The following is a 57671-nucleotide window of genomic DNA, read 5'->3' on the forward strand; positions in this document are numbered from 1 at the left end:
CAGCGCGGAACGCTCCGGCCCGGCCAGCGTGATGTTCTTCGGCACCATCTCGCCGACCACGGTGTGCAGGAACACCACGATGGCCAGGGCGATGACGAACGCCACCGGGTGCACCGCCCTCTCGGGCAGGCCGAGCGCATGGAACGGGGCCTCCAGCAGGTGCGCCAGCGCCGGTTCGGCGATCGCGCCCAGACCCAGCGAGCAGATCGTGATGCCGAGCTGCGCCCCGGCGATCATGAGCGGGATCTGGTTCATCGCGGACAGGGCCCAGCGGGCCCGCTTGCTGGTGGCCGCCAACGGCTCCAGCGCGGTACGCCGCGAGGCGATCAGCGCGAACTCCCCGCCGACGAACGTCGCATTCCCCAGCAGCAGGAGGGCGGCGATGAGCAGCTCACTCATCGTCGGGCTCCGGCGGGGCGACCACGCGGACCTGCTCGATGCGGTGGCGGTCGACCTCCATGACGGTGAACTCCCAGCCTTGGTAGACCAGCGACTCCCCCGGCACCGGGATGTGCCCGAGCTGCGACAGCAGGAACCCGGCCAGCGTCTCGTACGGGCCCTCGGGCAGCGCGAAGCCGGTCTGCTCGGCCACCTCGTCCTCGCGCAGCAGCCCGTCGACCAGGAATGTGCGCTCCCCGCCCGGGGCGGTCAGCTCGGCGCTGCCGGTCTCGGCGAAGCCGTCCTCATCGGTGTCGTACTCGTCGGCGATGTTGCCGACCAGTTCCTCGACGAGGTCCTCGATCGTGACCACGCCGTCCGTGCCGCCGTACTCGTCGACCACGATGGCCAGGTCGGCGTCGGCGGCGCGCAGGGCGGCCAGCACCTTGTCCAGGTCGAGGCTCTCCGGCACGTACACCGGCTCGCGGGCCACCGTGGAGACCGCGGTGGCGGCGCGGCGCTCCGGCGGCACACCGAGGGCGTCCGGCACCCCGGCCACCCCCATGACGATGTCCAGGGTGTTCTCGTACACGGGAAAGCGGGTGTGGCCGGTCTCCCGGGCCAGCGTGATGAGGTCGGCGACGCTGGCGGTGGTCTTGAGCGCGACCACGTCCACGCGCGGGGTCATCGCCTTCGCGGCCCGCTTCTCGCCGAAGCGGATGGTGCGCCGCAGCAGCGTCGCGGTCTCGGTCGGCAGCGCCCCGGCGCGGGCGCTGATCGCGGCCAGCAGGCCCAGTTCCTCCGGCGAGCGGGCGCTGGCCAGCTCCTCCTGTGGCTCGATGCCCAGCCGCCGGACCAGCCAGTTCGCGGAGCCGTTGAGCGCGGCGATCACCCAGGTGAGCAGCCGGGAGAAGCGGCGCAGCGGGCGGGCGGTGGCGAGGGCGACCCGCATGGGCCGGGCCAGGGCGGCATTCTTCGGTACGAGCTCGCCGAACAGCATGGACAGCAGCGTCGCCACGACCAGCGCCAGGACGTGCGAGACCGTGTCCGTGGCGCCGCGCGCCAGCGGCTCGACCAGCGGGACGAACAGCTTGGACAGGGCGGGCTCGGCCAGGTAGCCGGTGAGCAGCGCGGTGATCGTGATGCCGAGCTGGGCGCCGGAGAGCTGGAAGGACAGCTCCCGCAGCGCCTGCTGGACGGTACGGGCCCGGCGGTCACCCGCCTTCGCGCGTTGGTCGATCTCGACGCGGTCGACCGTGACGAGCCCGAATTCGGCCGCCACGAAGAACGCATTGCCCACCGTGAGCAGCGCGAAGGCCACCAACGGGAGCGCCGCGGTCAGGAACAGGCCGTCCATGATCGGTTATCTCACCTCGGCACTCATTGTGCCGGACCGCGGCCACGGACCGTGAAGACCTATGCCGGTGATGCGTCGCCCTTGATGGAACGCAGCAGCACCGAGGCGACGTCGACGACCTCGACGTTGTCCTGTTCGCCCTTGCCGGTCACCCCGTCGCTGATCATCGTGTAGCAGAACGGGCAGCCCACCGCGATCGTCTTCGCGCCGGTGGCCAGGGCCTCCTCGCTGCGCTCCACGTTGATGCGCTTGCCGATCTTCTCCTCCATGTACATGCGGGCGCCGCCGGCGCCGCAGCAGAAGGAACGCTCGGAGTTGCGCGGCATCTCCTTGAGCCCGCCCTCGATGGCGGTGCCCAGCACCTCGCGCGGCGCCTCGAAGACCCGGTTGTGCCGCCCCAGGTAGCACGGGTCGTGGTAGGTGACCCCGCCGTCGACCGGCTGGACCGGGGTGAGCTTGCCCTCGGCGACCAGGTGGGCCAGCAGCTGCGTGTGGTGCACGACCTCGAACTTGCCGCCGACCTGCTCGTACTCGTTGCCGAGGGTGTTGAAGCAGTGCGGGCAGGTGGCGACGATCTTCTTCGTCGGCCGGTCGCCGAACGCCTCGTTCAGGGTCTCCACGTTCTGCTGGGCGAGCATCTGGAAGACGAACTCGTTGCCGATGCGCCGGGCGGGGTCGCCGGTGCAGGTCTCGCCCTCGCCGAGGATCGCGTAGTTGACCCCGGCCTCGTGCAGCAGGGTCGCCACCGCCCGGGTGGTCTTCTTGGCCCGGTCCTCGAACGCGCCCGCGCAGCCGACCCAGAACAGGTACTCGAAGTCCTCCACCTCGCCGACCCGGGGCACCTCGAAGTCCAGGCCCTTGGTCCAGTCCTCGCGGGTGTTCTGCGGCGCGCCCCACGGGTTGCCCTTGTTCTCCAGGTTGCGCAGCATGACGCCGGCCTCGGCCGGGAAGCTCGACTCGATGAGCACCTGGTAGCGGCGCATGTCGACGATGTGGTCGACGTGCTCGATGTCCACCGGGCACTGCTCCACGCAGGCACCGCAGGTGGTGCAGGACCACAGGACGTCCGGGTCGATGATGCCCTGCTCGTCGGCGCCGCCGATCAGCGGCCGCTCCGCCTCGGCCAGCGCCAGCACGTCGACGCCCTTGAGCTGGTCCTCGGTCGCCTTCTCCTCGCCGGTCAGGTCCTTGCCGCCACCCGCCAGCAGGTACGGCGCCTTGGCGTACGCGTGCTCGCGCAGCGAGAGCACGAGCAACTTCGGCGACAGCGGCTTGCCGGTGTTCCAGGCCGGGCACTGCGACTGGCAGCGGCCGCACTCGGTGCAGGTGGAGAAGTCGAGCAGGCCCTTCCAGGTGAACTGCTCGACGTGCGCGACGCCGAACTGGTCCTTCTCCGGGTCCGCCTCCTCGAAGTCCAGCGGCTTGCCCGCGCTGGTCATCGGCTTGAGTGCGCCCAGGCCCGAGCCGGCGGGCTTGTCCGGCGAGCGCTTGAAGAAGATGTTGAAGAACGCCAGGAAGCGGTGCCAGGCGACACCCATCGTGACGTTCAGCGAGATGACGATGAGCCAGGTCATCGAGATGCAGATCTTGATCAGCGCGACGATCGTGGCCCCGGCCTCCCAGGCCGGCAGGACCTCGCCGATGGCGTGGCTGACCGGGGCGGCCCAGACGGGGAACTCCAGGTGGCCCGTGGCCGCCTTGAAGCCGCGGATGAGGAAGCCGCAGATCAGGACCGCGACGATGATCCACTCGACGAAGTAGCCCTGCCACATGGTCGAGCCGGTGAACCGGGACAGGCCACGGCCGCGGCCCGGCCGGTTGCGCAGCCGGATCGCGATCAGTACGGCGATGCCGACGGCGCCCAGCACCCCGATGATCTCGGTGAGCAGGCCGAACACCGCGAGGTCGCCGATCAGCGGCAGCCCGAGATCGGGGTCGACCACCTCGAAGTACGCCTCGATCACCAGCAGCGACAGGACGATGAACGCCACCATCACGAACCAGTGGGCCGCACCGACCACGCCCCACTTGAACATCCGGGTGTGCCCGGCGGTCTCCTTGAGCATGGTCACCGTGCGGGTGCCCTTGTTCTCGAAGCGACCCGGGTCCGGCTGGCCGAGGCGGATGACGGAGGTCATCTTCAGCACCGCGCGCACCGCCAGGGCTACGGCGACCACCGTGATGGCGGCCGCCAGGACGGTGGCGACGATCTGGACAGCGTGCATCTGCGTTGCGCCCTTCTCGGTGCGGCTTGCGGGAGCCGCCCCATGTTACCCACGAGTAATGCTTTTGCACCGTGGCGTGTGCCGCAATCCCTCAACCCGCCCGCCACGCCGGCCCGCAGTGCGAAAGCGCACCCCGAGCGGATGCCGGGGTGCGCAGTCGATCAGATCGGGTGGGCTGACGCTATCGCCTGGGTCCCCGAGTCGGCGCCAGCGGGACGGTCAGCGCCAGCGGGACAGGATGCCGAGGGAGGCCACCATGCAGCCGAAACCGATGGCCAGGTTCCAGTAACGCCACGCCTCGACCGGGTACTGCTGCTCGGACAGGTAGTAGACCACCAGCCAGCTGATACCGATGACGATGAGGGCGACCGCGCTGGCCGGCACCCACACCGGACTCGGCTTCTTGGACTGCGCCGTCGTCGACGGGCGGATGTCCGTCGGCGGGGTGTAAACCTTCTTCTTGCGAACCTGTGACTTCGGCACGGTGTTCTCCTGAGGGCAACAAGTGGCGAACGACCCACCGCTGAGCGGCTCCGGGGACCCCGAATGCTGCCCGTGGCGAATAGTGTTCGGCAGTTAGCGTAGTCAAGTCGGCGCGGGTGCAGGCACCGGCCGGGCACAAAGATGTCCGGCGGCCACGGACGAACCGGTCAATCGGCGATCTGGAGGAGGACACCGACGTGGAGTACACCACGGGCACCCCCTCGTGGCGACTCGTCCTGCGCCGGGCGATTCGCGGCCTGCGTCCCCGGCGGGTCGGGCAACGGCAGCGCGGGTGGTCCGTCGGCGTACCCCTGATCGCGCTCGCGGCCGGACTGCTCTTCACCACGTCCGCGCGGACGGCGGACGGCACCGCGCTGCGCGACGACCGGCGCCCGCAGCTGGCCCAGCTCATCGCGGACAAGCGGGAACGGCTGGCGGGGCGGGAGCGGCAGGCCGCGACCCTGCGCGCGGAGGTCGACCAGTCCGCCAGCCAGCTCGCCGTGGTGGATCAGCCGGTCAAGCACGCCCGGCAGCTGGCCGATTCCCAGCGCGCCGCGGCGGGCTTCACCACGGTCCGTGGCCCCGGCCTCACGGTGGTGCTCAACGACTCCCCCCGGCGCGACGCGGGCACGGGCCCGGACGCTCCGGGCAACGACGATCTCGTGGTTCACCAGGGAGATGTCCAGGCGGTCGTCAACGCGCTGTGGGCCGGCGGGGCCGAGGCAATGTCGATCATGGATGTCCGCGTGATCTCCACGAGCGCGGTACGCTGTGTCGGCAACACCCTGCTGCTCCATGGCCAGGTGTTCTCACCACCGTTCAAGATCACTGCGATCGGCGAACCCACAGCACTGCATCAGGCGTTGGAATCGGCGGAAGGTGTCCAACAGTTCCGCGATGCAGTCGCCGACTTCGGCCTCGGCTATCAGGAAACCGTCGAAGGGAACGTGACAGTGCGGGCGTACGACGGATCGAGTGACCTCCGATCCGCGCGGGTGGCCGAGTGATGCTCCCGCCGGAGGAGTACCCGGAGGGTGCCCCCGGCTCCGGTCGACACCGCGCTCCCGACGGTGATGCGCACACTGCCTACATTCCGCGCGTTTCGGATGCCGCTCCGGGTGGGGTGCCGGGCGGACCGCTCGACCCCCCGCTCGGGCTCGGCGGCACGACCTCCCCGGGTCCGGACAACCAGGTGGCCCCCGAGCCTCCCGCGTCCCGCCAGGGGTGGGAGCAGCCGCGGGTACGCGGCGGCGTCCCCGGCATGCGTAGCGCCTACCCGGTGGTCGGCGCGGCCTCCGTGCCTCCGCCGCCCGCAACGGGCCAGCCGACCCCCGGCCCGCCGCCGCACGCCGCGCGCCCGGGGGCCACGCCACCCCAGGCCGCCTCGGCATACGGCGCCCCGCCGCATGCCGCGTCGCTGCACAACCCCCCGCCGCACCCGGCGGCCCCGCGCACCCCGCCCCCGCCCCCGCACATCGCAGCCCCGCACGCCGCGGGCCCGCACGCCGCAGCCCCGCACGCCGCGGGCCCGCACGCCGCAGCCCCGCACGCCGCGTCACCACATGGCGCACCGCCGCCGTCGGGACCAGCGCGGCGCGGGCGGGCGCAGGTCGGCGCCCAGGGTGGCACCTACCGGTCCGGGGAGGCGACGCCGCCGCAGGCCGTGGGCGGCGCCGCGCCGCCCGGGTCAGCCACCCCGGTGTCACCCCTCGACGGTCAGCCGCGCCGCTACCCCACCGGCGCGCCACAACCACCGGCGGGCCTGCGGCTCGGGACCCCACCGGGGCTCAACCCGGCGCCACGCGAGGCGGATCCGACGGCGACGGCGGTCCTGCGTACCGTCGACGCACCGACCGGCCTACTGCCCTCGGTGACCCCTGCCGCGAACCCCGGCCCCGCCCCGGCACCGGCCGCTGCGCCGCAGGCGGCCAAGCCCGATGGCGGGGCTGACGTCGCGGTCGGCGCGGCGTCCGTGGCGGCCGCAGCCGCCGCGGTGGCCGCCGAGCCGCCCGACGCCGCGGCGGACCCGGACGACGGCAGGCCGCGCCGCGGCGAGAAGGTGGTCAAGCTCCACCCGGAGCAGACCCAGGACGGGTACAAGAGCGTCTACTCGGAGCTGACCCGGCCCACGTTCGGCTCGCGGATCCGTTCGGCCATCCGCGTCTCCGGCGAGCTGATGATCACCTTCGGGGTCGTCGTGCTGCTCTTCGCCGGGTACGAGGTGTTCGGCAACTCGGCCGAGGTGGACGCCGAGCAGAGTTCCCTCGGCAACGAGCTGGACCAGCAGTGGGCCGACCCGACCGTGGCGCCCAGCACCGGCCCGGCCAAGAACGCCCCGGCCGCCCCCGGCAAGAACCTGATCGGACGCCTCTACATCCCCAAGCTGGACAAGGAGTGGGTGGTCGTCAACGGCGTCCGCCCGCAGGACATCCGGTATGCGCCCGGGCATTACCCGGAGACGGCCCTGCCCGGCAAGGTCGGCAACTTCTCCGTCGCGGGCCACCGCATCCGCAAGATCTTCTGGCGGCTGGACGAGCTGAAGAAGGGCGACGTCGTCGGCGTCGAGACCCGCACCGACTGGTTCGTCTACCGGGTCACCAACCAGGAGATCGTCAAGCCGTCGGCGGTCGAGGTGGTGGCGCCGGTGCCGGACAAGCCCGGGGTGAAACCCACCAAGGCACTGCTGACGCTGACCACCTGCAACCCGAAGTTCAACAACTATGAGCGACTGATCGTGCACGCGGAGTTGGTCTCCTCGTCCAAGCGCGATCCCGGTGTGGCGGACGCCGGCAAGCCGGCCGAGATCAAGGCGGAATAGCCGTGTACGGCTGGATTTGGCGCAAGCTCCCCGGGGGCCTCTGGGGCAAGCTCACCGGCTCGATCGTGCTGACCGCGGCCGTCGGCACGCTGCTGTGGTACGTGGTCTTCCCGTGGGCGACCCCGCTGCTGCCGTTCGACGACGTGCAGGTCGGCACCGAGCAGACGCAACAGGACCCGAACGCGGTGCCCGGCGCGGACGATCCGGGGCTGGGCCCGGACGACATCCCGTACAGCACCCACTCGAACGAGCCAGCACCGAGCCCGAGCAACAGGTGACGCCGTGCGCATCCTCGTGATCGACAACTACGACTCGTTCGTCTTCAACATCGTGCAGTACCTGGGACAACTGGGCGCGGAGTGCGAGGTCCGGCGCAACGACGAGATCAGCGTGGCCGAGGTCGGCCGGTTCGGCGCGGCGGGGATCCTGCTGTCTCCGGGCCCGGGCACGCCGGAACGCGCGGGCATCACCATGGACGTCATCGCGGCGTACGGAGGCAAGCTGCCACTGTTCGGGGTCTGCCTCGGTCATCAGGCGATCGGGGCCGCGTACGGCGCCACGGTGACCCGCGCGCCGGAACTGCTGCACGGCAAGACCTCGGCGGTCCGGCACAAGGGTGCGGGCGTGCTGGCCGGGCTGCCCGACCCGTTCACCGCGACGCGGTACCACTCGCTGGTGGTGCTGCCCGAGACCCTGCCCGCCGAGATCGAGGTGACCGGCTGGACGGAGTCCGGCGTGGTCATGGCGATGCGGCACCGGGAGCTACCGATCGAGGGCGTGCAGTTCCATCCCGAGTCCGTGCTCACCGAAGGCGGACACACCATGCTGGCCAACTGGCTGGCCGCCTGCGGCCTGCCCCAGGCCCGGGACCGGGCACCCGAACTGGCCGCCGACGTGGAGGCCCGCCGCCGGGCGGCCTTCGCCGCCTGAGGGTTTCCGGGCCACACGCTCGGCTGGGCCGCGTCGCCGCGTCATGACTTGTGGCCGCGTCGGCCGCGTAACGCCTGGGCCGCGTCACGCCTGGGCCGCGTCACGGCCGAGGCGCCACGCCCCCGACAACGTTATGGCTGAGGCAGCCCGCCGAGCGGGTCGCCGTCCCCGCCGCCGCCCCCGGGATCGGTGGTGTCGCCCGGAGTCGGCGGGGCGGAGCTGCTCGGTGGCGTCGAGACCTGCGGCACGCTCACGAAGATTCTGACCGTGCCGCCCTTGGCGAGCTTGCGGCCCGCCTTCGGGTTCTGGTCGACGACGAGGCCGGGCGTGTCCGACGGGGGGCCATCCTCCACAGAAGCGCTCAGCCCGACCGCGTCGAGCGCGGCCCGCGCCTCCGCCTCGGTCTTCCCCTTGAGCGGCGGAACCTCCACAACATTGCCCTTGGAGATCTGCACCGTGATCTTCGTGCCGGGCTTGACGTGCGATCCGGCCTTCTCCACGGAGATCACCGTGTTCGGCGGTTGGCCGCTGTTCACGCTCACGAACACCGGATCCAGGTGCGCCTTGATCAGGGCCTTCTGCGCCGAGTCCTGGGTCGAACCCACGAGGTCGTCGGGCACCAGCACGACTTCCGGCCCGGTGCACACGACGTACGTTCCGGTCACGGTCTTCTCGACCAGCTGATTCGCCAGCGGGTCCTGTTTGGTGATCTTGCCCTGCGTGCAGTCGTCGCTGGTGTCCGGTTCACCCTCGGTGATGCCGGTGAGGCCCCTCGCCCCAAGGAGATCCTTGGCCACCGCGGGCGTCAGGCCGACCAGCTTGGGCATGGCGACCTTGACCGGTTCCTGCGGCTGGCCGGTGTTGTCCCTGTTGTTGAGCCAGATGCCGACCCCGGCCGCCACGATGGCGAGCACGGCCAGGGCGGACAGGATCGCCACGACGAACGAGGAACTGCGCCGCTGCGGCGGCCGCGGCGGCATCGCACCCGGGATCGGCCGGGTCATCGTGGTCTGGCCGGACTGCTGGTACATCGGCCCGCCCAGCGCCATGGTCTCGGCCTCGGACATCACCGGGGTGGCCATCACGGGACGGCCCGCGACCGCGCGCAGCGCGTCCGCGCGCATCTCCTGCGCACTCTGGTAGCGGTTGAGCGGGTTCTTCGCCAGCGCCTTGAGCACGATCGCGTCGACGTCCGGCGGCACCTCGCGGTTGACCTGGCTCGGTGGGCGCGGGTCCTCCCGGACATGCTGATACGCGACGCTGACCGGGCTGTCCCCGGTGAACGGGGGGTGCCCGACCACCAGCTCGAACAGCACACAACCGGCGGCGTACACATCGGAGCGGGCGTCGACCGACTCGCCGCGGGCCTGCTCCGGGGAGAGGTACTGGGCCGTACCGATGACCGCGCTGGTCTGGGTCATGGTGGTGGCACCGCTGGCCAGGGCCCGGGCGATGCCGAAGTCCATGACCTTGACCTGGCCGTTCTGGGTCAGCATCACGTTGCCGGGCTTGATGTCGCGGTGAATGATGCCGTGCCGGTGGCTGAACTCCAGCGCGGCGCAGATGTCCGCGATCATCTCCAGGGCACGACGCGGCTGGATCCGCTGCTCGGCGGCCAGCACCTCCTTGAGGGTGCGGCCGTTCACGTACTCCATGACGATGAACGGCAGCTTCTCCCCGGTCGAGGAGACCTCCTCGCCGGTGTCGTAGACGGCGACGATCGCGGGGTGGTTGAGGGCGGCCGCGTTCTGCGCCTCCCGGCGGAAGCGCTCCTGGAACGTGGCGTCGCGGGCCAGGTCCGTACGCAGCATCTTGATCGCCACGTCCCGGCCCAGCCGGAGGTCGCGGCCACGGTGGACCTCGGCCATGCCGCCGTATCCGAGCAGCTCGCCGACCTGGTACCTGCCACCGAGCAGGCGGGCCTGCGCCGTCATAGCGTCTGCCGTCCTTCGCTTGCGGGGTCCAGGCTGCGCGCTCCGCCAACCTGCTGAATAGCACGGTACGACCCCGCCGCCGGTTCAGCAGCCACCACGACCGTGGTCCGGGCAACACCAAGGGAGTTCGTATTGCCCTGCTTGAGGAGGAAGGAGATGACTCCGGCGCAGAGCAGGACCAGCAGGAACAGCACCACGGCAAGCACGATGAGCACCTGTCGGCTGCCCGAACTCTGCGGGGCCGGCTGCTGCTGCACGGGCGGCTGCGGCGCCGACGGCACGAACGGCTGGCCGAACTGGGCGGACTGCGGCACGGACGCCGCGCCACGCGCCTGACTGCCCGACACAGGTCGGGGCACCGGCGGGTACGGCGGCCGGGCCTGGCCCGACATCGGGTGCCCGGGCGGGCCGGAGGACGGCGCGCCGGAGTGCGGGCGGTTCGACACCGGTGCGGTGCCCTGCGGGCGGTTCTGCGCGGGGCTGCCGGACTGCGGCCGGTTGACCGGCACGGAACCGTTGGGCACGGGCGGCTGGGCCGCGGTGGTCAGCGACGACGCGGCCTGCCGGGCGACCGCGGCCATGGCCGAGGCGGTGGGCCAGCGGGCGGCCGGGTCCTTGGCCAGGGCCCGGTCGACGATCGCGCGGACCGCGGGCGGGATGTCCGGGGGCAGCGGCCGCGGAATGTCACGGACGTGCTTCATTGCGATCTCGATCGGCGTCGTCCCGTCGAACGGCCGGTGCCCGGACAGGCACTGGTAGGCGACCACGCCGAGGGCGTACACATCGGACGCCGGGGTGGCCACCCCGCCGGACGCCTGCTCCGGGGAGATGTAGGAGGCCGTGCCCAGCACGGAACCCGCGACCGTGAGCTGGCCGACCAGCTCGGAGCGGGCGATGCCGAAGTCGGTGAGCACCAGGGTGCCGTTGGGGCGGACCAGCAGGTTGCCGGGCTTCACGTCGCGGTGCACGATGCCGTTGGCGTGTGCGGCCTGCAACGCGTCCGCGGCCTGGGCCACCAGCGCCATCGTGCGGCCGGGGGTGAGCCGGCCGACCCGGCTGAGGGTACGGGACAGGGCGTCGCCCTCGACGTACTCCATGACCAGGAACGCCAGCTGCTGGTCGCTGCCGTAGTCGTACACGTCGACCACCCCGGGGTGGTTGATCGTGGCCATGGTGCGGGCCTCGCCCCGGAACCGCTCCGCGAAGCCGGGCTCCTCCAGCAGTGCGGGCAGCAGGATCTTCACCGCGACGGTACGGCCGAGCACCTCGTCGGTGGCACGCCACACGTCACCCATGCCGCCACCCGCGATGCGCTCGTCGAGGCGGTAGCGGCCCCCGAGGGTCACGCCAGGGCTGATCATCTCAGTCCCCTCCCTGACCCGCCGCGGCCTTCATGATCAGCCCGGTGATCCGCGCGGCCTCGGCGCTGGCGTGGCCACCGGGCACGTTCTCCAGCATGACGCAGGCCGCGGAGACCGGTTCACCCTTGGAGTTGAACGCGAAGCCGATGAACCACCCGTGCGGGTCGGCGCCCGCGGCGTTCTGCGCCGTGCCGGTCTTTCCGCCGACCTCCATGCCGTCGATCCTGGCCCGCTTGCCGGTGCCGTTCTCGACGACGCTGACCATCATCTCCTTGAGCTTGCCCGCCACGTTCGAGTCGACCGGGTTGCGCAGGGTCTTCGGGTTCGCGGTGTAGAGCGGGCGCCGGTCGGCGTCGAGCAGCTGCTGCACCAGGTACGGCCGCATCTGCTGGCCGCCGTTGGCCACGGTCGCGGCGATCAGGGCGCCCTGCATCACGGTCATCCGGACGTTCGCCTGGCCGAGCGAGGACTGCGCCAGGGCGGCCTGGTCCGTGCTGCCGTCCGGGTTCTGCATGTCGCCGGTCTTGCTGGCCACGACCGGCAGGCCGCCGTCCTGCAGGTTGCCGACGGTCAGGTCGTTCTGCTCGAAGCCGAACGCCTGCGCGGTCCTCTTCACCGTGTCCGCGCCGAGCTTGACGCCGAGCTGCGCGAACGCGGTGTTGCAACTCGTCGTCAGCGCCTCTTTCAGGGTGACCTGGGCGCCCGGACAGACCTCGTCCTCGGCGTTGCGGATCGGGGTCGTCGTCCCCGGCGGCCGGTAGATCGCGCCCGCGGGGATCTCCGTGTTCACGTCGTAGCCGTTCTGCAACGCGGCCGCGGAGATGATCGTCTTGAACGTCGACCCCGGCGGTTTCGTGTCCGCCGTGCCGCGGTTCAGCAGCGGCTGGTCCTTGTCCTTGATCAGCTTGTCGTACGCCGCCGCCGCGGTCTTCCGGTCGTGGCTGGTCAGCGGGTTCGGGTCGTAGCTGGGCATGGTCACCATGGCCTGGACCGCGCCCGTACGCGGGTCGATCGCGATCGCGGCGCCCTTGCCCACGCCCCGCTGGTTGTTGACCAGCTCCCGGTACGCCACGGCCTGCGCCTTGGTCTTGAGGCTCAGCACCACGTTGCCGCCGCCGGTCTTGTCCCCGGTGAACATGTCGCTGACCCGGTCCGCGAACAGCGTGTCGCTGGTGCCCGCGAGGAAGTCGTTCTCGCTGCGCTCGATGCCGGTGGCCGCGCCGTTGACCGGCTTGTAGCCGACCACGGGTGCCCACGCCTCGACCTGCTTGCTGGGGTAGATCCGCAGGTACTTGAGGGTGTCGTCGGTCGGCTTGCTCTGCGCCAGCGGCTGGCCGCCGTCGGCTTCGATGACGCCGCGCGGGCGCTGATACTCGGCGACCTGGACCCGGCCGTTGTAGTCGCTCGTGCGGTAGGCGTCCGCCTTGTACGCCTGCACGTAGTTGAGGTTGACGAACAGCAGCCCGAACAGGACGAGGATGACCACGCCGGCCTTGCGCAGTGGTGCGTTCACGGCTTGATCACCTCCGTCATGGCGCCGTGCAGTTGGGCGGGCGGCTGCTTGAGCCCGCCCGCCGGGGCGACCGGGCCGCCGGTCTCGGGCCGCCGTGCGGCGTCGGAGATCCGCAGCAGCATCGCGATCAGCAACCAGTTCGCCATCAGGGAGGAGCCGCCGGCGGACAGGAACGGCGTCGTCTGGCCGGTCAGCGGAATGAGTCCGGTGATGCCACCCACGATGACGAAGACCTGCAAGCCGAGGGTGAACGCCAGGCCGCCCGCGACCAGCTTGCCGAACGAGTCGCGCACCCCGATCGCCGCGCGCAGCCCCCGCTCCACGATCAACAGGTACGCCACGAGCAGGGCGGAGAGCCCGAACAGGCCGATCTCCTCGCCGAGACCGGCGAAGATGAAGTCGGTACGCACCTCGGGCACCTGTCCGGGTGAGCCCGCGCCCGGGCCGGAGCCGAACATCCCGCCCGTGCCGAGGCCGAGCAGCCCCTGCACCAGCTGGTAGCTGCCGCCGACCGGCCGGTTGTAGAACGCGCTGTTGAACGGGTCGAGCCAGACGGAGGCGCGGTCGTAGAAGTTCTTGAACGGGCCGCCGACCGCCGCGCCCAGCAGGTACGCCACGTAGACGCCGCCGAAGAACATCACCAGGCCGATGATCAGCCAGCTGGCCCGCTCGGTCGCCACGTACAGGGTGACGACGAACAGGCCGAAGTACAGCAGGGCGGTGCCCAGGTCCTTCTCGAAGACGAGCACGAGCAGGGAGAGCAGCCACACCGTGACGACCGGGCCGAGGTCACGGCCGCGCGGGAAGTCGATGCCCATGAAGCGGCGGCTGGCCAGCGACAGCACCTCGCGCTTGCGGACGAGGTAGTAGGCGAAGAAGGAGACCAGGGCAAGCTTGGCGAACTCACCGGGCTGGATCGAGAACGGGCCCAGCTTGATCCACAGCTTCGCGCCGTTGACCTCGGAGAGGCTGCGGGGCAGCACCGCGGGCAGCATGACCAGCACGATGCCGACCAGCCCGAGGGTGTAGGCGTACCGGGAGACGACCTTGTGGTCGCGGATCACGAGCAGCAGGATCGCCGCCAGCATCAGCGCGCCGAGGGTCCAGGCGAGCTGGCGGCCCCCGGTGAGGGCGAACACCCCCGGCACGGCCTCCTTGTTGGCGATCGCCTTGGCCAGGTCGAGGCGGCGCAGGAACACCACGCCGATGCCGTTGATCAGCGCCACCGCCGGCAGCAGAACCGGATCCGCGTACGGGGCGGTGAACCGCACCACCATGTGCAGGCCGAAGAAGAGGAGCCCCAGCAGTGCGGCCGGCACCCAGAACGCGGAGCCGACGTGGCCGAGCTGGTTCGCCTCGACGGTGGCCGCGAACACCGCCACCAAGAGCATCGCGAAGGCCAGCAGCCCCAGCTCGGCGTTGCGCCGGGTCTTCGTTCCCGGGATACGCGACATCTCACCCGTGGTCGCGGGTGTGGCAGCCGGTACGGCGGGCGCGGTCAAGAAGGGGTCCCCAGACTTCGTGTGCGGGCGCTCAGTCGACCGTCCGGCACCCGACCGGATCGACGACCGGCGGGGCGGAGGTGGAAGCCTGAGCGTCCGGGGTGGTCACGGGCACGGTGGCCGGCGTGGACGCGGCGATGGGCCGACCGGGAGCCGAAGCCTTCCCGGCCGCCGGCGGGGTGGTCTTCCCCGCCGCGGGTGACGTGGTCTGGTCCGCCGGCGGCGGCGTGGTGGGCTCCGACTCCGCCGGGGCGGTGATGGTGGGTGCCGTGGTCGCGGACGGCGAGCCGCTGGGTGGGCAGATCGGCTTGAGGTTGGGGTTGGTCGGCACGTCGCTGGTCAGTTCCGCGAGGCGGCGCCGTGCGTCGGGGCGGCTGTCGGCGTGGATGCCCTGCTTGACGCGATCCTGCGCGACCGTGGTGAGGTCGTCGAGGCGCGCGGCGCTGGTCTCGTTGACGCTGGACAGGTCGAGACCCGCGATCTGTCCAGGTACGCCCCGGAAGATGGCGAGCTGACCGGCGGACGTGGCGCCCACGTAGTACTGGTCCTGGGTGTACTGCCAGCCCAGCCAGAGCCCGCCGCCCAGGGTGGCGAACAACAGCAGCATGAGCATGCTGGTGCGCACCGGATGCCGCCGCGGCTCCGGATCCTCGCGGTCCTCCGCGGCACCCTCGGGCTGGGCGGGCCGGGGCCCCTGGAGCGCGGCCGCGCGGGCGGCGGCGCTGGAGCTGTCCGCCCGGGTGGAGTTGCCGCGGTCCCGGGCGGCGGCGCCGCCCACGATCGGAGCCTGCTCGACGATGTCCGCGTCGGTCGCGTCCGCGACCACCACGGTGATGTTGTCGGGGCCGCCGCCGCGCAGGGCCAGCTGCACCAACCGCTCCACGCACTCCTGCGGGTCGGCGATGGTGCGCATGGACTCCGCGATGGTCTCCGCGCTGACGACCCCGGAGAGCCCGTCGCTGCAGATCAGATACCGGTCGCCCTTGAGCACCTGGCGCACCGAGTACTCCGGGTCGATGTCCCGGCCGTCGAGGGCGCGGGTCAACAGCGACCGCTGCGGGTGGCTGCTGGCCTCCTCGGGGCTGATCCGCCCCTCGTCGACCAGCATCTGCACGTACGTGTCGTCCTTGGTGATCTGGGCGAATTCGCCGCCGCGCACCAGGTACGCCCGGGAGTCGCCGATGTGCACCATGCCGAACTTGCTGCCGGAGAAGAGCACCGCGGTCAGCGTGGTGCCCATGCCCTCCAGGTGCGGGTTGGCGTCGACGGTGTCGCGCAGCTGCTGGTTGGCCGTGCCGACGGCATGCCGCAGGGCGTCGACGAGCGCGTCGCCCGGCACGTCCTCGTCCAGCGGGGCCATGGCTGCGATGACGATATTGCTGGCGACGTCACCGGCGGCCATGCCGCCCATGCCGTCGGCGACGGCGAGCAGCCGCGGTCCGGCGTAGACGGAGTCCTGGTTTCCGTCTCGGATCAGACCGCGGTCGCTCTGGGCGGCGTAGCGCAGGGTCAGGGTCATGGCCGTAACTCAAGAGAAGTGCGCCCGATGCGAATCGGCACGCCAAGGGGGACGGGAGTGGGTCCGGAGACCTTACCGCGATCGAGATAGGTCCCGTTCGTCGAGCCGAGATCCTCGACGAACCACTGACCGTCCCGCGGCACCAGCCGAGCGTGCCGGGCCGACGCGTAGTCGTCCGTGATGACCAGGGTCGAGTCCTCGGCCCGACCGATCGTGATCTGGGCTTCACCCAGAGTGATTCGCGTCCCGGCCAACTGGCCGGCGGTCACGACGAGTTGCCGTGCCGCTTTACCGCGCTTCGCCTTGGCCGGACGGCCCTGCAGCACCGCGCCACCCACCCCCCGAGGGCTGGCGACGATGCTCTTGGAGCGGACCCCGGCAAAGAGATCCCGCCGGATGACCCCGACCACCGTGAACACGAAGATCCACAGAAGGATGAGGAATCCGAAGCGGGCGACGGTGAGGACGAATTCGGGCAAGGTGGCTAGCCGTCCACTCGGAACGTCAGCGTGGTGGTGCCGAGCTGGATCATGTCGCCGGGGTTGAGCGCCACGGCGGAGACCCGCTGGCCGTTGACCATCGTGCCGTTCGTCGAGCCGAGGTCGGTCAGCACCACCTGGCTGCCGTCGTAGTCGAGCCGGGCATGCCGGCGCGAGATGCCGACGTCGGGCAGGCGCAGGTTCGCCTGGTCGCCGCGGCCGATCACGGTCGAGCCCATCTGCAGCGGGTACGTCCGGCCGTCGCCGGACACCAGGCCGACGCTGCGGCCGTTGTGCCCGTGCTGCTGGTAGCCGCCCTGCTGCTGGTCGTACGGCGAGTAGGCCGGGGCCGCGTCGTACGACGGCTGCTGCACCGGGGCGACCTCGCCGCCGGTGTAGACCTCCGCGGTGACGCGGAACATGCCGGTGTCCAGCCCGTCGCCCCGCTCGATCTCGACGATGACGTCGCCGTACACGGTCCACGCCTGCTCGCCGATGAACTCCGCCTGGGACTGGGCCAGCTCCTGGGCCAGCGCGGCCGCGTACGGCGCCAGACGGCTGTGGTCATACGGCGAGAGGTCGATCACGTACCGGTTGGGTACCAGCGTGCGGCCACCCGCGAGGATGGCCTTGTGTGCCTCGGCCTCCCGCTGCATGGCATTCAGAATCTCCACCGGGTGCACGACACCCTTGAACACCTTCGCGAAGGCCCCTTCCACCAGGCCTTCCAACCGCTTCTCGAAGCGCTGCAGCACGCTCACCGGCTCCTCCTCGGGTTCCGAGGACATGATGGTATCCGGCCGCCGCTCGCGCATCTCGCGGCAAGTGCAGCCGGCACTTCTGACCCTCGTATGACAGCCCGCGACGCCGTGCTAATCTCTCCTGGCGTCACGGGGCGTTATCTGCTCGCTGTGTGACGTGGGACAGCGTAGTCTGTCGCACCTAGTAATCGGCAACAAGGCCACGGGGATGTGGCGGAATGGCAGACGCGCACGGTTCAGGTCCGTGTGTCCGAAAGGACGTGGGGGTTCAACTCCCCCCATCCCCACCACCAGCAAGGGCTCCGCGATGATCGCGGGGCCCTTTGTTCGTTGATCAGTACGGGCCGCCCGACCGCGCGGCCCAAACGAGTGAAAAGCCAGGTGTGAGCACCGTCGCGTTATGCTCGCACCTGATTTTCCCCGTCCCCGCAGACTCGGAGTGTCGTACGTGGCAGTCGCCCTGGTAACCGGTTCCGGCGGTCTGATCGGCTCCGAGGCGGTCCGGCACTTCGCCGGGCTCGGCCTCGACGTCGTCGGCATCGACAACGACATGCGCCAGGAGTTCTTCGGACCCGAGGCGTCGACCGCGTGGAACGTGCGCCGTCTCGCCGACGAGCTCGGCACCGCGTACACCCATCAGGGGATCGACCTGCGCGACCGGGACGCGCTGGCGAAGATCTTCGCGCACTACGGCCGCAACATCGCGGTGGTGATCCACACCGCGGCGCAGCCGTCACACGACTGGGCGGTCCGCGACCCGTTCACCGACTTCGACGTCAACGCGGTCGGGACCCTCAACGTCCTGCAGAACGTGCGCGAGCACTGCATCGACGCCCCGGTGATCCACTGCTCCACCAACAAGGTGTACGGCGACCGGCCCAACTCGCTGCCCTACACGGAGCTGGCGACCCGCTGGGAGCTGGCACCGGACCACCCGTACTACGACGGCATCACCGAGGACATGTCGATCGACCAGTGCCTGCACTCGGTCTTCGGCGCCTCCAAGGTCGCCGCCGACGTCATGGTGCAGGAGTACGGCCGGTACTTCGACATGAAGACCGTGGTGTTCCGCGGCGGCACCCTGACCGGCCCGGCGCACTCGGCGACCGAGCTGCACGGGTATCTGGGCTACGTGATGCGCTGCAACATGGAGCGCCGCACGTACAAGATCTTCGGATACCAGGGCAAGATGGTCCGCGACTCGATCCACAGCCACGACGTGCTGACCGCGTTCGAGGCGTTCTTCCGCAACCCGCGCAGCGCCGCGGTCTACAACCTGGGCGGCGGCCGCTTCTCCAACAGCTCGCACCTGGAGGCGTTCGCGATCGCGGAGAAGATCAGCGGACACCAGATGATCACGGAGTACGTGGAGCAGAACCGCGTCGGCGACCACAAGTGGTGGATCGGCTCCAATGCCGCGTTCCAGGCCGACTACCCGGACTGGAAGCAGGTGTACGACGTGCCGATGATCCTGCGGGAGATCTACGAGGCGAACGTCGACAAGTGGGTGCCCGCGCAGTGATCGCCCAGGGCAAGCGCAGCGTCCTCGGCGTCCTGGTCGACGCGGTCGACTACGAGGCCGCCACGGAGCAGATCGTCACGGCCGCCCGGGAGCGCCACCACTTCGCGGTCACCGCGCTGGCGGTGCATGGCGTGATGACCGGGGTGCAGGACCGCGCCCACAACGCCCGGCTCAACTCCTTCGACCTGGTCACCCCGGACGGCCAGCCGGTGCGCTGGGCGCTGAACCTGGTGCACGGCGCCCAGCTCGCCGACCGCGTGTACGGCCCCACCCTGACCTTGAAGGTGCTGGAGCGCGCCGCCGCCGAGGGCCTGCCGGTCTACCTGTACGGCTCCACCCAGCCGACGCTGGACCGCCTGGTCCCCGCGCTGGAAGGCATGTTCCCCGACCTGAAGATCGCGGGGGTCGAGGCGTCGAAGTTCCGCGCGGTGCGGCCCGGCGAGGACGCCGAGATCGCCGAGCGGATCACGGCGTCCGGGGCCCGCGTCGTGCTGGTCGGCCTCGGCTGCCCCCGGCAGGAGGTCTTCACGTACGCGATGCGTCCCCTGCTGGACATGCCGCTGCTGGCCGTGGGCGCGGCGTTCGACTACCACGCCGGCCTGCTGAAGAACCCGCCCGCCTGGATGCAGCGGTACGCGCTGGAGTGGCTGTGGCGGCTCGGCCTCGAGCCCAAGCGGCTGTGGAAGCGGTACGTGCTGCTCAACCCGGCGTACCTGGCGCGCCTGGCCGCGCAGAAGTCCGGCCTGTGGCGGGCCCGCCCGCCGGCGCCCGCGACGGAGCGGGTGCCCACCTTCGCGGTATGACAGCCCCCGACCCGGGGCGCCCGCTCGGGGTGCCCTGGGCCCGGTGCCGGGGCCCCGCCGCATCACGTAGGAACCCCGGCCGACCTCCCCAGGTCGGGTCCGCGCCCCCGGGTCACCCCGGCGGCTGGCACCCGACATTAGGACATGGCTCATCGAGGCACCAGGGGTCACTGTCCACATCGCCCAATGGACTGAGCGACACCACGCCCGCGACCCCCATGGCCTGGAACGGGCGGACCGCTGGATCGGCTAAATGGTAGGAATCGGGCCGAACGAGGCGAGTGATCGCGCGACCCTACGGGTGCGGGTCCGGACATAACCCGGTTTCGCGCCGCGCCCGCCGGGTGAAGTCTGGCTACGTGAACACCGCCGTGGACCTCACCCTCGCGGGCGCCCTCGCCGTGATCTGGCTGGCCGCCGGGTTGCTGGCCGACGCCCTGCCGGCCGCCGCCTCGGCCCGCGATCTCCGTCGGCGCGCCGGGACGCTGATCCTGTTCGTGCTGGCCGGGGCGGCGGCGTTCCTCGCCGTACCCGTCGTGGCGCACGTGGTCGCGGGGCCGTCCGCGGCTGCCACGGCGACGTTGCTTCCCGCCGTACCCGCGATGGTCGTGCTGGTCACCACGCTGCGCCGGTTGATCATCCTGCGCCGCGGCGCGGGCGCGTTCACCACCGCACCGCGGGCCCCGCTGCCGCCGGCGCTGCGTGCGGCGGCCGCGCACCCGCTGGTCGCCACTCCGCTGCAGGTCACGGGCATCACCGCCCTGATCGGCCTGCCCATCGCCGCGATGGACATGCCGATCGCGCCGAACGGATACCTCGCCGGGACCGCGATCACGCTGGCGGCGGTCGCGGTCGGCGTCCGCCACGCTCTGCGGCACAGCCGCCTCAGCCTGCTGGTGCTCGCGCCGATCCGGCGGCGCGCGACCCGAATCGGCTGAGGAACCGGACGGCGTCGGTCAGCCGCCGCGCTTGGCTTCCTGTACGTAGAGCAGCTCGAGGATCGAACGCGCCGCCTCGAACCAGCGGTCCAGCCAGTCCGACGGCGGCATGGTGCCGCGTGCCGGCAGCTCCAGCAGCAGGCCGCGCAGCAGCGGGTGGTCCGCCATCGACAGGTTCGCCGCGCCGACCCGGCTCGGCTCCAGGGCCCGGCCCGGCTCGATCGGCCTGCTCGGCTCGATGGTCCGGCTCGGCTCGATGGTCCGGCTCGGCTCGATGGTCCGGCTCGGCTCGTGCCAGCCGGACGGCGGCGGGAAGACCGGCTCGGTCAGGCCGTGCAGGTCCAGCGACGGCAGCTTGGCCGCACGGTCGAGGGCGCTGGTCGGTTCGAGGCTCTGCGACATGCCGGGGGACCGGGTCGGCAGGCCCGAGGGCAGGCTGGGCGGGAGACTCCGGCCGATCAGCTCCGCATCGGCGGACTCGGCCGACAGCGCGTCGCGCCGGTTCTGCCGGTAGGCGTTCACCCCACCGCTGAACCGGTCCTGCGCCGAGGAGCCGCCATTGTTCAGATTCTCGGAAATCGACATCAGTTCCGCCCGCCTCGCTCGCTGTGTAGCGCCCGCCCCGCCGTTCCCCAGTAATGAGTGGGTTCCGCGCGGTCCGGTCCGCGCTTCGAGCGTTCAACGAGGCGGGGTGCGATGGGGCGACGGCGACGCGGGTGCGGAAAACCGGACGAACCTCCGCATTCGCCAGCGGCTGGCTTGCCCGGGAGCGCTGTCCCGGGCAAGCCGGCCGCCCGGTGCCGAGATGACGACTCAGAGGTCGAACTCGCCGTCCTTAGCCCCGCCGACAAATGCATCCCACTCGGCGACCGTGAAGATCAGGGCGGGGCCCTGCGGATTCTTGGAGTCGCGCACCGCGATCGCCTCGTCGACGAAGGCGACCTCGACGCAGTTGTCGCAATTCGGTCCACTACGGCTGCTCTTGAACCACTGTGCGCGGCTCAGATCGATCCGGAAACCCTTGGTCTCAATTTCCACAATGGCTCCTCTACCAGCATTTCGATCATCTCCGTGGACGCCTCGGGGGTGAGGGCGGTCGCTCGGATGGTGTCGAAGATAGAGCCGTACTTCTGCAGTTCGTCGCTCTTCTCCAGAAACAACCCGCCGGTCGCGTTCTCCGCATACACGACGGCGGGGTCCTGTTCGTCGGGGAAGTCGAGGATCGCGAAGGTCCCGTCCATGCCGGCGTGCGCCCCCGCCGCGAACGGCAGCACCTGCAGGGTCACGTTCGGCAACTTCGCCGCCTCGACCAGGCGCACGAGCTGATCCCGCATCACCTCGTCGCCGCCGACCGGACGACTCAGTACGGCTTCATCCAGCACCACCCAAAGATCGATCGGATCGTCCTGGATCAATAACGATTGCCGGGCCATGCGGACGTGGACTCTGCGGTCGATTTCCATCTGTGTGTCACTCGATCGAGCAGCTTGGATCATCGCCGCCGCGTACTCCTCGCTTTGCAGCAGGCCGGGAATCACCTGCTGCTCATACGCACGCACGGTCGAGGCCGCCGCCTCAAGTCCGACATACGCCCCCACCAGCACGGTGCTGTACGGATGCCACCAGCCCTTTTGCCGGGCCTCACGGGCAATTTGCACCAATTCCTCTGATGCAGCCCCGTCGACACCGTAAATGTCCAACATGTCCTTGACATCACGAGGGGTGGCACTCGTGTGCCCCGTTTCAATCCGAGACACTTTGGACGGTGAACAGCCGAGCCGATCCGCCACCACGTCGATGGTCACGCCGGCTGATTCGCGGTATTTGCGAAGCTCAGCTCCGAGCCGACGGCGACGGATCGTGGGACTGCGGCGCTGGATCACACTGAACCTCCGGGAAACTGCGCCACATCTACGGGGGATCGGCACGATTTCCCCCCGACGGCGGCGTCGATGCCAGTCTGTCTGTTGATCTCTTGATCCTTCAAGCGTGTTGCGTGATCAAATAGTCACGGACGGCTGACATGCAACTTGCATCGATCGGATCGGTAGTGCAATCTTTCTGTAGGCCGCGCGTCACCTAATGTTCCAGGCGATATGCCTCGGCGACGCGGCCGGGCCGACGCACCGCACGCAGCAGTGACGCCGTTTCGCGGGGCGCCGGTCGAGCGTTGGTCCCGGGTGGACCTGCCGGGAAGCCGTTCCCGGACCGCCCGCGACTTCGGCCCGACCGGCGGAGGCGACGTTTCCGTAACCGCCATGATGATTGGCATCATCGGATGGTTGCAAATGAGCATGACCTGGGCACACTGGAGCATCTGCGTCCACTGTGCAGCCAAGCGTTCACCCCGAGACGAGATCAGAACAGGAGCTGACGTGCTTCCTCGGTCCGGTGATGTCATCCATGTGACGAAGGCCGCGAGCGTCCAATTCTCCGCGCCGATGCTGTTCCGGGTGATCAGGGTTCACGACTGGCCGACCTACGAAGGATGGGTCTGGCTCGACGGATACGAGCTCAACTCCGCCGGTGACGCGGTCGAACGCCGGTCGATCTTCGTCCAGGCCAACGGGCTGCGCCAGGTCGGCAAGGCGCCCGACCCGCGCGCCCGCAACGGCCGCCAGCCCGGCCTGACCTCAGGTGCGGTCCCCGCCCGAGCGCTGCGCACCAACCGCTGAACCGACACCGGCACCCCTGATCGAGGCCGCCGTGGTCAGTCCTGGTCGGGCTGGCCGGAGGTGCCCGTCGGAGTCGACGACGGCTCGGCGGACGGCGAGGGCGGAGCAGAGACGATGAGCGTGACCGTGGTGTCCGGCGGCACCTGCTGACCCTCGGCCGGATCACTGTCGATGACCGTGCCGGGCGGCGCTTCACTGCGCACGAACCGTACCCGGTATGCCAGGCCCGTACGCTCAAGTGCCTGCCGCGCATCCTGCACGGAAAGTCCCTTGAGGGCCGGAACGGTCACCTCGGTCGGCCCGGTCGGCTCCGTCGTCGGCGGCAGACTCGTGGTGGCGGCCGTGGACGGGGGCGACGACGGCGGCGACGGTTCCGAGGACGGCGCCGTCGACGGGGGCGCCCCCGCGGACGAGGTCACCACGGGTGCGGGCGCCTCCTCGTCGTGGTTCAGCGCCCGCAGGATCTGGAAGACACCCCAGCCGAGCAGCGCCAGCAACGCCACCACGACGAGGCCCACCAGGACCGGCAGCCACCAGCGGCCACGCGGCTCCCGGTCGGCCGGGACCGCCCACTCTTCCCGGGTGTCGCCCATGGCGGCGCTCGGTCGCGGCGGACGCACCTCGGCCCGTCCCGCCCACGCCGCCCCCCAGCCCGGCTCGGAGCCGACGGCACCGGGCAGCACCGCGGTCGCATCGTCGCCCCGCGCGCCCGGCACCACCGCCGTCGCGTCGTCGCCCGCCGGCCTCAGCACCGCGGTCGCGTCGCCTGCCGCCGAGTCCAACACCGTCGTCGCGTCGTCCGTGGCCGGGGGCGGCACTATCGCGGTGGCATCGTCCGCGGGCGCGCCCGGCAGCACCGTCGTCGGGTCGGCGCCGACCGGTGTCGGCATGACCGCGGTGGCATCGCCGCCCGCGGGCGGGCCGGGCGCCGACGACTCGTCGCCTCCGACCGGACCGGTGGTCGATGCTGTCGGCTCCGGGCCCGCCTGCTCGGCGGCGGTCCGATCCGTGTGCTCCGGTCCCGCGGCATCGCCCGATCGGGGGCCGTCGTCCGGCTGGTTTCCGGTGGCCGGGACGGGGCCGGACGGGCGCGTCTCGTCCGGTTCGGACGCCTCGCCGTCCGGTTCGCGGCGCCGCCCCTGCTCGTCGGACATCGCCGGATCCTCTCCCTCGCACCCTGCCGGGCTCAACGTAACCCGTCCCGGCCGCGCCGCGCGGTATCCGCGGACAAAGCCGCAGCGTGACCTTGCTGCGGCGGACCGCGACCGATTCGCAGGCATCGTCACCTGCCGCTACAGTGCCCGGCATGGCCGAGAGGGGCAGGACAGTGCAGGCCGGTGCAGCGGCCGGGATCGCCGCGGGGACCGGCGCCGCTCAGCTGGGCCTCGGGTACGGCCTGGGCGTGGTCGAGTGGCCGACCACCGCGGGCGTGGAAGACAGCGTCTGGCTGGGCAGTCTCGGCTGGGCGACCTGGATCGCGGCCAGCGCCACCGTGTTCGGTGCCGTCCTCGCGGGCCGGATGCCGACGCGTACCGGCGGGCCGTGGCGCCTCGCGCTGGCGGGCGCCGCCGCTCTCGGGGCGCTGCTCACCGTTGCGCTCATCGCGTTGCCCGCCCGGGCCGCGGTACGTCCGGACACGTTCGCGCCGCAGACCGTCGCCGCCGGATACGCGTTGCTCGGCGTGGTGCTCGGACTTGTCGTCGCGTACTGGGCCGTGGTGTCGCGTCCCGCCGCAGCCAACCTCGTCGCCACCGCTACGTGGCTGTGGATTCTCGCCGCCGCCGCGGTCATCGCGGAGTTGACCCTGCACCGGCCGTCGGCCACCTACCTCAACAGCTGGCAGTTCGCGGCCCCCGGCACCCAGTACGGCATCATCGCCCTGCCCAGCGCGCTGCTCACGTTGCTGGCCGCCGCCGTCCTCGGGGTGATCGGCGCCGTCGGAGCCGTCCGCCGTGGTGACCGGGGCGTCGGGGCCGCCACGTCCGGTGCGGTGGGACCGCTGCTGGTGGCGACCGCGTTCCTCGCCCTGGCGCCGCAGCTGACCGGGTCCCTGGGTTCCATGGAGTCGGCCTACCTCATCGCCCCGTACGCGGTGGTCTTCGGCCTCGCCGGGTCCGCGGCGACCGTGGCGCTCGCGGAGCGGCGGGCCACGGCGCAGGCGCTCGCCGGGCGCGGCGTCACCGTGCCGGGCCAGGCGGTATCGGCCGAGGACACGGCACCCACCGGCAGGTGGGTCCGGCGGTCCGCGTCGGGCAGCAGCCCGCAGGAACGCGAGGTGCCGGGGCAACGCGACGCCGCTGAGCGGAAGCCGGAAACCACCCGCGGCGCCGGTGCCGCGGACACCGCCACCACTGCCCGCGAGGGTGGGACCGCGCCGGCGAAGTCAGCACGGGGCAGGGCCGCGGCGGCCCGGGACGAGCCAGGCGACGCGACCTCCGCCGACACCTCGAGGGACACGCCCGCGAAAGGCGCGCCGGGCGGGGCCGCCGTGCGCAGGACGGGAGCGGGCAAGGCCGCTCCCGCCAAGGCGGGGTCCGGTAAGGCAGCGCCGGGCAAGCCACCGCGCAAGTCCCCCGGCCAGGCTGGTCAGGCGAGTCCCAGCCCCGCGGGTCCGGGCCAGGCGGCGCCGTCAGCGGTGTCCGGCCGAGGCACCTCGCCCGTCCCGGTGACCTCATTGCCGACCGCGCCGCCGCCGGCCACCCCGCCGCCAACGGCACCACCGCCGACCGCACCCCGGCCCGAACCGCGCCCCACGCCGGTGCCGGATCGGCCGCAGGGCGCCAAGGCGGTGGGCCGCGCCGCGACATCGTCCGGAGGTTCCCAGGCGGGCCCCGCGGGGTCGCGGAAGGACGCCCCGGAGTCGCGGTCCACGGTCGCGCCGCCCCCGGCGGAACCACCCGTGGCCGACATCAACCCGGACGATCCCGCTGCCGAGCCGAAGCGTGGCCTGCTGCGCCGGCTCGGCCGCCGCTCCGGCCAGGACGACTCCGACGCCTGATCAGCCACCGGCACGGCCAGGACCGGACGACCCCGAAGCCTGAGGTGTGGCGACTGTCTGACCGGTGACGTCACCCCCTGGGCGCACGCGGAGGCCACAGTGGACAGTGATCATGCGACAGGCCAGGTGTGCACCGGATCGTTGGTGTGCTGTAGCTCGATGTAGCGCAGCAGCATCTCGTGCAACGCCGCGCCGCGATCCAGCCCGCGCTGCTCGGCCACCCGTACCGTCTCGGTCTGCCAGATCGCGCCATTGCGACCGGTACGGCAGCGGCCCTCGATGATCGCCAGCAGCCGGTCCCGGTGCGCCGGGGCGACGCCGAACTTGTCCAGTCCGGCGCCCGCCTTGGGCAGCAGCTCGTCGAGCACGAGATCGGTGACCGCGACGTCGCCGAGGCGCGGCCAGTGCACCGTCGCCTCGATCCCCCGCCGGGCCGCCACATGGAAGTTGTCCTCCGCCGCGGCGAACGGCAGCTGGGTCCAGATCGGGCGTTCCTCCTCGGCGAGCTGGCGGGCCAGCCCGAAGTAGAACGCGGCGTTGGCCATCATGTCGGCCACGGTCGGCCCGGATGGCAGCACGCGGTTCTCGACGCGCAGGTGCGGGCGGCCGTTCATGACGTCGTAGACGGGACGGTTCCAGCGGTAGACGGTGCCGTTGTGCAGGCGCAGCTCGCCGAGCTGGGGTACGTCGCCGTCGTGCAGGACCACCACCGGGTCCTCGTCGTCGAGCACCGGCAGCAGCGGCGGGAAGTAGCGGACGTTCTCCTCGAACAGGTCGAACACCGAGGTGATCCACCGCTCGCCGAACCAGACCCGCGGACGTACCCCCTGGGCCTTGAGTTCCTCGGGCCGGGTGTCGGTGGCCTGCTGGAACAGGGCGATCCTGGTCTCCGCCCAGAGGCGCCGACCGTACAGATAGGGCGAATTGGCCCCGACCGCGACCTGGATCGCGGCCACCGCCTGGGACGCGTTCCAGTACGAGGCGAACCGGTCCGGCGGCACCTGCATGTGGAACTGCACGCTGGTGCACGCCGCCTCGGGCGCGATGGAGTCGTTCGCGGCCTGCAACCGCTCGGTGCCCCGGATGTCGACCGCGAACTGTTCGCCCCGGGCTCCGGCGATCTGGTCGTTGAGGGCCCGGTAGCGCTCGTTGGCGGACAGGTTGCCCTCGACGAGGTGTTCGGGCCCGAGGGTGGGGAGGATGCCGACGAGGACGATGGTGCTGTCGGACTTCTCCGCGCGGTCCTCGGCGCGGCCGAGACTCTCCAGGATGGCGTGTTCGTACTCGGCGAATCCGTCGCCGCAGATCAGCCGCGGCCGGGCGTTGAGTTCCAGGTTGAACTGGCCGAGTTCGGTCTGGAACGCGGGGTCGCCGAGGTTCGCGAGGATTTCGGCGTTGCGCATCGCCGGTTCCGCGTCGGCGTCCATGAGGTTGAGTTCGATTTCGAGGCCGGTCATCCGGTTCTCGCCCTCGAATGCGGCGGCGTCGAGCATGAGTGCGAGCACGTCGAGGCACCGGCGGACTTTCTGCCGATACCGGGCACGATCCTCCTTGGAGAAGGCTGCGTCGGAGAGGTCCTTGCCCATCTGCCCTCCCGGCACGGTGCGTCGTGAGTTTCTCACGGTAGGTGGTTGCCGACTTCCACGACAGGGACAAAAGCGGTCTTCGATCACCACTCTGTGAGCGAACGCACGCGTTCGGTTCACCTTGCCATCCCTGCCGGGCCACCCGCTAGTTGTGCCGCGGAATACGCAAACGGCGCCGCTCCCCCCACTGGAGCGGCGCCGCTGCTGTCAGCGGATGTCAGGCCTGGCGGATGGCCTCACCCTCGATCTCGATCTTGATCTTCTTGCCGATCATGACGCCGCCGGTTTCCAGCGCCATGTTGTAGGTCAGGCCCCAGTCCTCGCGGTCGATCTCGGTGGTGGCGCTGAAACCGAAGACATCGAATCCGTACGGGCTACGCCCGACGCCCTCGAATTCCACGGTCAGCGGGACCGACCGGGTGATCCCCTTGATGGTCAGCTCGCCGTCGAGGACGAACTCGTTGCCCTCGAACGACTTGATGCCGGTGCTGCGGTATTCCATCGTCGGGTACTTCTCGGCCTCGAAGAAGTCGCCCGTGCGCAGGTGGTTGTCGCGATCCTCCTGGCCGGTGCTGACGCTGGCGGTCTGGATGGTGGCGACGACCGAGGACTGCAACGGGTCCTCCGCGATGGTGACGGTGGCGCTCGCGGAGGCGAATTCGCCCCGCACCTTGCTGACCATGAGATGGCGCACCACGAAGCCGACGCGCTTGTGCGCCGCGTCCAGCTCGTACGTCCCGGCGGCCGGGATCTGCAGGCCCTGGAACTCGCGGGTGCTGGCGACGGACTCGGTCATGGCGGTATTTCCTCTCGGAGCGGGTGCCGGGCCAACTGCCCGGCGCCTCGATGGATGAAGTTGTTTGACGTAGCAACTATACGCTCCGCAATATTCCGTCTGTCAAGTGCCCGGTGTTACGCTGGATGGGTGCGTACCAACCTCGATGACCCCCGGTTCACGGCCGTCGGCCTCTTCGCCGAGGCGTACACGGGCCTGACCACCCGATTCGCCGCCCAGTTCGAGCAGCACCACCTCTCCCCGGTCGAGTTCGAGGTGCTCATGCGCCTCGCCCGCTCACCCGGTCAGCGCCTGCGGATGACCGATCTCGCCGGGCAGACCTCGTTGTCCACCAGTGGGGTCACCCGCGTGGTCGACCGCATGGACCGCGACGGCCTGGTCCGCCGGGAAGCCTGCCCCAGCGACCGCCGCAGCTCGTATGCGGTGATCACCGAGCCCGGGCTGGAACGCCTCGACGAGGTGCTGCCCGGTCACCTCGAACTGGTGCAGCAGTGGTTCATCGGGCAGCTCGAGCCGAAGCAGCTCGACCAGATGCTCGAAACGCTGCGGATCGTCCGGGACGCGGTGAACCCGTGCGCGACCGCCGGGAGCACCGGCGCCGACATCGAGGCGATCACCGCTCCCCGTCAGTAACCGGCTGAACTACCGGCAGAACCCGGCGGACGGCGTGGTCCAAACCACTTCATCCCGGCCAAATCACTGATCACCCGCGGCTAGGGTGATCAGCCGGGGGGAGGCGGCGCGACCGAGGCGGAGACGGGTCCGACGGGGGAGTCATCGTTCTCGCCGCCTGCCAGCACGGGAGTGGCGACCGGCGCGTCGGGGGGCTGATCAGCGCCGGTCGTCCCCCGCGGCGGGGACACGGCCGCATGTAGAAACGCGCGCTCCCAGGGCAGCAGGGTGATTCCCGTCGCGCGGCACAGCTCCACCAGCCGGGCGAGCGCGCTGTGCCGCGCCTCCGGTTCGGGTGCGCAGCAGACCAGCCCGACCAGGGCCGCAACCAGGTCCCGCGGGTCACCGCCCGGCGCGTGGGTGTCGGCCGCCCGGGCGAAGCAGGCGGCCGCCCGTTCGCTCTCGCCGCGAGCGGCCGCGATGGCACCGTCCAGCAGCGCCGCGGAGAACTCCGCGCTCGGCGGCTGCGCGCCCGGAAACCCGCTGCCCGGCAGGTCCGCCCCGGGGAGTGCGCCACACCGGCCCGGCCCCGAGTCCCACTCGTCGCGCACCGCGACCGCCTCCACGACCCGGCCCGCCCGCACCAGGGCCAGGCCGATGGTCGCCAGCACCCGGCGCCGGTGATTGGGAGCGGCCAGGCCCACGGTGTCCAGCTCGTCGACCGCCCGGCGGCCGAGGCGTTCCGCGTCCTCGGTCCGGCCGTCCAGACGGGCCACCTCGGCGAGCGCCGCCAGCGCCACCGCGCGCAGCCGGTACTCGCCGCACCGGCGGGCCAGCCGCTCCACCTCGGCCAGCCGGCGGCGCGCCGCCGCCAGGTCACCGACCCGGATCTCGTGCCAGCTCAGATGGTGCTGAGCGACCGCCATGTCGCGCAGCCGGGCGTGGTTGCCGGCCAGCGCCAGCGCGGCCTCGGCGTGCCCGCGGGCCGGCGCGTACCCGCCCGCGCCCGGGTTCGGTACGGCCAGCAGCAGATGCGCGGTCACCTGCCCCGCCGGGTCGCCGAGCCGCTCGAAGCCCGCCAGCGCGGCCCGGGCCGCGTCCCGCTCCTGCGGCCCGGCGCCGTGCTCGGGGGCCAGCTGGGCCAGGCCCGCGTGGGCCCACGCCCGCACCGCGGGATCAGCGTCGGCGGTACGCGGGTCGTCGAGCAGGCGGCGCAGCCACTGCCGGCCGGTCACCTCCCGGGACCGGAACCGCCACCAGCGCGGCAGCGCCGACGCGATGCGCAGCGCGGTGTGCGGGTCCTCCCCGGCCGCGAACGTCAGCGCGGCACCGAGGTCCCCCGCCACGTCGTCGAGGCGGGCCGCCGCCGCGGCGAGATCCCCGCCGACCAGCTCCGGCGCCACCTGCTGCGCCAGATCGGCCAGGACGGCCGCGTGGCGGCGCCGGAACCCGCTCAGCTCGCCCCTCGCCGCGGCCCGTTCCGTGCCGAAGTCGCGCACCACGTCCAGCAGGCGGAACCGCGACGATCGGGTCCCCCGCACGCTGAGCAGGCCGAGCCCCAGCAGCCGGTCCAGCAGGTGCACCACATCCGTGCCGGCGGTCGGGCCGTCCGCCAGCATCTGCTCCGCCAGCCGAAGCGACCAGCGGTGCCGGAACATGGCCAGGCGGCGCAGCGCGTCCCGTTCGGCGGGGTCGAGCAGGCGGTAGCTGGCGTCCACCGCGTCGCGCAGCGACACCACGGTCTCGGGCGGGGAGGCGGCGGCGCGGGACAGGTCCAGGACGCGGTCGCCGTACCGGTCGAGGATCTCGGCGACGGTCAGTACCCGGCCCCGGGCAGCGGCCAGCTCGATCGCCAGCGGCAGGCCGCCGAGCCGCCGGACCAGGGTCACCACGGCCGCGACCTCGTCGGGACCCGCCGGGGTCCGGCTGACGCGGGCGAGCCGGTCCAGGAACAGCGCGACCGCCGGTGAAGCAGCCGCCTCGCCGGCCACCGCCCCCGCCTCGGCCGGTGGGGCGACCAGCGGCGCCACCGGCCGGACCCGTTCGTCGGGCAGGCCGACGGGATGCCGCCCGGTGGCGAGGAACCGCAGCTGGGGCACGCGTTCGCGCAGCCGGGACAGCGCCTCGGCGACCGCGTCGGGGGACCGCTCGACCGCGTCGACGAGCAGCACCGCGGACCGGCCCGCCAGCTGCGCGGGCAGATCGTCGGGCCGGCCCACCCCGAACACGGCGGCCACTCCGCCGAGGATCTCCCCGGCCGTGGAGCCGTCCGTCACGACGATGCCCGCGACCCCGGCGGGGTGGGCGGCGGCGATCCGGTGCGCCACCGCGAGCGCGAGCACGGACTTGCCCACCCCGGCCAGGCCGACCAGCGTGATCCCGCCGGGGCGCCCCGGGACCGGCCGGGCGTTCCCGTCGATGGTGATGCCGTCGAACGCCGGGCGGGCCAGCTCGTCGACCAGCTCGTCGACGTCCGCGTCGCGGCCGATCAGCTCGCCCGCCGGAGGCAGCCGGACGACCGGCACCGGGTCGGGTTGGTCGCCCGCCGGGGCCACCGCGGGTGGCACCGGGGGTGTCTGCCCCCGGGCCGCGCCGAGGAACTCCGCCCGGTCCGCACCGGCCAGCCCGAGCGCGTCGGCCAGCAGCACCGCCGTGGTGCGCTGCGGGCGCGCGGCCCGGCCACGTTCCAGATCCCGCACGGTACGCACGCCGATGGCCGCGCGGGCCGCCAGCTCCGCCTGGGTGAGACCGATCCGTTTCCGGTGGCTGCGCAGCACGGCACCGAATCGCGCACCCGGCTCGCCGGTGCCGTGCTCGGAGGTCATGCCATGAACCTAGGCACCCGCGTCTATCCGAGGGGACCCGGGACGGCCGCATGTCGGGGATCGGACCGCGCCACGGTCGGATCCCCTACATGCCCTCACAGACCGAGATCACGCGAGATGATCATGCGCTGCACCTCGGAGGTGCCCTCGCCGACCTCCAGAATCTTGGCGTCGCGGTAGAACCGGCCCACCGCGGACTCGTTCATGAAGCCGTATCCGCCGTGCACCTGGGTGGCGTACCGGGCGTTGTCCATCGCGGCGTTGCTGGCGTGCAGCTTGGCGACCGCGGCATACCGCTTGAAGTCCTCACCGGCCAGCATCCGGGACGCGGCGTCGTAGTAGCCGACCCGGGCGGTGTGCGCCCGCAGCTCCATGTCGGCGATCAGGAACTGGACGGCCTGGTAGTTGCCGATCGGCTGGCCGAACGCGTGCCGCTGCTTGGCGTATGCGACCGACTCGTCCACGCAGCCCTGCGCCAGACCCACCGACAGCGCCGCGATGGCGATCCGGCCCTCGTCGAGGATCCGCAGGAACTGGGCGAAGCCCCGGCCGCGCTGGCCGAGCAGATTCTCCGCGGGCACCCGCACGTCGTCGAAGGACAGCTCGTGGGTGTCGGACGCGCACCAGCCGACCTTCGAGTAGCCCGGCGCGACCGTGAAGCCCGGGGTGCCCGACGGCACGATGATCGTGGACAGCTCCTTGCTGCCGTCCGGCCGGGTGCCGGTCGCCGCCATCACGGTGACCAGGGCGGTGATGTCCGTGCCGGAGTTCGTGATGAACGCCTTCGAGCCGTTGATGACCCACTCGTTCGTCTTCTCGTCGAGCACGGCGCGGGTGGCGATGGCGGCGGCGTCGGAACCGGAGCCGGGCTCGGTCAGCCCGAACGCGGCCAGGTTCTCGCCGCTGGTCAGCTGCGGCAGCCAGCGGGCCTTCTGCTCGGCCGTACCGAATCGGAAGATCGGCATGGCGCCCAGCGAGACCGCCGCCTCCAGGGTGATCGCGACGCTGGAGTCGACCCTGGCCAGTTCCTCCAGGGCCAGGCACAGGGCGAAGTAGTCACCACCCATGCCGCCGTGCTCCTCCGGGAACGGCAGGCCGAACAGGCCCATCTTGCCCATCTGCCGGATCAGCTCATACGGGAAGGTCTTGTGCTCGTAGTGCTCCGCGATCACCGGAGCGACCTGCTCGCGGGCGAACTCCTGCACGCTGGCGCGCAGTGCCTCCTGCTCCTCGCTGAGCCGGAAGTCGACCATGACGTTGCCTTTCTCTGGAGGAGGGGTGACCTCTGGGAGAGTGGTGACGCTGCTCAGACCGGGGTGACGGCGTGGCGGCGCCGGGAGAAGGTGCGGTCCTTGCCGCGGGCGGCGTGGTACCGGCGGATCAGTTCGGCGCGCAGCTCGGCGGGCTCGACGATCGCGTCGATAACCAGCTCGCTGGCCAGGCGCATGATGTCGATGTCGCGTTCGTACTCGGCGCGGCGCTCGGCGACGAACGCGGCGCGCTCGTCCTCGTCCGCGATCGCCGCGATCTTGTTGGCGAACACCGCGTTGACGGCCGCCTCGGCGCCCATCACGGCGATCTTCGCGGTGGGCAGCGCGATCGTGGCGTCCGGCTCGAAGCCGGGTCCGGCCATCGCGTAGAGCCCGGCGCCGTAGGCCTTGCGGACCACGACACAGATCTTGGGTACGGTCGCCTCCGAGATCGCGCTGATCATCTTCGCCCCGTGCCGGATGATCCCCTGCTTCTCGACCGCGGTGCCGACCATGAACCCGGGTACGTCCGTGAGGAACAGCAGCGGCACGTTGAACGCGTCGCACAGCTGCACGAACCGGGTCGCCTTGTCCGCCGAGTCGACGAACAGCACCCCGCCCTTGAACATCGAGTTGTTGCCGACGATGCCGATGACCTCGCCGTTCAGCCGGGCGAAGCCGACCGTGAGCTCCTTGGCCCACAGCGCCTGGATCTCCAGGAACGAGCCCTCGTCGACCAGGCCCTTGATGTAGCGGCGCATGTCGAACGCCTGCCGCTCGCTGGCGGGCACCAGCGCTGCAAGATCCACATTTGCCGGTTCTCCCGCCTCGGCGGCGGGCGGCTGCTGCTCCCAGTTGGCCGGCAGGTACGACAGGTAGCGCCGCACCACGTCGAGCGCGTCCTGCTCGGTCTTGCACAGGAAGTGGCCGACGCCGGACTCGGCGCAGTGCACCCGGGCGCCGCCCATCGCCTCGAGGGTCGTCTTCTCGCCCGTGACCATCTCGACCATCCGGTCGGAGCCCAGGTACATGCTGGCGTTGCCCTCGACCATCGCCACCACGTCACAGAACGCCGGGATGTACGCCCCGCCGGCCGCGGACGGGCCGAACAGCGCGCACACCTGCGGGATCGAGCCGGACGCCTTGACCTGGTTGTGGAAGATCTTGCCCGCGCCGCGGCGGCCCGGGAACAGGTCGACCTGGTCGGTGATCCGGGCCCCGGCCGAGTCGACCAGGTAGACCATGGGCACGCCGGTCGCGTACGCCCGCTCGATGATCCGGATGATCTTCTCGACCGTGCGGGCGCCCCAGGACCCGGCCTTCACGGTCGAGTCGTTGGCCATCACGCACACCTCGCGCCCGTCGATGCGGGCGTTGCCGGTGATCACGCCGTCGGCGGGCAGGCCGTCGGCGAGCGCGTTGGCGTACATACCGTCCTCGACGAAGGAGCCCTCGTCGACGAGCAGGGCGATGCGTTCGCGGGCGAACAGCTTGCCCTTGGCCGCATTTGCCGCGTGGTAGCGCTCGGCGCCGCCGGCCGCCACCCGCTTGCGTACCTGAGCCAGGGCCTCACCGTCGATGGCCACGTCATCCCCTTCCGAGCCGCACCTGAACGATCGTTAGGCTAGCGCATTCTGCGTGTGACGTCCAAGGCAACCCCGGTCGACCCCCGGTTGCAGGTCACCTGCGGGTGATCTAGGTTCTGGGGCTCTTCACGGGGGAGGAACGACACGTCATGCGCGAGGAGAAGTTCGATCCTGACGACCGGGTGGACGGTGAGCGCGTCAGCTTCCCGAACGACGCGGTCGCGGTCTGGCGCGGAAAAGACTTCCGAGTGGTCAGCTGCGGCGGTGTCGGACGGGTGCGGAGCTTCCTCGTCGCGTTGCATCCGGGTGGACGCGACCCGGAGGGCCTCATTTACGACGAGGAACTGGGCGGGTACGGCACCCCCATCGATCTAGAGGACCTGGATGCGTGGTACCGGCGGGCCTGGTACTTCACGTGGCGTGGTGAGCAGTTCTCCGCGCTCAGCCGCAGGGGCGACCTGATCGACGGCCGGTTCTTCGGTACGGAGACCTGGGCGGCCGCCAACGGGCTGACAGTCATGGAACGGGGCATGGCGCAGGGGGCGATCCCACTCAGCGAGGTCGAGGACCTTCACGAGGAGCGTGAGGATCTGCTGGCCAAATGGAAGACTCGGCAGAAGCGGAAACGCGACAAGCTGAACTGGACGAGGAGCGTGAGCGGGCTCGAAAAAATGCAGGACGGCAGTACCCGGGCAGTCTGGCACGGCCGGGAGTACCGGATGCGAGGCAGCAGCGGGATCGGGTTGCAGCGGAAGTACTTCCTCATCCGACTGCGTCCGGACGGTCCAGACCCGGACGGTGCCGTATACGACGAGAAGCTCGGTGGATACGGGATTCCGATCGATCCCTTGGATCTCGAGGCGTGGTACAGCACGACCTGGTACTTCAGCTGGCGCGGTGAACCTTTCCGCGCCTCCGCCCGCAGCGAGGACGAAATCGCCGGCACTTTCATAGGCATGGACGACGACTGGGCAAAGGCTAACGGTCTGGAATTTCTTGACCATTGCTGGATCGTCGGAAAGTTCCCGATCGCCGAGGTCGAGAATCTCCACGAAGAACGGCAGGATCTGTTGGCCAAATGGAAGGCCGACCTGGCGAAACAACGCGACAAGGATCAACTGAAGCGGAAGCAGGAGCACTGACGGCATGTTCGGCAAGTAGCGCCCAAACGTCAGACCAGACGGGTACGCGGCCCCGCCCGCAGCACACCCGACGGCAGGGTCTTGCCGAGCAGGTCCTCGGCCAGTTCCGCGACCGTGATGAGGTTGTCCAGGTCGATGCCGGTGTCGATGCCCATGTCGTGCAGCATGTGCACGACCTCCTCGGTGGCCACGTTCCCCGACGCCCCCGGCGCGTACGGGCAGCCGCCGATGCCGCCCACGCTGGCGTCGAACTCCGTCACCCCCAGCTCCAGGGCGGTCAGGATGTTCGCCAGCCCCGTACCCCGGGTGTTGTGGAAGTGCAGCAGGTCCGGGCGTACCTCGGACAGCAGGTCGCGGACCCGGCGCGGGGTCCCCATGCCGGTGGTGTCGCCGAACGCGATGCGGTCCGCGCCGTCCGCGCGGACCCGCTCGACGATCGAAGCCACCCGCTTCGGGTCGATGTCACCCTCGAACGGGCACCCGAAGCTGGTCGCGACGATCACTTCGAGCGTCGCCCCGGCGTCGTGCACCAGCGGGATCAGCGCGCCGATGTCGTCCAGGGACTCCTCGGTCGAGCGGTTGAGGTTCTTCCGGTTGTGGGTGTCGCTGGCCGAGACCACGACCTCGATCTCGGTGAACCCGGCGGCGATGGCCCGCTGCGCACCCCGGGTGTTCGGGATCAGCGCCGAGTAGCGCACGTCCGGGTTGTGCCAGGCGCGCGCCCACACCTCGTCCGCGTCGGCCATCTGCGGGATGGCCTTCGGATGCACGAACGAGACCGCCTCGATCCGGCGCACGCCCGTGCCGGACAGCGCGTCGATCAGCCGCACCTTCGCGTCGGTGGGGATCGGCGCCTCGTTCTGCAGCCCGTCGCGCGGGGCCACCTCGCGGATCGAAACCGTGGTCATGGGGCTCACCTCATCCGGGAGACGATGCCGGTGTCGTAGTCGCCGCCGAGGAACTCGTCGTTCTCCAACAGCTCGGCGAAGAACGGCAGGTTGTTCTTCGGGCCCACGATCTCGAACCCGGCCACGGCCGCGCGGGCCTTGGCGATGGCGTCCGCCCGGTCGGTGCCGTGCACGATCAGCTTGGCCATCAGCGAGTCGTAGAACGGGGTGACCGTGGTGTCGGCGGCGTACCCGGAGTCGACGCGGACGCCGTCGCCGGACGGCTCCACCCAGGTGGTGACCTTGCCGGGGCCGGGCAGGAACCGCTTCGGGTCCTCTGCGTTGATCCGCAGCTCGATCGCGTGCCCGGTGCTGGTCAGCGCGTCCGGGTCGAACGTCGGCGCCAAGCCTGCGGCGATCCGCAGCTGCTCCTCGACCAGGTCGAGGCCGTGGATCAGCTCGGTGATCGGGTGCTCGACCTGCAGGCGGGTGTTCATCTCCAGGAAGAAGAACTCGCCCGTGGCCGGGTCGAGCAGGCACTCGACCGTCCCGGCGTTGCGGTAGCCGACCGCCTCGCCCGCCTTGACCGCGGCGGCCAGGAAGCGTGCGCGCAGTTCCGGGCCCACCGCCGGGGACGGGGCCTCCTCGACCAGCTTCTGGTTGCGCCGCTGCACGGAGCACTCGCGCTCGCTCAGTGCCACGACCCGGCCGTCGGCGAGGCCGAGGATCTGCACCTCGACGTGGCGCACCCGGGGGAAGTAGCGCTCGATGAGCACCGAGCCGTCGCCGAACATCCGCTCGGCGAAGCCGCGTACCTTTTCATACTCCGTGCGCAATCCGGCCTCATCGTTCGCGACCGCCATGCCCATGCCGCCGCCGCCCGCCGCGGCCTTGACCATCACCGGGAAGCCGATCGTGGCGGCCGCCTCCAGCGCCGCCTCGACCGTGGCGGCCGGGTCCTGGGTGCCCGGTGCGACCGGCACGCCCGCGGCGGCCATCAGGTTCCGAGCGTTGATCTTGTCGCCCATCGCGGTGATCGCGTCCGCGGACGGCCCGACCCAGATCAGGCCGTTCTCCTCGACGGTACGGGCGAAGTCCGCGTTCTCGCTCAGGAAGCCGTAGCCGGGGTGGATGGCCTGGGCACCGGTCGACTTGGCCGCCGCGAGGATCGCCTCGGTGTTGCGGTAGCTCTGGGCCGGGTTGGCCGGTCCCACGCAGACCGCCTCGTCGGCCTCTCCGACGAACGGCATGCCGGCGTCCGCCTCGGAGTGGACCGCGATCGCCCGGATCCCGAGCCGCTTGGCGGTCCGGATGATCCGGCGGGCGATCTCGCCCCGGTTGGCCACGAGCAAAGACTGGATCATGGTGCTCTTCCTGGTGGGGTGGGCGGTGGGTCGGTCAGCGGCCGAGCAGGGCGTGGCCGGTGGCCTCGCGCAGCAGGGCGGCCCGGCGCTGCCGGTCCACCTCGCCGCCGAGGAACGGCGTGGAGTTCATCAGGCCGAACGCCGAGTGGGCCAGCACCCGGCGCTCGCCCGCGTCCAGGTCGGGGCGCAACTCGCCGAGGACGGTCACCCACGCCTCGACGTACAGGCGCTGGAGGCGGCGGATCTGGCGGCGCGGCTCGTCGGGCAGCCGGTCCAGCTCGTGCAGGTGCAGTGCGATGACGGCCGGGTTGGCCAGCGCGAAGTCGACGTGGAAGTCGATCAGGTCGGCGAGCGCCGCCTGCGCGTCTCCGTTGTGCCGCGACACCCGGGACTTGCCGCCGCTGAGCAGCCCCTCACTGACCGGGACGAGCGCGGCGACCAGCATGGCCTCCTTGCCCGCGAAGTGGTGGTAGAGGGCCGGGCCGGTCACGCCCGCGGCGGAACCGATGTCGTCCATCGACACACCGTGATAGCCGCGGGACGCGAAGAGCCCCACGGCGATCTCCAGGATCTCCTCGCGGCGTGAGCGCCGCCGGGGCGCGGGAGCCGTCGTCCGCTGCTGCTGGTCTACCGTCACCCGGAAACTTTAACCCGCTGTCAAGGCTTTCCCTGAACGACCGTTCAGTGACCTGGGCCCCTCGCGCTCCCGCAATGCCGCCGCCTCGTCCATTCGGCCCATCGACTTCAGCGCCTCGGCCAGCAGACGCGCGATGCGCCTGCGACACTTCGTGCGCCGCAGGCCCGGCACGACTGTTACGTACGACACAGCGCCGTCGAACCGTCTGCGGCTCCGGGTCAGGCCAGGCCGCCGGGCCGGTCCCCCCGCACGATCGGGGCCCGGACCAGATTGCCCCACTCGGTCCACGAGCCGTCGTAGTTGCGCACCTTCGGGTAGCCCAGCAGGTGGTGCAGCACGAACCAGGTGTGACTGGACCGTTCACCGATCCGGCAGTACGCGATCACGTCGTCGCCCGGCACGAGGCCCAGCTCGTCCCGGTAGATCCTGGTCAGTTCGTCCGCCGACCGGAACGTCCCGTCGTCGTTGGCAGCCGACTTCCACGGCTTGCTGAACGCGCCCGGGATGTGCCCGCCCCGCAGCGCGCCCTCCTGCGGGTAGTCCGGCATGTGGGTGCGCTCGCCGGTGTACTCCTGCGGGGACCGCACGTCGACCAGCGGGTTGCCGCTGGCGATGTGCCCCACCACCTGATCACGGAACGCCCGGATCGGTGCGTCGTCGCGCTCCGGCACGGGATACTGCGCCCGGGGGCGCGCCGGCTTGTCCCGGCTCAGCTCGCGTCCCTCGGCGATCCACTTCTGCCGCCCGCCGTCGAGCAGCCGTACGTCGCGGTGGCCGAACAGGCTGAACACCCACAGCGCGTACGCCGCCCACCAGTTGAAGTTGTCGCCGTAGAAGACGACCGTGTCGTGCCGCCCGATGCCCTTGGCCTCGCACAGCGCCGCGAAGGCCGCCGGATTCAGGTAGTCGCGGGTGACCTGGTCGTTCAGCTCGGTGTGCCAGTCGACCTTGACGGCACCCGGGATGTGCCCGGTGTCGTACAGCAGGACGTCCTCGTCCGACTCGACGACCACGAGGCCGTCCGTGCCGAGGTGCGCGGCCAGCCAGTCGGTGGTGACCAGCCGCTCCGGGTGGGCGTACGCCTGGAGGGACGGCGCCGGATCATACGCAACGGACATGTCGCTCAGGCTATCCCTTTTCGACCGTCTGCACCGGTGCCAGCGACGGCCGTTTCGCCCTCACCAGGTCACCCGACGACGCGCCGGTCAGCCGCCGCTTGAGCCACGGCGCCAGATACTGCCCGGCCCAGCGCAGGTCCGCACTGCGCGCCGTCAGCCACGGGGCGGGCGCGGGCATCGGCGGCGCCAGCAGCCACTCCTCGTCGACCTCGACCCCCAGCGCGCGCAGGACGTGGCCCGCGACGCGGCGGTGCCCGCCCGCGGACAGGTGCAGCCGGTCCGTACTCCACATCAAGGGGTTGTGGAAGGTGTGATCGTCATGCAGGTCGATGAGGTACGCGCCGTGCTTGTCCGCCAGCCGCCTGGCCCCGTCGTTGAGTACCGCGGCGCGCGGCCCGACGAGGCGCTGGCCGGGCAGCTGGGACGCGACGTCGGCGAAGCGGAACAGGATCACGTCTGCGCCCGTGGCGCGGATCCGCCCGATCACCGGGTCGATGCGCTCGATCAGCGCGGCCGGGTCGGCCTTGCGCCGCAGCACGTCGTTGCCGCCGGCCGCGAAGCTCACCAGGTCGGGCTCCATCGCCAGCGCCGGCTCGACCTGCTCGGCGACCACCTGGTCCAGCAGGCGCCCGCGGATGGCCAGGTTGGCGTACCCGAAGTCCGGGCCGTTCTCGACGGCCAGGCGCGCGGCGACCAGATCCGCCCACCCCCGGTACGTGCCGTCCGGGTACGCGTCGTCCATCCCCTCGGTGAAGCTGTCCCCCATCGCCACGAAGCTGCGCCAGCCCATCGGCCGCCCCCTTAACGTCCGCTCACCTCGATGCGTGGGTCATTTTTGCACTGAGTGCACCGCACATGCACGGGAGCGTGACGGTGCCGACACCCCGAAACCGGCGTGACCGACCCCGTCCCCCTTCCCTACGCTGCGGACATGTTGCTGCGAATGTCCACCATGCTGCTCCGGACCCTGCGCGAGGAGCCGGCGGACGCCGAGGTGCCGAGCCACCGGCTGCTGCTGCGCGCGGGGTACGTCCGCCGCGCCGCCCCGGGCGGCTACACCTGGCTGCCCCTGGGCAAGCTGGTGCTGGACCGGGTCACCGCGATCGTGCGGGACGAGATGACCGCGATCGGCGCGCAGGAGGTGGCGTTCCCGGCGCTGCTGCCCCGCGAGCCGTACGAGACCAGCGGCCGGTGGACCGAGTACGGCGACGACATCTTCACCCTCACCGACCGGCGCGGGGCGGAGTACCTGCTGGCGCCGACCCATGAGGAGCTCTTCACCCTGCTCGTGCAGGACATGACCATCTCGTACCGTGACTTCCCGCTCATCCTGTTCCAGATCCAGACGAAGTTCCGGGACGAGGCGCGGCCCCGGGCGGGGCTGCTGCGCGGACGCGAGTTCCTGATGAAGGACGCGTACTCGTTCGACCTGTCCGACGACGGGCTGGCCGCCGCGTACGCCGAGCTGCGCGGGGCCTACCAGCGGGTCTTCGCCCGGCTCGGTCTCCGGCACACCATCGTGGCCGCGATGTCCGGGGCCATGGGCGGCTCCGCCTCGGAGGAGTTCCTGGCCGCCGCCGAGGTGGGCGAGGACACGTACGTCGGCTGCACCCGCTGCGACTACGCGGCCAACACCGAGGCGGTGACCACCCCGGCGCCCGTGCTCGCCGAGGCCGCCACCGGCCCGCTGACCGTGCACGACACCCCGGACACCCCCACGATCGCCTCGCTGGTGGCGCTGGCCAACGAGCGCGCCCTGGACGGGCGGACGGACTGGACCGCCGCGGACACCCTGAAGAACGTGGTCGTCACGGTGCACCGGCCCGGCGCGGAGGACGAACTGCTGGTCATCGGCGTACCCGGAGACCGGGAGGTGGACCTCAAACGGCTGGACGCGGCGCTGAGCCCGGCCACCGCGACGATGTTCGACGACTTCGCGTCCCGCCCGGAGCTGGTGAAGGGCTACATCGGCCCGCAGGGCCTGGCCCTGCGCTACCTCGCCGATCCCCGGGTGGCCCCCGGCACCGCGTGGCTGACCGGTGCGAACGCCGCGGGCAAGCACGCCACCTCGGTGGTGGCCGGGCGCGACTTCACCCCGGACGGCACCATCGAGGCCGCCGAGGTGCGTGCGGGCGACCCGTGTCCCGCCTGCGGGGCCGGTGAGCTGACGATGCGCCGGGGCATCGAGATCGCGCACATCTTCCAGCTCGGGCGCCGGTACACCGACGCGTTCAAGGTCGACGTGCTGGGCGCCGACGGCAAGCCGGTCCGCCCCACCATGGGCTCCTACGGCATCGGGGTGTCCCGGGCGGTGGCCGCGATCGCCGAGCAGCACCACGACGAGCGCGGCCTGATCTGGCCCGACGAGGTGGCGCCCGCCGACGTGCATCTGGTCGCCACCGGCAAGGACGGCCAGACCGAGGCGGCGCTGGCGCTGGGTGCGGAGCTGGCCGCGGCCGGGCTGCGGGTGCTGGTGGACGACCGGCCCCAGCTGTCGGCCGGGGTGAAGTTCACCGACGCCGAGCTGATCGGCATCGCGCGGTCCGTCGTGGTCGGCCGCCGCCTGGCAGAGGGGTACGTGGAGCTGCGCGACCGCCGCACCGGCCAGCGGGACGAGGTCCGGCTGGCCGAGGTCCCCCGGCGGCTCACCACCGCGCAGTAGCCGGCCCGGGATCGGCGTCCCGCAGCGATGCGGGCACGCCGGTCCCGGGCCCTCGCGGCGTGGCTGACGCGCTGGTCCGGGGCGGTGCGCTGCCGCTGGAGCGCCCGGCGGCGGGCCCTGCGTGGCGACCGGCGCTGTGGCGGCGATCGATGTGGTGCTGCTCTCGACGTCCCGCGTCGGCGTGCCCCGCCCGCGTAGGGTCGAGGCGTGACCGACATGCCGCCGCAGCTCGCCGAGATCATCGATGAGTTCGCCTCCGCACCGCGCGAGGTCGTGCTCGAGATGCTGCTCGAGTTCGCGGACGCCGTGCCGGCCCTGCCCGCCGAACTCACCGGCCACGACGGGATGGAGCAGGTCCCGGAGTGCCAGACCGCGTTCTTCCTGCGCGCCGAGGTCCAACCGGACGGGGTTGTGCGGGCGTACTTCGACTGCCCGCCGGAGGCGCCCACGACGCGCGCCTTCGCGGGCATCCTCGCTGCAGGGCTGGCCGGCGCGAGCGCGGCCGAGATCCTCGCGGTCCCCGACGACTTGTACGCCCGGATGGGGCTCGACCAGGCCATCAGCCCGCTTCGGGTGCGTGGTGGCACCGCGATCCTGGCGCGGCTCAAGCGCCAGGTACGCGAGCAGGCGGCCTGATCCGGCAGGGAGTGCAGATGGACATCCAGGTCTGGTCCGACATCGTGTGCCCGTGGTGCTACCTCGGCAAGCGGCGCCTCGAACGGGCGCTGGCGGAGTTCGGCGCCCACGCGAGCGTCACGTTCCGGGCGTACCAGCTCGACCGTGCGCCGGTGCCGTCGCCCGTACCGTTGAAGGCCGTGCTGGCCGCGCGTTTCGGCGGGCCGGCCCGGGTGGAGCGGATGTGGGCGCAGTTCACCCAGGTCGCGGCGGCCGAGGGGCTGACCGTGGAGTTCGAGCGCGCGGTCGCCGCGAACACCTTCGACGCGCACCGGTTGATCTCCTGGGCCGCGCACCACGGTCGCCAGGCCGCCATGCTCGACGCGGTACAGCGGGCCCACTTCGCGGACGGGATCGACATCGGCTCACACCCGGCGCTGGCCCGGCTCGCGGGCGCGATCGGCCTCGACGAGGCGGCGGCGCTGGCCCATCTGGGCTCCGGTGCCGGGGCCGAGCAGGTCCACGCCGACCAGGCCGCGGCCGACCGGCTGGGCATCACGAGCGTGCCCACGTTCATCGTCGACGGCCGATACGCGCTGCAGGGCGCCCAGGAGCCCGCCGTGCTGCGTGCCGCGTTCGAGGAGGTCCTGCGCCGGGAGGCCGTCGACAGTCGTCGATGATGTTCCACGTGAAACACCATCGATGATCTTCTACGCCGGGCTACGGTCCCGGTACGCCCGCGGACGGTGCCCCGGCCCGCGTCCCGCTACCACCCGGTCGCGTCCCCCGTGCTTGGCGGCATAGAGATTGTGGTCCGCGATGGCCAGCACGGCGGGCTGGTTGCGGGCGGTCGCCTCGTGCACACCGGCCACCCCGATGCTGACCGTGACGGGCAGCTCCCCGGTGATGTCGCACCAGCCGGACCCGCGGACCGCCCGCCGGAGGTCGTCGAGCCGCGCGGTCGCGGCGGTCACCGGAGTCCCCGGCAGCACCACGAGGAACTCCTCCCCGCCCAGCCGTGCCACGAACCCGTCCGGCGTCGTGGCGGCCAGCTCCCGTTCCAGCACCCGCGCCGCCCGCACCAGCACCTGGTCGCCGACATCGTGCGACAGCTCGTCGTTGATCCGCTTGAAGAAGTCCAGGTCGACGATGGCCACGGTGAGGTCGGCATCCCCGGCGATCAGGACGGGCAGCTCCTCGTCGACGTAGCGCCGGTTGCGCAGGCCGGTCAGCGGGTCGCGGCGGGCCTGCTCACGGAAGCGTTCCGCCTCCTCCCTGGCCTCGGCCGTCTCGAACATCGCCAGCCGGGTCTGCGCCTGCGCCTCCCGCTGCAGCGAGCCCAGCCGCTCGCGAGCGGCGAAGAACGCCTTGTGCATCGCGAACGCCTCGGCGAACTCCCCGCGCAAGGCGTGCACCTCCGCCTGCTCCTGGTGCACCCGGACCAGGACGTCGTGCAGCTCCCGTTCGACACACAGGGCCCGGGACGCGTCCAGGCTCGCCTGCGCCGCCTCGGTCGCGCCCATCCCGCGCTGCGCCCGGGCCAGCGTGAGCTGGTACTCGGCCAGATCATCGGCGTCGTCGCTGAACCCGGCCTCGTACTGCGCGAGGCACGCCTGCATCGTCTCCTCGGCCGCGGCGTACTCGCCGTTCTCGATCTGGATCGCGCCGATCGTGTCGAGCGCCGCGGGATCCAGCTCGAATCCGTACTCGGCGGCGTGTTCACACAGCCGTGCGGCCACCTCCTGGGCCCGCGGGAACTCGCCGCTGCTGTATTCGGTGTACGCCCAGTTGTTGAGCAGCATCGTGAGCAGCTCGCCCTGATCCAGCTCCCGGGCCAGCTCCTCGGCCTGGCGGTACCGCATCCGCGCCGCGTCCATCGCGCCGTTGAGACCCAGCGCGTCGGCCAGCCGGGTCCGGTGATTGATCAGCATGTACGGGGTGGCGGACTCGTCGAGCAGCTCGACAGCGATCACCGAATGCTCCAGGCACTTGGCCACATCACCGGACAAGCGCTGGATGTTCGCCCAGTTCAGATGGGTGCGGGCCTGCATGTTGCGGTCGTCGTGGGCGACCGCCCAGTCGTGGATTCCGTGCAACTGCCGCTGGGCGCCCGCAAGGTCCCCGGTGCGCATCTCCATGCAGATCCGGCACAGCCGGGCACGTACCAGCAGTGCCTCGTCGCCGAGCGCGGCGGCCTGCCGTTCCAGCTCGGTGGCGGCTGCCAGCCCGGCCTCGGCATCCCAGACGATCATGTTCTCCATCGTCAGGAGGGCAGCCGACAGCTCCTCGGCACCGGGCGCGCTGCAGGTCACGGGCCCACCCCCCTCCAGACCTCGGTCCCATCGGCCCCCGCTGGCCGAACTGAAGCAAGCGCGGCAACCGCCGACGGCCGACAACGCTCAGGTGTCGAAGATCATGCGCCGCCGCCCGGGCTCACCGGTCCACGCCCGCGAGGTAGTCATGCCAGGTCCGGGTGCCGGCGGGGCGCGCCGCCGTGGTGAGCGCACCCGCCCGCAGCTCCCGCCCCGCACGACCCGGAATCCGCACCGGGAGGAAGGGGCGCCGCAGCCCACGGGCCTGCCGCCACGCCGCGGCCAGCTCACCGAACGTGTGCGTCTCGGGGCCGCCGAACTCCACCGCGCCCGCCGGCCCCGCCCCCACCAGGTACGCGATGCGCTCCGCGACGTCGGCCGGGTGCACCGGCTGCACGAGCACCCGACGGTCCACGATCAGCACCCCGAGCCGGGACGACGCGGTCAGCAGGCGGTCGATCAACTGCGGGAACTGCGTCGCCCGCAGGATCGTCCACGGCACCTCCCCCGCCCGGACGATCCGCTCCGCCGCCAGCTTGGCCCGGTAGTACGGGACCGGCACCCGGTCGACGCCGACGATGGACACGTAGAGCAGGTGCCCCACCCCCGCGGCCCGCGCCGCCGTGACCAGCCGACCGGTGCCCTCGACGTCGATACCACCGGAGTTCCGGCCCGCCCCCGACGCCAGATGCACGACCGCGTCCACCCCGCGCACCGCCTGCGCCAGGCCCTCGCCCGTGGCCAGGTCCGCGGACACCCAGCCGCTGCGGGCCCGGCGGCTCATCGGCCGCACCGCCAGATCCCCGACCGCCAGGCGGGGCAGGACGGCGGCGCCCAGGGTGCCACTCGCTCCGGTGACCAGCACCGTCGTAGTCGTCATGTCAGCAGGATGAACCACGCGTCACCGGTCAAGCCCGCCAGCCCGCTCGCGATCGCACCATCAGACGCGCTGCAGGACGTGCTCGCGGTGTTCCGCGCTCATCGGGCGCGCCCGCTCCCGGCGGCTCTCCGCGAACGCCGCCAGCACCGCGCGCCGTTCCCGCTCCGTCAACGCCCCGGCGAACGGCGACCTGCGGCGCAGGTCCACGGCGTACCGCGCGGACGAGGTCAGCGCGTCCAGCACCGCCTCAGCGCCCTGCTCGAGCACGACCTCCCAGCGGTCCAGCCACGCCCCGCCCTCGGGGTTCATTCGGCGCAGGCGTCGCACGTTACCCAGGGCTGCCGCCAGCACCCCGGCCGGATCCGCGGCGAGCTTCCCCGCCACCGCCCGGTGCAGCCACAGATCGCGCAGCTCCTCCAGCGCCAGACCGGGCCGGATCAGCGCCTCCAGGTCGGCGCGCCGGATCCGCCGCTCGGTGCCCACCCGCACGTACGGCAGCAGCCCGCGCAGGCACAGGTCCACGACGTGCGCCCGCGACGAGCGCAACAGAACGGCCGCCTCACCGGTCGTCAGCAGCGCACCCGGACGCATCGCCACATGTGGATGCTCGCGCCCGCGGCCCGCGCCGCACAACACCCGAACGGCCAGACGCACCGGCTACCCGGGCGCCCGCGCCCCCGTCATCCGAGCCACGTCATCGCCTGGCCGTGCGCGCCCGCCCGGGCCACTGGCTTCCCGTCCAGCGCCACCACGAGCCGCCCGCCCGGCTCCGGCAACGCCTCCGGAACGTGGAAGTCCAGCACCTCCGGCCCCTCGACGCTGATCCAATGCCCGGGCAGGGCGCGCACCACCTCGGTGAACGCGACCCGGCGCGCGGGCGGAACCAGATACAGCACCGCCGAGTGGAACACCACCAGCGTGGCGTCGGCGGGCGCTTCGGCGGCCAGGGCCGGAAGATCGTCCACCAGGTCGCCACGTCGCAACAGCGGCGGATCCGCCGCGACCACCGCGGCGGCGGCCCGCAGCCGTGCCCGGCGGTGGTCGTGCTCGGGCCAGATGAGCGCGTCCAGCCAGGCGAGATCGGCCGGGTCGGTCACATCGAGGGGGTTCAGGTCCAGCCCCGCACGCCACACCACCCGGGGCAACGTGGCCGGTAGCGGAACCCCGGTGGCGGCGCAGTCCAGGACCGGTGCGCCGGAGCCGATGACGTGCTCGCCGTACCGGTAGGCGTACCGGTCGGGGTAGAGGTTCAGTCCCGCGGAGGCGCCGACCTCCAGCAGGGCCAGCGGTTGCGGCAGCGTGGCCAGCACCGGCAGCAGGACGGCACACCGCCCGGCCTCGTTCGTCTGGGTCGCCCGGGCACACATCTCCCGGGCCAGCGCCGCCCAGTTCGCCACGACGAACCGGTGAAACGCACGCGGATCCAGCACCGGGCCGCCGAGCAGCCGGACCGCGCCGAAGAGAAGATTCGGCTGCCGCTTGCGCTCCGGCAGCGTGTCCAGCCGGGCGATGATCTCATCGTCGCGGGCGACCGCGTGCGCCAGCCGCTCGTAGGCCGGAGACACCCCGCGCGCCTCCACCTCGGCGAATTCGCGGTACCACGTCGCAGTCGTCACGCCGATCATCGTCTCTCGGCGTCGCGCGATTCCGAGCCCGGCTGCCGGTGATGTCGCTCGCAGCGGCGTGGCACTCACGCGGCACGCGTGAGCAGGACGTCCAGGTCCCGTTCGGCGTAGCGCCGGTGCTCCCACTCCTCATTGAGCACAATCGACAGACATTGCCGCACCGGATAGCTGCGCGGCTGCGGCCACCCCGGTGCGTCGACCGGCTCGGTGTCGGCGCCCAGCGAGGCCTCGGTCAGGCCCTCGATGACCTCCCGCACCGTGGACATCCGGCCCCGGCGCCGACGAAATCAGCCATGCGATCACGCTAACGCCGCCGCCGGATCCGCCACGTCAGCAATGCCTGGGCGTGCCGTCCTCAAGGTCCACATGGTTGCCCGATCGTGCAGGCGCGCCTTTGCGGGCGATTGCGACGATGCCTAGCGTCACCACGGCGCGACATTCAACGCGCCCGATTCCTCAAAGGGGTTCATCAGTCATGCAGATGCGATCCGGCGCCGCGGGGGCGTCCGTATTCCGGCGCGCGGCGGGCCGCTTCATTCTGGCCGGGACACTGGTCGTCGGGCTGGGGGCGCTGAGCGTCACCGATCCGGTCGACGCGCCGAAGCGGGCCGTGGCAGCCACGGCCCGGACGCCGTACTTCGGTGCCGCCGTGGGGCACCTGAACGACTTCGTCAACAACACCGCCGCCCAGGATGCGCTCAAGACCCTCGGCGTGCCGGTCCTGGTGGTGGACACGGGTTGGAAGGCCACGGACCAGACGATCACCAGCGTTCTCACGGCCATCCAGCGCACGGGCGCGACCCCGTACCTGAGCATCGCGCTGCCCTCCAGCTCGACCGACAACACGGCGCAGCGCTGGGTCGAGCAGACCAAGCAGCGGTTCGGGAACACGAAGGTCTACCTGGAGTTCACCGGCGGCAGCATGGACACGCAGCAGTTCCTCGACGACTGGAACCGCACGGTCCCCGACCTGAAGAGGATCGCGCCGGCCGGCTACACGTTCCTGGCGGCCCCCGTCACCACCGCCAACCCGGACTGGGGGCTCGTGGCCGCCGGCACGATGCCGCGCCCGGATGCGCTCGCCTGGTCCGAGCAGCAGCTGTGCAACCGGGACATCAGCGACGACGTCTGCGCCCGCCGGATCCCGACGCTGGCCTGGCACCTCCAGCGCATCAATGCCAAGGTCAGCGCGCGGATCGGGCAGAGCCTCCCGGTGTTCTTCAACAGCTGGAACGTCGGCTCGATCGACGACGAGCGTTTCCTCGACAACGCGGCCACGCGCAAGCTCACCCAGACAGCGCTCACGCAACTGGTCGGCATGAAGTCGCTGGGGCTCATCGGAGCGGCCGTCGGCCCCGCCATCTCGACGACCGACGACGAGAACCACTTCGGGCGCGGGTTGCTGCACCGCGACGGCTCCCTCACCTTCCAGGGCACGGCGTACCGCGACAAGACCGCCTGACTACGGTTTTGGCACGGCTTATTTCGGTACGGCGCCAGCGGCGGAAAGGTCCCGGTGTCCACCGCCCGCTGTGCGGCACCGGGACCGCAGCTGCCGCGGGTCACACCCGGCGCGAGCCGTCCCGTCGCAGGTCGGCGAGGAACGGGTCGTACGCGTCGCCCAGCTCGCGGCGCAGCACCCGAACCGCGCGCCTGCGTATCGTCAGCTGCCACAGCCGGCGCGCCGGCCACCACAGCGCCGCCTGCACGGCGAGCATCAGCAGGAAGCCGCCGAACCACACCCCCAGCGGCAGGGCGAACATGCCCGGGAGCCCGACCAGCCAATCGATCAGACCGTGGAGCTGGATTTCACCGTCGACGAGCCTCGCGATGAGCCAGCCAGCCAGGTACAGCGCGAACCAGCCGGAAATCACGACGGCCGGCGCCACCACCACCTCGACAGTCAGGTCGACGACGAGATCCTGTGGTCGCCCGGGCAGTCGCGACGCCAGCCATTGAACCTCCGACAGGTGTACCCAGTGGAATTTCTGCCGTTGGGTGATCTGCCTGATGTGTTGCAGACCACGGTCGCTGTGGAGAACGCGCAGCGCCAGGGCCGTGAGCCGATGGCCGGTCTTGCCGGTCGGGAAGGGTTGCCGGGCGCGGTGCACCGCGGCCCAGGCAGCGGCAGCGGTGTCGCGCGGGCCGTAGGCGAGCAGCGTGGCGGGATAGAGACCGCCGGGGCGTTCATGCAGTGCTGTCACAACCCGCGCAACGGCGCGATCCACCCGAATCCCGGCGACCAGGGCACCCACGTTCGCCAGGACGAAGACACCCCAGGTGCCGACCACGAGGATGTCCACACTCGACACTTTCACCCCCGTCGTGAGCCCTTCGATTCCGGCCACATCGTCGCGGGCGGCGTCAGTCACCCACGATGCCGGGTCCACACCGCGAGGGCGGTTCGGTCCGTGTTCGAAGACGGTAAATCCTCCCGACGACCGGCGACATGGATGCGGCGGCCTGTGATGCTGGGTGCCGTGCACACGGGGAAACACCACCAAGGGATCAGGCGAGCGGCGGTGCTCACCGCCCACCGCATCGAAACCCAGGATCGGCGCGCCTTGATGATCACCTATGGTGCGACCCATGGCGCCTGAATCTGTCGACGTCCCGCAGCGGCCCGTCGGGGCGAGCGCGGCCGTCCGAGCGTTCGGCCGCACCGTGGCCGGCGGCCTCGCGATCGGCGCGTTGGCGGGGATGCTGACCAGCCTGGTCTTCTTCGGCATCGCCATGATCGTGGAGTTCGCCCCCGGCGACCGGCTGGGCGCGTTCGTCCGGCTGCCCCTGGTCCTACCGATCGGCCTGATCTTCGGGATCGGTTGCGGGTTGATCGGTGGGCTGGTCTCCGGCGTGGTCATCGCAGCGCTCGCCCCGTGGTGGTGGCCGCCGGGATGGGCGGCCCGGCTCGCCGGGGCGGTGATCTGCGCGGCGCCGGTCCTCGCAGCCTCGGGTGTCGGCACGCTGAAAGCGCCGCAGGACGGCCCGTGGTGGCCGCACCCGGCGATGACGATCCCGGCGGCGATCGGGGCGGCCGCCGGGGGCGCCTGGCTCGGCCCCTGGCTGCTGTCCGGCTCGGCCGCGAGGGTCACCCAGCACGGGCGGTACTGGGGCGCGGCGGCCATCGCCATGCTGCTCGTCGTGATCCTGCCCGGCGACACGTTGGCGTTTCAGCCGCCCCAGCGGATCGAGGTGGTGGCCGGGGCCGGAGATGGCTCGGGCAGCTCGGCCGCGGACGCGGCCATCAGCGGGCGGCTCATCGGCATGGCCATGGACGACGCCGCGGCGCTGCGGGTACTGACCCGCACCGGCATCGACTTCACCCTGTGGACGATCCGGGACGGGCAGCTCTCCCACGTCGTGGTGCCGGACCTGCACGAAAAGACCGTCAGCGGAATGGCCACCGGGCCGGGTGGCAGCGTCTACGTCAGCCTCGTGCAGGGGCCGGGCAACGTGCTGCGCATCGAGCCCGACGGCCGCACGGTACGCCGGTTCGGCCCGGACCGGGCGACCTACCGCGGGCCGCGGACCCCGGCCCCGGACGGTGCCCCGGCCGAGGGCGCGTTCACCAACTCCGTGGACGGCATCGCCGTCTCCGCCGACGACCGGATGTACATCGTCGAGAACCGCGTCGACCCGGACACGTTCCAGCTGGTCCGCACGGTCAGCAACGGCAGGCTCGGCACTGTCCTCGGCCGCGACCTGAACGGCCACCCCGCCAGCGTGACCGAAGGCTTCCCGGACGGGATCAGGGGCACCGACCTCGCGGTCGACTCGGGCCGCAACGTTCCGCTCGCGGTCACCCCGGACGGCACCCTCTACGCTGCGGTCGGGCGCGGCGTCGTCCGGGTCAAGCCCGACGGCTCCGCGTACGCGGTCATCGGCAACCTCCCCGGCGATCACGCCACGGGCGCCGAGGCCAGCGAGTCGGGTACCCCGTGGAAGGACCGCGGTCCGGCCGCTCGGCTGCACATCTCGCTCGCCGGCACCTCCACCGGGCTGGTGCACACCGCCGACAACGCGGGCCTGGTTGCCGACGCCAACGGCGACCTCTACCTGACGAACTCGCGGAGTGAGGGCGACCGGCTGCCGGGCTCGTTCGACTGGGACGGTGCCGCGAACGACACCCAGCGAGCTGTGCTCGATCAGGCCCGCAAGGACCGCTGGAAGCAGGGCGATGCCGAGGTGCTGCGGGTCACGCCGGAAGGCCGCGTCGCCACGGCCGCCGGCCACGCCGATCTGGTGGCCGTACACGGCGACTGGCTCTACCTCGCGCAGGACTTCGTCGACGCGAGGGAGACGGAGCGGGTGGTGATCGTCCGGACCGCGATCCCGCGGTAGGTGCCCGGCCCGGCCTGCTCTCCGGACGGATGAACGCGGGTTGCCCGGGCCGGGAAGAATGGTGCGGTGATCGGACCCCGGGCCCACCGCGTCGCGGTGCCGCTCGCCCTCGCGGCGCTGCTGGCCGGCTGCGCCCGCCCGGTGACCTCGACAGGTTCGGAGCCGCCCGCGCTCGTGTCGGAGCCGAGGCCATCCCGGTCCGCCATCCCGGCCGTGACCGCCGTGCCGTGCCCGCCCGAGGGGGTCCGGTTCGAGGTGGGCCAGGGAGACGCCGCGATGGGGCTGCGGGTGCTCAGCATCGCGCTGGTCAACTGCGGGTCAGGCACCTACCGGCTGAACGGCTACCCGGCCGTGCGGTCCCTGGATGAGGACCGGGCGCGGCTGAAGGTGCGGGTCCTGCACGGGGTCAAGGAGATCGTCGGCTCGGCCCTGCCGTGGGACGGCCCGCCGAAACCGGTGGTGCTGAAGCCGGGACAGCGGGCCGGTACGGCCGTGGCCTGGCGCAACACCTACGACGACATCCGGAAGCCACCGGTGACCGTACGGTTCCTCGGCATCTCCCCGCTGGCCGGTCGCCCGTCCCAGGTCGTCGCTCCGGACGGCGGTCTCGACCTGGGCAGCACCGGCCGGATCGGGGTCAGCGCGTGGAGCCTCCTCCCGGACACCGATGCCCCGGCGTCCCCAGCCCACCCGCCGGTCCCCGGTGCTTCGGCCTCGGAACCGGTGAATTCCACCGTGCCACTGCCCTGAGTTTCGGCGGTGAGCCACCGCTCGGTCGTAAGCACCCGAGCGGCCGTGGTGGACTCGGCGGGCCGCAGGGTTGCGGTGGTCGAGGTGACTGACGTGCGCGTCACCCGGCTCGGCGACGTCGATTTCGACCACGTCCGCGACGAAGGCGAAGGGGACGAGTCGATTGCCGCCTGGCGTGCCGGCCACGAGTCCTACTGGCACGGGCCGGATTACCGCGGCTGGCTGGGTAACCCCGATTTCACGGTGGGTGATGATACGCAGGTGGTGCTGGAGCGGTTCCGCGTCGTCGCGAAGCTCTGAAAGGCCATCCGCGAGCGGGCACCCGGGGACCTCGTTCGACGACGCCAGAGTTGCAGCTCCGGAGCTACGGACACTCCCTCGGCGGCCGCCCATCGTCATGCCCCGCGGCCAGCGCCATTTCCAGGCACGAAACAAGGTCTTGGCCAAGGAATGGCTTGAGCAAGAGCGAGGTGGCTCGTGCCTCGACAGCGCGGCGGTCGCCCGGCACAAGACTCCCGCTGACGAAGATCACGGGCAGGTGGGCCGTGGCCGCATCGGCACGGATGGCGTTGCAGAGTTCAACGCCGGACATCTTCGGCAGGTCGATGTCGGTAACGACTGCGTCGGGGCGCCGCTCCCGCACGTCCTGTAGTGCATCCACCCCGTCGGGCGCCTCAATCACCTCATGGCCCGCCCGACGCAGCACACGAACAACCAGGGCTCGAAGTCGTCCTCGTCCTCAGCAATCACAATGAGCGCCATGTGATCACCCCGTACTGAGCTTCCGTGGGCGCCCTACGGCCGAAAATTTTACCCCGATTTACGCTCACACACCCCTTGCGATCTCTGTCAGCTGGGCGCGGCACTGGCGTACGACAGGCCCTCGCCATGCCCGCATTCCCGGGCTCAGAGTTCGACCGGGCCGGGGTCGGGTCGGGTCAGTCCAGCCAGGCGAGTCGGGCCACCCCGCCGGCGACTGAGACCACCCTCGCCCGAAGCAGCGCGTCGTTGATCTTCAGGATCACGTGTTCCTTGCGGGCTGGGCACTGCTGGGCGCCGGACACCACGCAGGCTACCCGGGTCGGCTTGGCCGTGACCCGCTGGACGCCGACGCTGGACCACAGCACCGCGTCGGTGCTGGTGCCGTCCCAGGTGCGGGCGGGCCGAGTGAGAACCAGGTGCCGGGCCAACTCCGACTCCTGCGCGCCGATATCGGTGTAGGCGAAGTGGGCCTGCCGGTCCTGCACGGAGATACACCGGGCGATGGCCAGCAGCGGCTGATGGAAGCCGTCTATCCGCACCGCCACGTCGACACCCTCCGGTGGCGGGTGGTCGAGCACAGCGGCGAAGCCGCCGACCGACACGTCGAGGGTGCGCCCGACGCTCTCCGCCGGGGTGTCGGGCCACCACACCGTCACCGGAAGTTCCAGCTCCCGTCGCGGGTACCGGCGCCGGTCGGTCTCATCATTGGTAGGGCGGCCCAGTTGGACCCGGCCGCCGTCGACTCTGCGCACCGCCGCCCACCATCGGCTTACCGGCGGCGCGTGGATCAGCTGCACCACGTCGAACGGACCGACCCCAAGATCATGTTTGACTTCGACGTCCAGGGTGCCGGTTGTCGGATCCGCCGCGATCAGGAGGGCGGAAACGCCGTTGACGGTGACCGTCGAACCGACCCGCTCCACCCAACTGTCCACCCGATCAGCGTAGAAGCGGGCAGGACCTCTCGCGAGCGGAGCAACGCCACGGCGACCCGGTCACCGGCGGCCAACACGGGCCGAGGTCCGGATGCGGCCGACCCCCGGGCCGCCGTGGAGATACTGACCCCCCGTGGCTGCACGACGAGTTATGGCTTGGTGAGCAGTGCGGGCAGGTCCGGGGATGCTTGCCAGATCGTGTCGATTTGGGCGACGAGGCGTCGACAACCGTCGAGTTCCACGTAGATGTCACCCCGGGGGGTTTCCAGCCGGGCGAACCGGTTTGCCGGGGTGGTGCATGTTGTCGCTTTGCCGGAGGTCTGGACCGCTCGCTTGACGGCGGCCCATCGGCTGGTCGGCAGCAGGCCGCCGGAGACGAAGTCGCCCTGCGGCTTGTCGTTGTCCGGCTCACTCGCCTTCACGTGGTAGATGCATAGTCGTACTGATGCGGCGTCGTCGGCCAACGGGGCGAGATCGCCCTGCCGGGTGGGCGGGTAGAAGCCGGTGAACCAGACCATGTCGGTGTGGACCTGATCGCATCCGCTCGCGGCGGCCTCGGCTGACTCGACCTCGCCGAGTACCCGTGTGCTGACGCGCGTCCACTTCAGCTTGTCCATGGCGGCGTCGGCCTCAGCCAGGGGCTTTCCGCAGGCGTCGCGGGGAATCCCGGGGCGCACCCATCGGCCTTGGCCGTCGAGCAGCACCAACCGCGGTGGGAGGTAACCATCCGCGGTGCACATCGCATCTGGTTCCGGAGGTGGCACCTCGCCGGTGAACGCCTCCAGTGACGGCGGCGGCTCGTCGGGCAGACGCAGCGCGGCGAGCAGGGCTGCCACGTCGTCGGCGCGGTCCTCGACGGCGATCGCGTCCGTGCCACCGTCCGGCCGCCGCCGCGTGTCTTCCCGGCACATGACGGCGGCCACCGGGCGGAAGGAGTCGGCGAAGTGCGAGAGCGGAGCGGCGTCGTTTCCCTCGTCCTGAGGCCGCATGGATGGTTCGCCGGCGCATGATCGCCAGTGCGGGTGGATCTGGGGTGTGCTGGACGGCCGCGGCTCTGGCGCGGGTTCGGTCGAGGCGAGCGACTGAACATCCGCCGATCCTGTGCCGCTCACCTGACCCGCACAGCCGGCAGCGGCCAGGGCAAGCACCCCACCGATCGCGAGTGCTGCGCCACCCCGGGCCATGGTGGCGGCAGTCCCGGAGGCCGCGAACCGCATCTTGATCATTCGGGTGAGCCTAGAAGTGGCAGGCGCGTCCACGGGCCGGTAGGTGAGTCCGTCAACGGTCCCGAACGGGTAGCGGCAAGGGCCACCTCGGGCCTGGTGGCCGCCTTTCGGCTGAGTCGCATCCACCCAGGCGATCTCCGAACTTACACCGGGCAGCCGACGCTCTGCGACCTGCGTGCCCGCTCGTTGAAGCGCTTCACCTCTGGCACCTCGCCGTACGGCTCCATCCGCCTCTGCAAGTCACGAACCGTCCGATCGCTCGCGTGGAGTGACCGACGCTGCCAGATCAACGCCGTGCGATGCCCCGCGCCGCCGCAGCCTCGACGTCGGCCGGTTCAAGTCCGCGATCGACCATGCAGAGCGGAACATCACCTTCCCGTCCTATGCGGACCGCTGGCGCCAGGCGCGGAACATCACCTGGGGTTGGAGACCATCGGCGCATCGAGTCGAACCTCCGCATGCACCTGAAGCCCGCCTTCCCCGGCGTCGCCCGCGGATCACACAGACCGACGTCCTGTGGTGGCTCACGCGAGCTGCGGCACTACTTCGCCACCAAGCTGATCGTGGAGCGCGTCGACCCAAGGACGTCCAGCGGGCCCCGGATGTGGGCCCAACGATCTTGGCCTTGCGTTGGCCTGGTCAGAGGCCACAAGAAGTGGAGCCCAGGGGACTTGAACCCCTAACCCCCGCCTTGCAAAGATCGCGCAGCCTGTCGGTCGGTGTCGGTGCTGGTCGCTGACCTGGACCGGGAGTCGGTCGGTGCCGCTGTCCCGCGCCCGGTGTCGGTCGGCTTGGCTGTACTGATGGCTGTACGGCCGTCAGCTTCGCGGCTCTACTCGCCCGTGGACGCGTTCCTCGCGAGTTCGGACCTTATGGCCGCCAGCACCTCACGCTGCTCCGTGCCATCGGGGTCAACGCCTGGAGTCATGTCATCGGCCCTATCCGCCGCCTCAGACAAGGCAACCGTGACGAAGGTCCAATCCGGCTCGCCCAGCGCGACGCTCACGCGTTGATCGCCGGGAAGAAAGTACCCGTCGCCTCCAGACGCGCGGGCACAGACAGCGCCCCTCACGCGCCATGCGGTTTCGACGATGTCCTCGGTGCCCTCCTCCGTTACAGCGTTCGATATCTCGTTGTCCACGACACCGACCACCAACTGCCAGTAGTCAACGCGGAGCGTCACAGAGGTGTCGCCGATGGTCCCACCTGACATACGGCGGAGCGTATCGGCCCTCGGGAACCCACATCAGCGGAATCGGCCCCATTACCGCGTCGGCTTCCACCCATCCCGTCCGCCGTCGACCCCACACACCGCCATTGTCGTGGAGCGGGTGACGGGAATCGAACCCGCACTGTCAGCTTGGGAATTGCCGATCAACGGCTCATCGGTCCAGCCTTGTCCAGGTCAGGGTGGTCCGTGATGACCACGGCCGTCCTCTGGTGTCCTAGCCCAATGGCACGCCAATGGCACGGCTTCGGTACGCGCCGTCGTCGGACCGCTCCGAGTCCGTTCGGCGGCCCCGACGTTAGCCGGTGACTCGTTGCACCACTGCAACGATGACGT

At 71.3% G+C, this 57671-nt stretch carries 52 protein-coding genes, 1 tRNA gene and 1 pseudogene (1 of these 54 cut by a window edge); 19 read left to right on the forward strand and 35 right to left on the reverse strand.

All coding sequences use genetic code 11. The features are described from left to right. The 4 genes from ACMCNO_RS00550 to ACMCNO_RS00565 form a co-directional block, all read right to left on the reverse strand. Positions 1–399: the beginning of a hemolysin family protein gene (locus tag ACMCNO_RS00550; protein ID WP_412747464.1), read on the reverse strand. It extends 627 nt beyond the left edge of the window; 399 of the gene's 1026 nt are visible here — the first part of the coding sequence; the start codon lies at positions 397–399; its stop codon lies beyond the left edge, outside the window. Further along, positions 392–1735: a hemolysin family protein gene (locus ACMCNO_RS00555; RefSeq protein WP_412747465.1), complete on the reverse strand. Its 1344-nt coding sequence runs from the start codon at positions 1733–1735 to the stop codon at positions 392–394. The genes ACMCNO_RS00550 and ACMCNO_RS00555 overlap by 8 nt, the downstream gene beginning before the upstream one ends. Positions 1736–1794: 59 nt before the next feature. Beyond that, positions 1795–3960: a (Fe-S)-binding protein gene (locus ACMCNO_RS00560; protein ID WP_412747466.1), complete on the reverse strand. Its 2166-nt coding sequence runs from the start codon at positions 3958–3960 to the stop codon at positions 1795–1797. Between the two features lie 219 nt (positions 3961–4179). Further along, positions 4180–4443, reverse strand: coding sequence for a cell division protein CrgA (locus ACMCNO_RS00565; protein ID WP_412747467.1), 264 nt, complete (start codon positions 4441–4443; stop codon positions 4180–4182). A gap of 197 nt (positions 4444–4640) precedes the next feature. Here ACMCNO_RS00565 and ACMCNO_RS00570 point away from each other — a divergent pair, with 197 nt between their 5' ends. The 4 genes from ACMCNO_RS00570 to ACMCNO_RS00585 all read left to right on the forward strand — a co-directional run bounded on the left by ACMCNO_RS00570 (position 4641) and on the right by ACMCNO_RS00585 (position 8191). After that, positions 4641–5450: a DUF881 domain-containing protein gene (locus tag ACMCNO_RS00570; protein ID WP_412747468.1), complete on the forward strand. Its 810-nt coding sequence runs from the start codon at positions 4641–4643 to the stop codon at positions 5448–5450. Positions 5451–5566: 116 nt separating this feature from the next. Beyond that, on the forward strand, positions 5567–7261 hold the full coding sequence (locus tag ACMCNO_RS00575) for a class E sortase (protein ID WP_412747469.1): 1695 nt from the start codon (positions 5567–5569) through the stop codon (positions 7259–7261). A gap of 2 nt (positions 7262–7263) precedes the next feature. Further along, on the forward strand, positions 7264–7539 hold the full coding sequence (locus ACMCNO_RS00580) for a hypothetical protein (RefSeq protein WP_412747470.1): 276 nt from the start codon (positions 7264–7266) through the stop codon (positions 7537–7539). A 4-nt stretch (positions 7540–7543) separates the two neighbouring features. Further along, complete coding sequence (locus tag ACMCNO_RS00585; protein WP_412747471.1) at positions 7544–8191, forward strand: aminodeoxychorismate/anthranilate synthase component II; 648 nt, start codon at positions 7544–7546, stop codon at positions 8189–8191. A gap of 131 nt (positions 8192–8322) precedes the next feature. Here the strand turns inward: ACMCNO_RS00585 and pknB are convergent, their stop codons facing one another. The 7 genes from pknB to ACMCNO_RS00620 form a co-directional block, all read right to left on the reverse strand. After that, a complete protein-coding gene (gene pknB, locus ACMCNO_RS00590) occupies positions 8323–10125 on the reverse strand; it encodes a Stk1 family PASTA domain-containing Ser/Thr kinase (protein ID WP_412747472.1) in 1803 nt (600 codons plus the stop codon). Continuing rightward, entirely contained in the window at positions 10122–11486 is a 1365-nt protein-coding gene (locus ACMCNO_RS00595; protein WP_412747473.1) for a protein kinase domain-containing protein, read from the reverse strand. The genes pknB and ACMCNO_RS00595 overlap by 4 nt, the downstream gene beginning before the upstream one ends. Before the next feature lies 1 nt (position 11487). After that, complete coding sequence (locus ACMCNO_RS00600; protein ID WP_412747474.1) at positions 11488–12999, reverse strand: penicillin-binding transpeptidase domain-containing protein; 1512 nt, start codon at positions 12997–12999, stop codon at positions 11488–11490. Continuing rightward, complete coding sequence (locus tag ACMCNO_RS00605; protein ID WP_412747475.1) at positions 12996–14453, reverse strand: FtsW/RodA/SpoVE family cell cycle protein; 1458 nt, start codon at positions 14451–14453, stop codon at positions 12996–12998. The genes ACMCNO_RS00600 and ACMCNO_RS00605 overlap by 4 nt, the downstream gene beginning before the upstream one ends. A gap of 79 nt (positions 14454–14532) precedes the next feature. After that, positions 14533–16020: a protein phosphatase 2C domain-containing protein gene (locus ACMCNO_RS00610; RefSeq protein ID WP_412747476.1), complete on the reverse strand. Its 1488-nt coding sequence runs from the start codon at positions 16018–16020 to the stop codon at positions 14533–14535. Beyond that, positions 16017–16499 (reverse strand): FHA domain-containing protein, encoded by a 483-nt coding sequence (locus ACMCNO_RS00615; protein ID WP_130509811.1) that lies wholly within the window; start codon positions 16497–16499, stop codon positions 16017–16019. The genes ACMCNO_RS00610 and ACMCNO_RS00615 overlap by 4 nt, the downstream gene beginning before the upstream one ends. 5 nt (positions 16500–16504) lie before the next feature. Beyond that, positions 16505–17287, reverse strand: a complete 783-nt coding sequence (locus ACMCNO_RS00620) for an FhaA domain-containing protein (RefSeq protein WP_412747477.1) — start codon at positions 17285–17287, stop codon at positions 16505–16507. A 177-nt stretch (positions 17288–17464) separates the two neighbouring features. Between ACMCNO_RS00620 and ACMCNO_RS00625 the strand changes: the two genes are divergently transcribed. The 4 genes from ACMCNO_RS00625 to ACMCNO_RS00640 all read left to right on the forward strand — a co-directional run bounded on the left by ACMCNO_RS00625 (position 17465) and on the right by ACMCNO_RS00640 (position 20523). Next, a tRNA-Leu gene (locus ACMCNO_RS00625) sits at positions 17465–17550 on the forward strand. Positions 17551–17708: 158 nt separating this feature from the next. Then, complete coding sequence (locus ACMCNO_RS00630) at positions 17709–18782, forward strand: NAD-dependent epimerase/dehydratase family protein (protein WP_412747478.1); 1074 nt, start codon at positions 17709–17711, stop codon at positions 18780–18782. Further along, the gene (locus ACMCNO_RS00635; RefSeq protein ID WP_412753567.1) at positions 18782–19585 is read left to right on the forward strand and encodes a WecB/TagA/CpsF family glycosyltransferase; all 804 of its coding nucleotides are present in this window, start codon (positions 18782–18784) and stop codon (positions 19583–19585) included. Before ACMCNO_RS00630 ends, ACMCNO_RS00635 begins: the two co-directional genes overlap by 1 nt. Positions 19586–19944: 359 nt before the next feature. Beyond that, on the forward strand, positions 19945–20523 hold the full coding sequence (locus tag ACMCNO_RS00640) for a hypothetical protein (protein WP_412747479.1): 579 nt from the start codon (positions 19945–19947) through the stop codon (positions 20521–20523). Between the two features lie 18 nt (positions 20524–20541). Here ACMCNO_RS00640 and ACMCNO_RS00645 read toward each other — a convergent pair whose 3' ends face one another. The 3 genes from ACMCNO_RS00645 to ACMCNO_RS00655 form a co-directional block, all read right to left on the reverse strand. Beyond that, positions 20542–21108 (reverse strand): hypothetical protein, encoded by a 567-nt coding sequence (locus tag ACMCNO_RS00645; RefSeq protein ID WP_412747480.1) that lies wholly within the window; start codon positions 21106–21108, stop codon positions 20542–20544. 228 nt (positions 21109–21336) lie between these two features. Then, the gene (locus ACMCNO_RS00650) at positions 21337–21555 is read right to left on the reverse strand and encodes a DUF397 domain-containing protein (RefSeq protein ID WP_412753568.1); all 219 of its coding nucleotides are present in this window, start codon (positions 21553–21555) and stop codon (positions 21337–21339) included. Continuing rightward, positions 21525–22406 carry a helix-turn-helix domain-containing protein gene (locus ACMCNO_RS00655; RefSeq protein ID WP_412747481.1) on the reverse strand — a complete coding sequence of 294 codons (882 nt, stop codon included), beginning with the start codon at positions 22404–22406 and terminating at the stop codon, positions 21525–21527. The genes ACMCNO_RS00650 and ACMCNO_RS00655 overlap by 31 nt, the downstream gene beginning before the upstream one ends. 492 nt (positions 22407–22898) lie before the next feature. On the opposite strand from ACMCNO_RS00655, the gene ACMCNO_RS00660 reads away from it, so the two are divergent. Then, positions 22899–23198, forward strand: coding sequence for a hypothetical protein (locus ACMCNO_RS00660; protein WP_130509817.1), 300 nt, complete (start codon positions 22899–22901; stop codon positions 23196–23198). Positions 23199–23233: 35 nt separating this feature from the next. Here ACMCNO_RS00660 and ACMCNO_RS00665 read toward each other — a convergent pair whose 3' ends face one another. After that, positions 23234–24352, reverse strand: coding sequence for a PASTA domain-containing protein (locus tag ACMCNO_RS00665; RefSeq protein ID WP_412747482.1), 1119 nt, complete (start codon positions 24350–24352; stop codon positions 23234–23236). 152 nt (positions 24353–24504) lie between these two features. On the opposite strand from ACMCNO_RS00665, the gene ACMCNO_RS00670 reads away from it, so the two are divergent. Beyond that, positions 24505–26196 (forward strand): Hansenula MRAKII killer toxin-resistant protein 1, encoded by a 1692-nt coding sequence (locus tag ACMCNO_RS00670; protein ID WP_412747483.1) that lies wholly within the window; start codon positions 24505–24507, stop codon positions 26194–26196. 110 nt (positions 26197–26306) lie between these two features. Here the strand turns inward: ACMCNO_RS00670 and ACMCNO_RS00675 are convergent, their stop codons facing one another. Continuing rightward, positions 26307–27782 (reverse strand): glutamate--cysteine ligase, encoded by a 1476-nt coding sequence (locus tag ACMCNO_RS00675; RefSeq protein WP_412747484.1) that lies wholly within the window; start codon positions 27780–27782, stop codon positions 26307–26309. 217 nt (positions 27783–27999) lie between these two features. Continuing rightward, positions 28000–28578, reverse strand: coding sequence for a YceI family protein (locus ACMCNO_RS00680; RefSeq protein WP_412747485.1), 579 nt, complete (start codon positions 28576–28578; stop codon positions 28000–28002). A 129-nt stretch (positions 28579–28707) separates the two neighbouring features. Here ACMCNO_RS00680 and ACMCNO_RS00685 point away from each other — a divergent pair, with 129 nt between their 5' ends. Further along, positions 28708–29211: a MarR family winged helix-turn-helix transcriptional regulator gene (locus ACMCNO_RS00685; RefSeq protein ID WP_412747486.1), complete on the forward strand. Its 504-nt coding sequence runs from the start codon at positions 28708–28710 to the stop codon at positions 29209–29211. Between the two features lie 89 nt (positions 29212–29300). On the opposite strand, the gene ACMCNO_RS00690 is transcribed toward ACMCNO_RS00685, so the two are convergent. The 3 genes from ACMCNO_RS00690 to ACMCNO_RS00700 all read right to left on the reverse strand — a co-directional run bounded on the left by ACMCNO_RS00690 (position 29301) and on the right by ACMCNO_RS00700 (position 34851). After that, on the reverse strand, positions 29301–32015 hold the full coding sequence (locus ACMCNO_RS00690; RefSeq protein ID WP_412747487.1) for an ATP-binding protein: 2715 nt from the start codon (positions 32013–32015) through the stop codon (positions 29301–29303). Positions 32016–32110: 95 nt separating this feature from the next. Further along, positions 32111–33268, reverse strand: coding sequence for an acyl-CoA dehydrogenase family protein (locus ACMCNO_RS00695; RefSeq protein WP_412747488.1), 1158 nt, complete (start codon positions 33266–33268; stop codon positions 32111–32113). Positions 33269–33321: 53 nt separating this feature from the next. Beyond that, complete coding sequence (locus ACMCNO_RS00700; protein WP_412747489.1) at positions 33322–34851, reverse strand: acyl-CoA carboxylase subunit beta; 1530 nt, start codon at positions 34849–34851, stop codon at positions 33322–33324. 149 nt (positions 34852–35000) lie between these two features. Here ACMCNO_RS00700 and ACMCNO_RS00705 point away from each other — a divergent pair, with 149 nt between their 5' ends. Next, the gene (locus tag ACMCNO_RS00705) at positions 35001–35993 is read left to right on the forward strand and encodes a hypothetical protein (RefSeq protein ID WP_412747490.1); all 993 of its coding nucleotides are present in this window, start codon (positions 35001–35003) and stop codon (positions 35991–35993) included. 29 nt (positions 35994–36022) lie between these two features. On the opposite strand, the gene ACMCNO_RS00710 is transcribed toward ACMCNO_RS00705, so the two are convergent. From ACMCNO_RS00710 to ACMCNO_RS00730, 5 genes are all read right to left on the reverse strand, one after another. Next, on the reverse strand, positions 36023–36901 hold the full coding sequence (locus tag ACMCNO_RS00710; RefSeq protein WP_412747491.1) for a hydroxymethylglutaryl-CoA lyase: 879 nt from the start codon (positions 36899–36901) through the stop codon (positions 36023–36025). 5 nt (positions 36902–36906) lie between these two features. After that, positions 36907–38244, reverse strand: coding sequence for an acetyl/propionyl/methylcrotonyl-CoA carboxylase subunit alpha (locus ACMCNO_RS00715; RefSeq protein WP_412747492.1), 1338 nt, complete (start codon positions 38242–38244; stop codon positions 36907–36909). Positions 38245–38278: 34 nt separating this feature from the next. Further along, a complete protein-coding gene (locus ACMCNO_RS00720) occupies positions 38279–38881 on the reverse strand; it encodes a TetR/AcrR family transcriptional regulator (RefSeq protein ID WP_412747493.1) in 603 nt (200 codons plus the stop codon). Between the two features lie 218 nt (positions 38882–39099). Then, positions 39100–39999, reverse strand: coding sequence for a sulfurtransferase (locus tag ACMCNO_RS00725; RefSeq protein ID WP_412747494.1), 900 nt, complete (start codon positions 39997–39999; stop codon positions 39100–39102). Positions 40000–40009: 10 nt separating this feature from the next. After that, positions 40010–40789 carry an SGNH/GDSL hydrolase family protein gene (locus tag ACMCNO_RS00730; protein WP_412747495.1) on the reverse strand — a complete coding sequence of 260 codons (780 nt, stop codon included), beginning with the start codon at positions 40787–40789 and terminating at the stop codon, positions 40010–40012. A gap of 141 nt (positions 40790–40930) precedes the next feature. Here ACMCNO_RS00730 and ACMCNO_RS00735 point away from each other — a divergent pair, with 141 nt between their 5' ends. The 3 genes from ACMCNO_RS00735 to ACMCNO_RS00745 all read left to right on the forward strand — a co-directional run bounded on the left by ACMCNO_RS00735 (position 40931) and on the right by ACMCNO_RS00745 (position 43956). After that, positions 40931–42661: a proline--tRNA ligase gene (locus tag ACMCNO_RS00735; protein ID WP_412747496.1), complete on the forward strand. Its 1731-nt coding sequence runs from the start codon at positions 40931–40933 to the stop codon at positions 42659–42661. Between the two features lie 207 nt (positions 42662–42868). Further along, on the forward strand, positions 42869–43297 hold the full coding sequence (locus ACMCNO_RS00740) for a SufE family protein (protein WP_412747497.1): 429 nt from the start codon (positions 42869–42871) through the stop codon (positions 43295–43297). Between the two features lie 17 nt (positions 43298–43314). Beyond that, complete coding sequence (locus tag ACMCNO_RS00745; RefSeq protein ID WP_412747498.1) at positions 43315–43956, forward strand: DsbA family protein; 642 nt, start codon at positions 43315–43317, stop codon at positions 43954–43956. Positions 43957–43986: 30 nt separating this feature from the next. On the opposite strand, the gene ACMCNO_RS00750 is transcribed toward ACMCNO_RS00745, so the two are convergent. The 5 genes from ACMCNO_RS00750 to ACMCNO_RS00770 all read right to left on the reverse strand — a co-directional run bounded on the left by ACMCNO_RS00750 (position 43987) and on the right by ACMCNO_RS00770 (position 48350). After that, complete coding sequence (locus ACMCNO_RS00750; RefSeq protein ID WP_412747499.1) at positions 43987–45588, reverse strand: diguanylate cyclase; 1602 nt, start codon at positions 45586–45588, stop codon at positions 43987–43989. Positions 45589–45709: 121 nt separating this feature from the next. Further along, positions 45710–46468, reverse strand: a complete 759-nt coding sequence (locus ACMCNO_RS00755; RefSeq protein ID WP_412747500.1) for an SDR family oxidoreductase — start codon at positions 46466–46468, stop codon at positions 45710–45712. 60 nt (positions 46469–46528) lie between these two features. Then, the gene (locus ACMCNO_RS00760; protein ID WP_412753569.1) at positions 46529–47059 is read right to left on the reverse strand and encodes a helix-turn-helix domain-containing protein; all 531 of its coding nucleotides are present in this window, start codon (positions 47057–47059) and stop codon (positions 46529–46531) included. Between the two features lie 89 nt (positions 47060–47148). Further along, a complete protein-coding gene (locus ACMCNO_RS00765) occupies positions 47149–48084 on the reverse strand; it encodes a DUF2332 domain-containing protein (RefSeq protein WP_412747501.1) in 936 nt (311 codons plus the stop codon). Positions 48085–48158: 74 nt separating this feature from the next. Next, positions 48159–48350, reverse strand: coding sequence for a hypothetical protein (locus ACMCNO_RS00770; protein ID WP_412747502.1), 192 nt, complete (start codon positions 48348–48350; stop codon positions 48159–48161). 218 nt (positions 48351–48568) lie between these two features. Here ACMCNO_RS00770 and ACMCNO_RS00775 point away from each other — a divergent pair, with 218 nt between their 5' ends. Continuing rightward, positions 48569–49555: a hypothetical protein gene (locus ACMCNO_RS00775; RefSeq protein WP_412747503.1), complete on the forward strand. Its 987-nt coding sequence runs from the start codon at positions 48569–48571 to the stop codon at positions 49553–49555. Between the two features lie 100 nt (positions 49556–49655). Here ACMCNO_RS00775 and ACMCNO_RS00780 read toward each other — a convergent pair whose 3' ends face one another. Next, on the reverse strand, positions 49656–50465 hold the full coding sequence (locus ACMCNO_RS00780) for a hypothetical protein (RefSeq protein WP_412747504.1): 810 nt from the start codon (positions 50463–50465) through the stop codon (positions 49656–49658). A gap of 217 nt (positions 50466–50682) precedes the next feature. Here ACMCNO_RS00780 and ACMCNO_RS00785 point away from each other — a divergent pair, with 217 nt between their 5' ends. From ACMCNO_RS00785 to ACMCNO_RS00795, 3 genes and pseudogenes are all read left to right on the forward strand, one after another. Further along, on the forward strand, positions 50683–52434 hold the full coding sequence (locus tag ACMCNO_RS00785) for a hypothetical protein (protein WP_412747505.1): 1752 nt from the start codon (positions 50683–50685) through the stop codon (positions 52432–52434). Between the two features lie 66 nt (positions 52435–52500). After that, entirely contained in the window at positions 52501–53184 is a 684-nt protein-coding gene (locus ACMCNO_RS00790; protein WP_412747506.1) for a DUF4232 domain-containing protein, read from the forward strand. A 24-nt stretch (positions 53185–53208) separates the two neighbouring features. Continuing rightward, a pseudogene (locus ACMCNO_RS00795) lies at positions 53209–53484 on the forward strand (ASCH domain-containing protein); the annotation flags it as partial. 64 nt (positions 53485–53548) lie between these two features. Here the strand turns inward: ACMCNO_RS00795 and ACMCNO_RS00800 are convergent. The 4 genes from ACMCNO_RS00800 to ACMCNO_RS00815 all read right to left on the reverse strand — a co-directional run bounded on the left by ACMCNO_RS00800 (position 53549) and on the right by ACMCNO_RS00815 (position 57320). Beyond that, the gene (locus ACMCNO_RS00800; RefSeq protein WP_412747507.1) at positions 53549–53890 is read right to left on the reverse strand and encodes a response regulator; all 342 of its coding nucleotides are present in this window, start codon (positions 53888–53890) and stop codon (positions 53549–53551) included. A 232-nt stretch (positions 53891–54122) separates the two neighbouring features. Beyond that, on the reverse strand, positions 54123–54881 hold the full coding sequence (locus ACMCNO_RS00805; protein WP_412747508.1) for a PilZ domain-containing protein: 759 nt from the start codon (positions 54879–54881) through the stop codon (positions 54123–54125). Positions 54882–55030: 149 nt separating this feature from the next. After that, complete coding sequence (locus ACMCNO_RS00810) at positions 55031–56140, reverse strand: hypothetical protein (protein ID WP_412747509.1); 1110 nt, start codon at positions 56138–56140, stop codon at positions 55031–55033. A gap of 799 nt (positions 56141–56939) precedes the next feature. Continuing rightward, entirely contained in the window at positions 56940–57320 is a 381-nt protein-coding gene (locus tag ACMCNO_RS00815; RefSeq protein ID WP_412747510.1) for a hypothetical protein, read from the reverse strand. Positions 57321–57671: the final 351 nt, after the last annotated feature.

The organism is Krasilnikovia sp. M28-CT-15, from assembly GCF_047159595.1.
GTDB lineage: Bacteria > Actinomycetota > Actinomycetes > Mycobacteriales > Micromonosporaceae > Actinoplanes.

Coding starts and splice junctions, on each gene's coding strand:
- ACMCNO_RS00555 (WP_412747465.1), bottom strand. CDS start 1,735: ATGGACGGCCTGTTCCTGACCGCGGCGCTCCCGTTGGTGGCCTTCGCG.
- ACMCNO_RS00560 (WP_412747466.1), bottom strand. CDS start 3,960: ATGCACGCTGTCCAGATCGTCGCCACCGTCCTGGCGGCCGCCATCACG.
- pknB (WP_412747472.1), bottom strand. CDS start 10,125: ATGACGGCGCAGGCCCGCCTGCTCGGTGGCAGGTACCAGGTCGGCGAG.
- ACMCNO_RS00595 (WP_412747473.1), bottom strand. CDS start 11,486: ATGATCAGCCCTGGCGTGACCCTCGGGGGCCGCTACCGCCTCGACGAG.
- ACMCNO_RS00605 (WP_412747475.1), bottom strand. CDS start 14,453: ATGTCGCGTATCCCGGGAACGAAGACCCGGCGCAACGCCGAGCTGGGG.
- ACMCNO_RS00610 (WP_412747476.1), bottom strand. CDS start 16,020: ATGACCCTGACCCTGCGCTACGCCGCCCAGAGCGACCGCGGTCTGATC.
- ACMCNO_RS00620 (WP_412747477.1), bottom strand. CDS start 17,287: ATGTCCTCGGAACCCGAGGAGGAGCCGGTGAGCGTGCTGCAGCGCTTC.
- ACMCNO_RS00645 (WP_412747480.1), bottom strand. CDS start 21,108: ATGTCGATTTCCGAGAATCTGAACAATGGCGGCTCCTCGGCGCAGGAC.
- ACMCNO_RS00665 (WP_412747482.1), bottom strand. CDS start 24,352: ATGTCCGACGAGCAGGGGCGGCGCCGCGAACCGGACGGCGAGGCGTCC.
- ACMCNO_RS00670 (WP_412747483.1), top strand. CDS start 24,505: ATGGCCGAGAGGGGCAGGACAGTGCAGGCCGGTGCAGCGGCCGGGATC.
- ACMCNO_RS00675 (WP_412747484.1), bottom strand. CDS start 27,782: ATGGGCAAGGACCTCTCCGACGCAGCCTTCTCCAAGGAGGATCGTGCC.
- ACMCNO_RS00680 (WP_412747485.1), bottom strand. CDS start 28,578: ATGACCGAGTCCGTCGCCAGCACCCGCGAGTTCCAGGGCCTGCAGATC.
- ACMCNO_RS00690 (WP_412747487.1), bottom strand. CDS start 32,015: ATGACCTCCGAGCACGGCACCGGCGAGCCGGGTGCGCGATTCGGTGCC.
- ACMCNO_RS00695 (WP_412747488.1), bottom strand. CDS start 33,268: ATGGTCGACTTCCGGCTCAGCGAGGAGCAGGAGGCACTGCGCGCCAGC.
- ACMCNO_RS00705 (WP_412747490.1), top strand. CDS start 35,001: ATGCGCGAGGAGAAGTTCGATCCTGACGACCGGGTGGACGGTGAGCGC.
- ACMCNO_RS00710 (WP_412747491.1), bottom strand. CDS start 36,901: ATGACCACGGTTTCGATCCGCGAGGTGGCCCCGCGCGACGGGCTGCAG.
- ACMCNO_RS00715 (WP_412747492.1), bottom strand. CDS start 38,244: ATGATCCAGTCTTTGCTCGTGGCCAACCGGGGCGAGATCGCCCGCCGG.
- ACMCNO_RS00725 (WP_412747494.1), bottom strand. CDS start 39,999: ATGTCCGTTGCGTATGATCCGGCGCCGTCCCTCCAGGCGTACGCCCAC.
- ACMCNO_RS00730 (WP_412747495.1), bottom strand. CDS start 40,789: ATGGGCTGGCGCAGCTTCGTGGCGATGGGGGACAGCTTCACCGAGGGG.
- ACMCNO_RS00735 (WP_412747496.1), top strand. CDS start 40,931: ATGTTGCTGCGAATGTCCACCATGCTGCTCCGGACCCTGCGCGAGGAG.
- ACMCNO_RS00745 (WP_412747498.1), top strand. CDS start 43,315: ATGGACATCCAGGTCTGGTCCGACATCGTGTGCCCGTGGTGCTACCTC.
- ACMCNO_RS00755 (WP_412747500.1), bottom strand. CDS start 46,468: ATGACGACTACGACGGTGCTGGTCACCGGAGCGAGTGGCACCCTGGGC.
- ACMCNO_RS00760 (WP_412753569.1), bottom strand. CDS start 47,059: ATGCGTCCGGGTGCGCTGCTGACGACCGGTGAGGCGGCCGTTCTGTTG.
- ACMCNO_RS00775 (WP_412747503.1), top strand. CDS start 48,569: ATGCAGATGCGATCCGGCGCCGCGGGGGCGTCCGTATTCCGGCGCGCG.
- ACMCNO_RS00785 (WP_412747505.1), top strand. CDS start 50,683: ATGGCGCCTGAATCTGTCGACGTCCCGCAGCGGCCCGTCGGGGCGAGC.
- ACMCNO_RS00815 (WP_412747510.1), bottom strand. CDS start 57,320: ATGTCAGGTGGGACCATCGGCGACACCTCTGTGACGCTCCGCGTTGAC.